At 71.6% G+C, this 54,997-nt stretch carries 56 protein-coding genes and 1 pseudogene (1 of these 57 cut by a window edge); 12 read left to right on the forward strand and 45 right to left on the reverse strand.

All coding sequences use genetic code 11. The annotated features are described in order from the left end of the window. Positions 1-78: 78 nt before the first annotated feature. From ACFYUY_RS01135 to ACFYUY_RS01150, 4 genes are all read left to right on the forward strand, one after another. The gene (locus tag ACFYUY_RS01135; protein ID WP_387897491.1) at positions 79-852 is read left to right on the forward strand and encodes an ATP-grasp domain-containing protein; all 774 of its coding nucleotides are present in this window, start codon (positions 79-81) and stop codon (positions 850-852) included. A gap of 127 nt (positions 853-979) precedes the next feature. After that, the gene (locus ACFYUY_RS01140) at positions 980-1,903 is read left to right on the forward strand and encodes an alkaline phosphatase family protein (RefSeq protein ID WP_387896884.1); all 924 of its coding nucleotides are present in this window, start codon (positions 980-982) and stop codon (positions 1,901-1,903) included. 423 nt (positions 1,904-2,326) lie between these two features. Beyond that, entirely contained in the window at positions 2,327-2,809 is a 483-nt protein-coding gene (locus tag ACFYUY_RS01145; RefSeq protein ID WP_360205285.1) for a hypothetical protein, read from the forward strand. Between the two features lie 327 nt (positions 2,810-3,136). Continuing rightward, positions 3,137-4,411, forward strand: a complete 1,275-nt coding sequence (locus tag ACFYUY_RS01150) for a multidrug effflux MFS transporter (protein WP_360205288.1) — start codon at positions 3,137-3,139, stop codon at positions 4,409-4,411. 69 nt (positions 4,412-4,480) lie between these two features. Here ACFYUY_RS01150 and ACFYUY_RS01155 read toward each other — a convergent pair whose 3' ends face one another. From ACFYUY_RS01155 to ACFYUY_RS01200, 10 genes are all read right to left on the reverse strand, one after another. Further along, the gene (locus tag ACFYUY_RS01155; RefSeq protein WP_387896887.1) at positions 4,481-6,535 is read right to left on the reverse strand and encodes a glycosyl hydrolase family 18 protein; all 2,055 of its coding nucleotides are present in this window, start codon (positions 6,533-6,535) and stop codon (positions 4,481-4,483) included. A 743-nt stretch (positions 6,536-7,278) separates the two neighbouring features. Beyond that, positions 7,279-7,881: a hypothetical protein gene (locus ACFYUY_RS01160; RefSeq protein WP_387896889.1), complete on the reverse strand. Its 603-nt coding sequence runs from the start codon at positions 7,879-7,881 to the stop codon at positions 7,279-7,281. Between the two features lie 131 nt (positions 7,882-8,012). Beyond that, a complete protein-coding gene (locus ACFYUY_RS01165) occupies positions 8,013-8,966 on the reverse strand; it encodes an ABC transporter substrate-binding protein (protein ID WP_387896891.1) in 954 nt (317 codons plus the stop codon). A 37-nt stretch (positions 8,967-9,003) separates the two neighbouring features. Further along, on the reverse strand, positions 9,004-9,681 hold the full coding sequence (locus tag ACFYUY_RS01170; protein WP_360205297.1) for an ABC transporter permease: 678 nt from the start codon (positions 9,679-9,681) through the stop codon (positions 9,004-9,006). Next, positions 9,678-10,346, reverse strand: a complete 669-nt coding sequence (locus tag ACFYUY_RS01175; RefSeq protein ID WP_387896893.1) for an ABC transporter permease — start codon at positions 10,344-10,346, stop codon at positions 9,678-9,680. Before ACFYUY_RS01175 ends, ACFYUY_RS01170 begins: the two co-directional genes overlap by 4 nt. Next, positions 10,336-11,616 carry an ATP-binding cassette domain-containing protein gene (locus ACFYUY_RS01180; RefSeq protein WP_387896895.1) on the reverse strand — a complete coding sequence of 427 codons (1,281 nt, stop codon included), beginning with the start codon at positions 11,614-11,616 and terminating at the stop codon, positions 10,336-10,338. The genes ACFYUY_RS01175 and ACFYUY_RS01180 overlap by 11 nt, the downstream gene beginning before the upstream one ends. 303 nt (positions 11,617-11,919) lie before the next feature. Beyond that, the gene (locus ACFYUY_RS01185; RefSeq protein WP_360205304.1) at positions 11,920-12,318 is read right to left on the reverse strand and encodes a rhodanese-like domain-containing protein; all 399 of its coding nucleotides are present in this window, start codon (positions 12,316-12,318) and stop codon (positions 11,920-11,922) included. After that, positions 12,312-12,965 carry a cysteine dioxygenase gene (locus ACFYUY_RS01190; RefSeq protein ID WP_387896897.1) on the reverse strand — a complete coding sequence of 218 codons (654 nt, stop codon included), beginning with the start codon at positions 12,963-12,965 and terminating at the stop codon, positions 12,312-12,314. The genes ACFYUY_RS01185 and ACFYUY_RS01190 overlap by 7 nt, the downstream gene beginning before the upstream one ends. Before the next feature lie 195 nt (positions 12,966-13,160). Next, complete coding sequence (locus tag ACFYUY_RS01195) at positions 13,161-13,238, reverse strand: putative leader peptide (protein WP_107086570.1); 78 nt, start codon at positions 13,236-13,238, stop codon at positions 13,161-13,163. A 146-nt stretch (positions 13,239-13,384) separates the two neighbouring features. Then, positions 13,385-16,738 carry a hypothetical protein gene (locus ACFYUY_RS01200; RefSeq protein WP_387896899.1) on the reverse strand — a complete coding sequence of 1,118 codons (3,354 nt, stop codon included), beginning with the start codon at positions 16,736-16,738 and terminating at the stop codon, positions 13,385-13,387. 485 nt (positions 16,739-17,223) lie between these two features. On the opposite strand from ACFYUY_RS01200, the gene ACFYUY_RS01205 reads away from it, so the two are divergent. From ACFYUY_RS01205 to ACFYUY_RS01225, 5 genes and pseudogenes are all read left to right on the forward strand, one after another. Continuing rightward, on the forward strand, positions 17,224-18,066 hold the full coding sequence (locus tag ACFYUY_RS01205; RefSeq protein WP_360205310.1) for a nitrilase-related carbon-nitrogen hydrolase: 843 nt from the start codon (positions 17,224-17,226) through the stop codon (positions 18,064-18,066). Between the two features lie 11 nt (positions 18,067-18,077). Next, positions 18,078-19,508 carry a dihydropyrimidinase gene (gene hydA / locus ACFYUY_RS01210; protein ID WP_360205313.1) on the forward strand — a complete coding sequence of 477 codons (1,431 nt, stop codon included), beginning with the start codon at positions 18,078-18,080 and terminating at the stop codon, positions 19,506-19,508. 192 nt (positions 19,509-19,700) lie between these two features. Then, the gene (locus ACFYUY_RS01215; RefSeq protein WP_387896902.1) at positions 19,701-20,723 is read left to right on the forward strand and encodes a TIGR03842 family LLM class F420-dependent oxidoreductase; all 1,023 of its coding nucleotides are present in this window, start codon (positions 19,701-19,703) and stop codon (positions 20,721-20,723) included. A gap of 36 nt (positions 20,724-20,759) precedes the next feature. Next, positions 20,760-21,059, forward strand: a pseudogene (locus tag ACFYUY_RS01220) (cytosine permease); the annotation flags it as partial. A gap of 593 nt (positions 21,060-21,652) precedes the next feature. Beyond that, positions 21,653-21,889, forward strand: coding sequence for a helix-turn-helix transcriptional regulator (locus ACFYUY_RS01225; protein WP_387896904.1), 237 nt, complete (start codon positions 21,653-21,655; stop codon positions 21,887-21,889). Positions 21,890-21,905: 16 nt separating this feature from the next. Here ACFYUY_RS01225 and ACFYUY_RS01230 read toward each other — a convergent pair whose 3' ends face one another. Continuing rightward, positions 21,906-22,583 (reverse strand): hypothetical protein, encoded by a 678-nt coding sequence (locus tag ACFYUY_RS01230; RefSeq protein WP_387896905.1) that lies wholly within the window; start codon positions 22,581-22,583, stop codon positions 21,906-21,908. A gap of 145 nt (positions 22,584-22,728) precedes the next feature. Between ACFYUY_RS01230 and ACFYUY_RS01235 the strand changes: the two genes are divergently transcribed. The 3 genes from ACFYUY_RS01235 to ACFYUY_RS01245 all read left to right on the forward strand — a co-directional run bounded on the left by ACFYUY_RS01235 (position 22,729) and on the right by ACFYUY_RS01245 (position 24,556). Continuing rightward, the gene (locus ACFYUY_RS01235) at positions 22,729-23,460 is read left to right on the forward strand and encodes an XRE family transcriptional regulator (RefSeq protein WP_387896906.1); all 732 of its coding nucleotides are present in this window, start codon (positions 22,729-22,731) and stop codon (positions 23,458-23,460) included. Next, positions 23,447-23,914 carry an NUDIX hydrolase gene (locus ACFYUY_RS01240; RefSeq protein WP_387896907.1) on the forward strand — a complete coding sequence of 156 codons (468 nt, stop codon included), beginning with the start codon at positions 23,447-23,449 and terminating at the stop codon, positions 23,912-23,914. Before ACFYUY_RS01235 ends, ACFYUY_RS01240 begins: the two co-directional genes overlap by 14 nt. A gap of 108 nt (positions 23,915-24,022) precedes the next feature. Next, positions 24,023-24,556, forward strand: a complete 534-nt coding sequence (locus ACFYUY_RS01245; RefSeq protein ID WP_387896909.1) for a hypothetical protein — start codon at positions 24,023-24,025, stop codon at positions 24,554-24,556. Between the two features lie 104 nt (positions 24,557-24,660). Here ACFYUY_RS01245 and ACFYUY_RS01250 read toward each other — a convergent pair whose 3' ends face one another. The 34 genes from ACFYUY_RS01250 to ACFYUY_RS01415 all read right to left on the reverse strand — a co-directional run. Continuing rightward, positions 24,661-25,026: a hypothetical protein gene (locus ACFYUY_RS01250; protein WP_387896911.1), complete on the reverse strand. Its 366-nt coding sequence runs from the start codon at positions 25,024-25,026 to the stop codon at positions 24,661-24,663. After that, positions 25,023-25,442, reverse strand: coding sequence for a hypothetical protein (locus ACFYUY_RS01255; RefSeq protein WP_387896913.1), 420 nt, complete (start codon positions 25,440-25,442; stop codon positions 25,023-25,025). The genes ACFYUY_RS01250 and ACFYUY_RS01255 overlap by 4 nt, the downstream gene beginning before the upstream one ends. Then, positions 25,439-25,816: a hypothetical protein gene (locus ACFYUY_RS01260; protein ID WP_387896915.1), complete on the reverse strand. Its 378-nt coding sequence runs from the start codon at positions 25,814-25,816 to the stop codon at positions 25,439-25,441. The genes ACFYUY_RS01255 and ACFYUY_RS01260 overlap by 4 nt, the downstream gene beginning before the upstream one ends. A 2-nt stretch (positions 25,817-25,818) precedes the next feature. Next, on the reverse strand, positions 25,819-27,249 hold the full coding sequence (locus ACFYUY_RS01265) for a GH25 family lysozyme (RefSeq protein WP_387896916.1): 1,431 nt from the start codon (positions 27,247-27,249) through the stop codon (positions 25,819-25,821). An 11-nt stretch (positions 27,250-27,260) separates the two neighbouring features. Further along, positions 27,261-27,917 (reverse strand): hypothetical protein, encoded by a 657-nt coding sequence (locus ACFYUY_RS01270; RefSeq protein WP_387896918.1) that lies wholly within the window; start codon positions 27,915-27,917, stop codon positions 27,261-27,263. A 499-nt stretch (positions 27,918-28,416) separates the two neighbouring features. Further along, positions 28,417-28,950, reverse strand: coding sequence for a hypothetical protein (locus ACFYUY_RS01275; protein ID WP_387896920.1), 534 nt, complete (start codon positions 28,948-28,950; stop codon positions 28,417-28,419). 12 nt (positions 28,951-28,962) lie between these two features. Then, a complete protein-coding gene (locus tag ACFYUY_RS01280; RefSeq protein WP_387896922.1) occupies positions 28,963-31,830 on the reverse strand; it encodes a hypothetical protein in 2,868 nt (955 codons plus the stop codon). Positions 31,831-31,854: 24 nt separating this feature from the next. Next, positions 31,855-34,650: a phage tail tape measure protein gene (locus ACFYUY_RS01285; protein ID WP_387896924.1), complete on the reverse strand. Its 2,796-nt coding sequence runs from the start codon at positions 34,648-34,650 to the stop codon at positions 31,855-31,857. Between the two features lie 39 nt (positions 34,651-34,689). Next, positions 34,690-35,145, reverse strand: a complete 456-nt coding sequence (locus ACFYUY_RS01290; protein WP_387896925.1) for a hypothetical protein — start codon at positions 35,143-35,145, stop codon at positions 34,690-34,692. A 4-nt stretch (positions 35,146-35,149) separates the two neighbouring features. Next, positions 35,150-35,371, reverse strand: coding sequence for a hypothetical protein (locus ACFYUY_RS01295; protein WP_387896927.1), 222 nt, complete (start codon positions 35,369-35,371; stop codon positions 35,150-35,152). Between the two features lie 38 nt (positions 35,372-35,409). After that, complete coding sequence (locus ACFYUY_RS01300) at positions 35,410-35,817, reverse strand: hypothetical protein (RefSeq protein ID WP_387896929.1); 408 nt, start codon at positions 35,815-35,817, stop codon at positions 35,410-35,412. Between the two features lie 40 nt (positions 35,818-35,857). After that, entirely contained in the window at positions 35,858-37,027 is a 1,170-nt protein-coding gene (locus ACFYUY_RS01305) for a phage tail tube protein (RefSeq protein WP_387896930.1), read from the reverse strand. Further along, positions 37,024-37,224, reverse strand: coding sequence for a hypothetical protein (locus ACFYUY_RS01310; protein ID WP_387896932.1), 201 nt, complete (start codon positions 37,222-37,224; stop codon positions 37,024-37,026). The genes ACFYUY_RS01305 and ACFYUY_RS01310 overlap by 4 nt, the downstream gene beginning before the upstream one ends. A gap of 19 nt (positions 37,225-37,243) precedes the next feature. Next, positions 37,244-37,729, reverse strand: coding sequence for a hypothetical protein (locus ACFYUY_RS01315; RefSeq protein ID WP_387896934.1), 486 nt, complete (start codon positions 37,727-37,729; stop codon positions 37,244-37,246). Positions 37,730-37,735: 6 nt separating this feature from the next. Continuing rightward, on the reverse strand, positions 37,736-38,320 hold the full coding sequence (locus ACFYUY_RS01320) for an NUMOD3 domain-containing DNA-binding protein (protein WP_387896936.1): 585 nt from the start codon (positions 38,318-38,320) through the stop codon (positions 37,736-37,738). 3 nt (positions 38,321-38,323) lie between these two features. Beyond that, positions 38,324-38,986, reverse strand: a complete 663-nt coding sequence (locus tag ACFYUY_RS01325) for a hypothetical protein (RefSeq protein WP_387896938.1) — start codon at positions 38,984-38,986, stop codon at positions 38,324-38,326. A 38-nt stretch (positions 38,987-39,024) separates the two neighbouring features. Next, the gene (locus tag ACFYUY_RS01330; protein ID WP_387896940.1) at positions 39,025-39,339 is read right to left on the reverse strand and encodes a hypothetical protein; all 315 of its coding nucleotides are present in this window, start codon (positions 39,337-39,339) and stop codon (positions 39,025-39,027) included. Between the two features lie 70 nt (positions 39,340-39,409). Continuing rightward, positions 39,410-40,771, reverse strand: a complete 1,362-nt coding sequence (locus ACFYUY_RS01335; protein WP_387896942.1) for a hypothetical protein — start codon at positions 40,769-40,771, stop codon at positions 39,410-39,412. A gap of 83 nt (positions 40,772-40,854) precedes the next feature. Beyond that, positions 40,855-42,453 (reverse strand): hypothetical protein, encoded by a 1,599-nt coding sequence (locus ACFYUY_RS01340; RefSeq protein ID WP_387896943.1) that lies wholly within the window; start codon positions 42,451-42,453, stop codon positions 40,855-40,857. A gap of 202 nt (positions 42,454-42,655) precedes the next feature. Beyond that, entirely contained in the window at positions 42,656-43,117 is a 462-nt protein-coding gene (locus ACFYUY_RS01345; RefSeq protein ID WP_387896945.1) for a hypothetical protein, read from the reverse strand. Between the two features lie 9 nt (positions 43,118-43,126). Continuing rightward, entirely contained in the window at positions 43,127-43,861 is a 735-nt protein-coding gene (locus tag ACFYUY_RS01350) for a hypothetical protein (protein ID WP_387896947.1), read from the reverse strand. Between the two features lie 88 nt (positions 43,862-43,949). Beyond that, positions 43,950-44,177 (reverse strand): hypothetical protein, encoded by a 228-nt coding sequence (locus tag ACFYUY_RS01355; protein ID WP_387896948.1) that lies wholly within the window; start codon positions 44,175-44,177, stop codon positions 43,950-43,952. Positions 44,178-44,214: 37 nt separating this feature from the next. Then, entirely contained in the window at positions 44,215-46,137 is a 1,923-nt protein-coding gene (locus ACFYUY_RS01360; RefSeq protein WP_387896950.1) for a phage portal protein, read from the reverse strand. Continuing rightward, on the reverse strand, positions 46,125-47,624 hold the full coding sequence (locus tag ACFYUY_RS01365; RefSeq protein WP_387896952.1) for a hypothetical protein: 1,500 nt from the start codon (positions 47,622-47,624) through the stop codon (positions 46,125-46,127). The genes ACFYUY_RS01360 and ACFYUY_RS01365 overlap by 13 nt, the downstream gene beginning before the upstream one ends. A gap of 8 nt (positions 47,625-47,632) precedes the next feature. Next, positions 47,633-48,205, reverse strand: a complete 573-nt coding sequence (locus ACFYUY_RS01370; protein ID WP_387896954.1) for a hypothetical protein — start codon at positions 48,203-48,205, stop codon at positions 47,633-47,635. A gap of 2 nt (positions 48,206-48,207) precedes the next feature. Then, positions 48,208-48,735 (reverse strand): hypothetical protein, encoded by a 528-nt coding sequence (locus ACFYUY_RS01375; protein ID WP_387896955.1) that lies wholly within the window; start codon positions 48,733-48,735, stop codon positions 48,208-48,210. A gap of 219 nt (positions 48,736-48,954) precedes the next feature. Further along, a complete protein-coding gene (locus ACFYUY_RS01380) occupies positions 48,955-49,137 on the reverse strand; it encodes a hypothetical protein (protein ID WP_387896957.1) in 183 nt (60 codons plus the stop codon). 448 nt (positions 49,138-49,585) lie between these two features. Next, entirely contained in the window at positions 49,586-50,281 is a 696-nt protein-coding gene (locus ACFYUY_RS01385; RefSeq protein ID WP_387896959.1) for a hypothetical protein, read from the reverse strand. A 74-nt stretch (positions 50,282-50,355) separates the two neighbouring features. Beyond that, positions 50,356-50,487, reverse strand: a complete 132-nt coding sequence (locus ACFYUY_RS01390; protein ID WP_387896960.1) for a hypothetical protein — start codon at positions 50,485-50,487, stop codon at positions 50,356-50,358. A 132-nt stretch (positions 50,488-50,619) separates the two neighbouring features. Then, positions 50,620-50,886: a hypothetical protein gene (locus ACFYUY_RS01395; RefSeq protein ID WP_387896962.1), complete on the reverse strand. Its 267-nt coding sequence runs from the start codon at positions 50,884-50,886 to the stop codon at positions 50,620-50,622. Next, on the reverse strand, positions 50,883-51,155 hold the full coding sequence (locus tag ACFYUY_RS01400) for a hypothetical protein (RefSeq protein WP_387896964.1): 273 nt from the start codon (positions 51,153-51,155) through the stop codon (positions 50,883-50,885). The genes ACFYUY_RS01395 and ACFYUY_RS01400 overlap by 4 nt, the downstream gene beginning before the upstream one ends. Positions 51,156-51,255: 100 nt before the next feature. After that, positions 51,256-53,208: an FtsK/SpoIIIE domain-containing protein gene (locus tag ACFYUY_RS01405; protein ID WP_387896965.1), complete on the reverse strand. Its 1,953-nt coding sequence runs from the start codon at positions 53,206-53,208 to the stop codon at positions 51,256-51,258. Positions 53,209-53,298: 90 nt separating this feature from the next. Then, entirely contained in the window at positions 53,299-54,732 is a 1,434-nt protein-coding gene (locus tag ACFYUY_RS01410) for a DUF2637 domain-containing protein (RefSeq protein ID WP_387896967.1), read from the reverse strand. 19 nt (positions 54,733-54,751) lie between these two features. Further along, positions 54,752-54,997, reverse strand: the 3' portion of a protein-coding gene (locus ACFYUY_RS01415) for a hypothetical protein (protein ID WP_387896968.1). It continues 90 nt past the right edge of the window; 246 of the gene's 336 nt are visible here — the last part of the coding sequence; its start codon lies beyond the right edge, outside the window — the gene reads right to left on this strand; its stop codon occupies positions 54,752-54,754.

Consider the following 54,997-nt stretch of genomic DNA (forward strand, 5'->3'; position numbering starts at 1 on the left):
CGGGCGGTGACGGGCCAAACGGCGGAGGGCCGGGCGGTGACGGGCCGGGCTACGGCGGGCCAGGCCGGGCCCGGCCGCGTGCTGCTCACCTCCGCCCAGCGGACCAGCACCACCGCCCTGCTCGTCGAGGCCGCCGCCGGGCGGGGTCTGGCCACCGCCGTCCTCGACGGCCCCGCGACCGTCGAGCGCCTCGCCGGGCGACCCCTCCACTGGTACGGCGGCCCGTTCGCGGCCGCCCGGGTAGCCGGCCCGCTCGGCCTCGCCCTGCTCGAACCCGAGGACGACTGGCTCACCCGCCTGCCCGCGGAGTACACCCGCCGCCGGATCGAACTGACCACCCTCGCCGAGGCGTGGGCGCTGCGCCGTCCGGCGTTCGTCAAGCCACCTGCCGACAAGTCGATCCCGCCCGCCGTCTACCCGGACGGCACCCGGCTGCCGCGCACCGGTGACCGGATCGGCCCCGACACGCCCGTCCTGGTCAGCGAGCCGGTGACCTTCGCCGCCGAGTACCGGCTGTTCGTCCGCGACGGCGAGGTGCTCACCGGCAGCCGCTACGCCCGCTTCGGACGGCTCGACCCGGCACCGCTGGACGCCGGGGCGACCGCCTTCGCCCGGCGCCTGCTCGCCGACGTCGGCGAGACCCTGCCGAGCGGGGTCGTCCTGGACGTCGGCCCGATCGCCGACCCCTACGACCCGGCCGTGCACTGGGCCGTCGTCGAGGCGAACATGCCGTGGTTCGCGCACTGCTACGCCGCCGACCCGGACCGCGTCCTGGACGTGGTGCTGCGCGCGGCCGGACCGGCCGCGGAACTCGCCGCGGCCGACCGCCGGTTCGTCCGTACCGCCGCCTGACACCTGGCGGACACCCGGCGTTCGGCGGGCGGACGCCGGGCGGTACGGCGGGAGGTGAAACATGGCGCGGTCGGCGGCGCCCTCGGCGGGCGCGGCCGGGTGTGCACGACCGAAAGGAAGCCCTGCCATGTCCGCTGCCCAGTGGCCCCGCCCCCGCGTGCTCGTCGTCGGGATCGACGGTGTCCGCCACGACTACCTGGAGCACGTGCCGATGCCCCGGCTGCAGGAGGTCGCCGAGGCCGGTTTCCTGGTGCCGGTCACCGTCGCGGACACCACGCCCACCATGTCCGGGCCGTGCTGGGCCACCATCGTCACCGGGGTCGAGCCCGCCAAGCACGGCGTCTGGGGCAACCACCTCGCGGGCAACCGGCTCGACGTCTTCCCCGACTTCGCGACCCGGCTCGCCCGCGGTGACCGCCGCCGCACCTTCGTCGCGGCCGGCTGGGACCCTCTGGTGATCAACCAGTCCGGCGGCCCGCTGTTCCGCGCCCCCGGCCGGCTCTCCTACGTCTCCCCGGCGGAGGACACCCCCGAGGCATGGGAGACCGTCGACGAGGAGGTCACCCGGGAGGCCGTCCACGTCCTGTCCACCGCCGACCCGGAGGCGTCCTTCGTCTACCTCGGCGCCGTCGACGAGACCGCCCACTTCCTCGGCTGCGGCGAGGAGTACCGCGCGGCCATGCGCGCCGCGGACGAGCGCCTCGGCCGGCTGCTCGACGCCGTCCGCGGCCGGGCGACCCACGCCGACGAGCAGTGGACCGTCATCGTCGTCACCGACCACGGGCACGTCGACGCAGGCGGGCACGGCGGCCGCACCCCCGAGGAGCGCACCGCCTGGGTCGCCTGCGCCGGGCACGACGTCCCGGCCGGTCCGCCCACCGGGGAGATCCGCCACCCGGACGTCGCCGCCCAGGTGTACGCCTCCCTGCTGCGCCCCATCGACCCGCACTGGACCCTCGACGGTCGGCCCTTCCCGCTCGCCCGACCGGTGTCCGCGGCCCCCGCGGCCCCCGCGGAGCCCGTGACGCCCGCGGAGCCCGTGACGGTCTGAGCGGGGCGGCACCCCGCCCCACCCCTCCGTCCGCCCCGGAGGGAGCCTCAGATCGGCCCGCCGGAACGACCCGGACGCCACCTCAGAAACCCGGCGCCGCCCCCCGGGTGCAGCACACCGGGCTGCGCCGGAGCCGCACCTGAGTGACGCTCGATCGGGGCCCCGGCAAGGCCCGACCGCCGCAGGACACCGCCGCGAGGGCGGCCTACCCCTGAGACCCGGCCGCCGGACATACCTCTGAAGGTGGAGACCGTACCCCGTGGGATGGAGGCGAGATCTCGACCTGGTGGTGACGCTCCGGCCGGGCGGCGCACGCCACGATGGATACACCCGGGCGGCGGACGTCGCGGACCGGGCCGGGGGCGGTCACCGACACGGCGACCGGCCTCGCAAAGGCAACGGACACGGAGAGGGCAGACGGGCATGAAGGGCATCGTGAGCAAGGTCGCGCTGGGAGTCGCGGGCACCGGCATGGCCGTCGCCGTGGCAGCCGTGGCAGTCGGCCCGCGGGTGTCCGAGTGGTACGACGGGCGCCACCAGGAGCACGCCTCCTTCGCGAGCGGGAGCCAGGCCAAGGCCGAGCGCCGCTCGATGCCCACCTGGCTGCCCGACAACGCCTCCGCGGTGCAGTACCTGATGTCGACGACCGGTGACGACCGCCTGCTGCGCGCCACCCTCCCGGACGGCCGGCTGCCCGTCGGCTGCACCACGGGCATGCCCGGCAGGTCCGCACACTCGGTGCCCGTGACGCTCAAGGCCGGCTGGTTCCCCGAGGGCGTCGCGGCCAAGGCCAGCGCGACCTGCGGGCACTACAACGTCACCCTCACCGGCAACCAGCTCTATGCGTGGCAGGACGGCGCGGCGGTCCAGGCGGCGCTGCGCGCCGAGCGGCCGACCAAGCACTGACCCGCCGGACTCCTCGGTTCCACGGCCCCTCGGCTCCACGGCCCCACCGGGACTCGGTCGTCCCTCGACCGGCCCACCGTCCTTCCCCGACCGGCCCGTCCCGCACCCCCGTGCGAGGCGGGCCGTCGTCGTGTGCAGACCGTCCGCAGGTCCCCCGCAGGCCGTACGGCGGCGGCGCGGGCGCCGCTCGGGGGCCTTGAGCACGGCCGACGCTGAACCACCTGGTGGACCCCCGCTGTCGGAGGCGCCCCGGGCTGCGATAGGACGGAGCTGGACGAACGCGTCCCGCCCCCTGTCCCGCCCCGCCCCCGTTCCGTGAGGAGCCCCATGCCCGGCCCGACCGTCGGCCCCGCCGGTGACACGTCGACCACCACCTCCGCCACGACCGCCACCGACCGGGGCGGGACCGGCCGGGCCACCGTCGCCGTCCTCGGCGGTCTCGTCGCGCTCGGCCCGCTCACCACGGACCTCTACCTGCCCGGGCTCCCCGACATCGCGCAGGAGCTGGCCGCCGACCCGGCCGCCGTCCAGCTCACCCTCACCTTCTCGATGTTCGGCGTGGCGTCCGGGCAGCTGCTCTTCGGACCCCTCAGCGACCGCTTCGGCCGCCGCCCGCCGCTGCTCGCCGGACTCGCCCTCTTCACCCTGGCCAGCGTGGTGTGCGCGATCGCGCCGAGCCTGACGGTGCTGATCGTCGCCCGCTTCGTCCAGGGCGCGGCCGGATCCGCCGGACTGGTGATCGGCCGGGCCGTCGCCCGGGACCGCTTCCAGGGCGTCGCCATGCTGCGCTTCCTGGCCTCGATCGCCCTGATATCCGGGCTGGCACCGATCCTCGCCCCGATCGTGGGCGCGCAGCTGATGCGGTTCACGTCCTGGCGCGGCACCTTCGGCGCGCTCACCGCGCTCGGACTGCTGCTCACCCTGGTCGCGTTCGGCGCGCTGCGCGAGACGCTGCCGCCGCACGCCCGCAACGGGGGCGGCGTCGGCGCGGCGCTGCGCACGATGGGCGGGCTGCTGCGCGACCTGCCGTTCCTCGGGGTGGCGCTGACCAGCGCCTTCGCGTACGGCGCGCTGTTCGGCTACATCAGCGGGTCGTCGACGGTGTTGCAGCACGTGTACCGGGTCTCGCCCCAGACCTACAGCCTGCTGTTCGGGGCGAACTCACTGGCCATCGTCGTCATGACCCAGCTGAACGGGCGGGTGCTGGCGAAGCGCTTCACGGCGCGGGCGCTGATGCTGGCCGGGCTCGGGACGGCGGTGGCCGCGGGGGCCGTGCTGGTGCTGACGACGACGGTCTGGGACTTCGGTCTGCTCGGGTTCTGCCCGCCGCTGTTCGTGATGATGGGCAGCATGGGCGTGCTCCTGCCGAACACGGCGGCGCAGGCGCTGAGCCTGGTGGAGCCGCCGGCGGCGGGGACGGCCTCGGCGCTGCTCGGCACCGGGAACTTCCTGTCCGGGGCGGTGGTCGCGCCGCTGAGCAGCCTCGGCGGGAAGCCGTCGGCCGTGCTGCTGGCCGTGGTCGTCCTGGCCTGCGGGGTGCTGGCCACGGTGACCTATCTGACGCTGTGCCGGGCGTCGAAGGCGCAAACAGATGACAGCTGACAGATGATGAAATCTGTCAGCTGTCATCTGAAATCTGTTACTCGTTATCCGTCACCCGCGAGCTGATCGTCAGGCGATCGCGAAGTCGTCCCCGTAGACGTTCCCCTGGCCGTACCAGCCGTGCAGGTACACGGTGACGGTGCCGGAGGCGCCGGTGGTGAAGGGGACGGTCAGCTTCGTCCAGCCGGTGGCGTTCGCCCAGGTGCTGCCGGTGGCCCCGCCGCTGACGCCGAGGTAGGCGTAGTTGCCCTGGACCCAGCCGCTCAGCGTGTAGCTGGTGTTGGGCTTCAGGGTGACGGTCTGCGAGCACTCGCCGGTCTGGCCGCCGGTGGCCGCCGCCTGCAGCGCGTAGGACCCGGAGTGGGCCGGGGTGGAGACCACGGCGCCGCCGCTCTGGCAGGTCCACGGGGCGAGGCTGCCGCTCTCCAGGCCGCCGTTGACCAGACCGGTCGGCGGGGTCGTTCCGGTGACGGTCAGCGTGTAGGCGGCGGTGTGGCTGCCGGACGGCCCGCTGGCGGTCACCGTGAGCGGGTAGGTGCCCGCGGCGGCCGCCGCGGTGGTGGCGATGTTGAGGGTGGCGCCGGTGCCGGCGGTGACGCTGCCGGGGGTCACGGTGGCGGTGACGCCGGTCGGGGCGCCGCTGACCGAGAGGGTGAGGCTCTGGGCCGAACCCGCCGTCACCGCGGTGGCGACGGCCGCCGAGGCGGACGAACCGGCCGCGACGGTACCGGAGTTCGGGTTCACCACGACGGAGAAGTCGTTGCCCGGCTGGGTGCCGGTGACGTTCAGGGTGAACACGCTGCTGTGGCTGCCGGAGGCGGCGCTGCCGGTGACGGTCAGCGGATAGGCGCCGGGCGCCACGGCCGCGGTGGTGGTGACGTTGAGGGTGGCGCCGGTGCCGGCGGTGACGCTGCCGGGGGTGACGGTGGCGGTGACGCCGGTCGGGGCGCCGCTGACCGAGAGGGTGAGGCTCTGGGCCGAACCCGCCGTCACCGCGGTGGCGATGGCCGCAGAGGTCGACGAACCGGCGCTGACCGTGGCCGAGTTGGGGTTGACGGCGACGGAGAAGTCGTTGTTCACCGTCGAGCCGCTGGTGAACGGCGCGAAGATGTGGGTGAAGTCCCAGGTGTTCTGGTTGATCCCGGAGCAGGAGTCGTCGCCGGACTTGCCCGGGCAGCCTCCGTTGTCGCGCTGGAGCGCCCAGAAGGACAGCGTGTTGATGCCCTTCGACACCGCCCAGTTGTAGACGGTGGTGGCGTTGGCGACGGTGAAGGTCTCGGCTGCGCCGAAGTCGTCGATGCCGACCATCTCGGTGATCCCGATCGAACCCCACAGCTGCGCGGGGGTCTTGGACGGGTAGAGCTTGGCGAGCTGGTTGTAGAGGCCCTGCGCCGAGGTCTGGGTGTCGGCCGCCATGTCGTGGGCGGCGTTGTCGTAGTAGTCGAAGGTCATCATGTTGACGACGTCGATCCGGGCGTTGTTGGTGACCGCGTTCTTCAGTACGGCGAGGCCGCTGGAGGCCAGCCCGCTGGTGGTGGTCGGCAGCGTGTACGAGAACTGGACGTTGCGCCCGTTGGCCGCGGCCCAGTCCTGCACGACCTTGATCGCCTTGTTGCGGCGGTCGATCCCGGCCGTGTTGGTCAGCGAGTTGTCCTCGATGTCGAGGTCGATCCGGCTGATGTCGTAGGTGGTGATCAGGTTCTCGTAGGCGGCCGCGATCTGGTTGACGTCGGTGCAGCTGTCGGCCAGTTCGGTGCCGGTGTTGTCGGCGGTGTAGCCGCCGAAGGAGGGGATCACGTCCCCGCCGTTGGCGCGGATGGTGGCGATGTCGGCGCCGAAGGTCGAGCTGGAGACGGGCTTGGAGGTGTCGCCGTTCCAGTACGGGGTGCAGGAGCCCTTGGTGGCGGCCTGGAGGAAGGCCATCGTCAGGTACTTGGCGCCGGACTGGGCGGCCAGGGTGGCGGGGCTCTGCCCGGTCCAGGACTCGAAGTAGGGGGCGAAGACCCGGCTGGGGAGCGGGGTCGCGGCCTGGGCGGTGCCCGTTCCGGCGGCGACCAGGCCGGCCGAGGCGGCCAGGGTGGCGCAGGCGGTCAGGGCTGCCTGGATCGTTCTGCGTAGACGCATGGGTTCTCCAACATTCGTGGTGGGGCGGGACGTTGGCGATTCGGACTGGTGCGGGCCCAGGACCTGCGGGGGCGGTCCGGCCGGATCGCGGCGGCCGTGTGGGGTCGGCCGGGCGGCTCCGGGCGTGCCGGTCCGGGCGGGAAGGCGCAAGGGCGTACGGACGTGCGGGTGCGTGGACGTGCAGGTGCGTGGACACGGATACACGGATACACGGATACACGGGGGCAAGGGGACATGTCGGCGCGCGGAGGCCCACCGGCCCGCGCGGGGGCGGGTGGCGGTTCGCGGGCGTGCGCGCCGGACGGTGCGGGGGTGGAGCGGAGCAGGGCAGGGCAGTGCCTCAGCCGCCGGTGGTCACACCCCCACAGTGCATCCCGGTCGGATCGACATGCTTATGGTTGGACTAGACCACTTGTCTGTCAAGAGCCCTAACAGTTCGTCAGCACACGGCCGTGGCGGCCCAAGGGGACGTCCCGGCACCTCGGGTGGCGCGGCGGGGAGCCGGGAGCGCGGGCAGGCAGGCCTGCGCTGCGCCGCAGGCGGGCGCGCGGGGTGGGGCCGTGGCCGCGCACCCGTCGCAGGGGCGCGGCCACGGCGGCCCGGCGCTCAGGACGCCGGGCGGTCGGGGCGTGTCGTCGCCGGGGCGGTCCCGCCGGTTCCGGTGGTCCTCACGGTCCGGCGGGTCGGGCGGCGGGTCGCGAGACGGGTCGCGCGGCGGGCTCCGCGGCAGGCTCCGCGGCGGGTCACGCCGGCGGGCAGAGGGTGGCCCGCAGCGCGTCGTTGATCTTCGCGGCGGTGTCCGGCCCGAAGCCCTGCGGGTGGTCGGGCGAGGTGAAGCGCTGGTTGGCCAGCTCGACCAGCTTCGCCTTGTCCTTGGGGAACTGGTACATGGCCTGGCACTGGTTGCGGGCCCGGTCCACGGCCTGGTCGGGCTTGTCGCCGACGATGGCCGGGTCGATCGCCTTCAGTGCCGCCACCAGCTTGTCGGTCAGGCCGCCGTCCGGCTTGGCGGGCAGGCCGGCGTCGGCGGGCGGTGCGGGCTTGGCCGGGGCCGCGGTGGAGCCGCCGTCCGTGGCGGGCGCCGAGGGGGTGGCGGGCGCGGGAGCCCCGGTGGCGCCGGCCGAGGGGGCGGCCGGGTCGGTGGCGCCGGCCGAGGGCGCCGTGGTGGTCGCGGGGGCCGTGGTGGCGCCGGGCGAGGCGGCGTCGGGCGCGGTGGTGGTGGCGGCGGTGGAGGGGGAGCCGGCCGCGGCGGTGGACGTGCCGGAGCCCGTTCCGGAACTGGAGCAGGCAGCGAGGCTCACCGCGGCGAATGCCGTGAGGGTGGCGGCGAGGAGACGAGTGCGCATGGCGTCACACTGTCATGTTCGCGGCGTCGAAGGGAAGATCCCCGTGCGGCGGCCGACGGCCCGGGAGGCGGGCCCGGGGATCGCCCCGGGCCCGCCGCCGGGCCGCCGTCCCGTCGCTCCGGACTCCTGGCTCAGCCGAGTCCGTTGGCCTTCAGCCAGTCCTTGGCCACCGCCGACGGGTCCTCCTTGTCGATGGCGACGCGCTTCATCAACGAGGTCAGACCCGCGGTGTCCAGCTTGGCCGACACCGCGTTGAGCGCCGCCGTCGCCGTGGCGTCCACGCCCGCCTTGTTGACCAGCGGGGTGACGTTCTGCGCACCGAAGGCGTTCTTCGGGTCGGCCAGCGGGACGAGCTTCAGCTGGACGATCTTGGGGTCCGTGGTGAAGACGTTGCCGACCTGGACGTTGTCGTCCTTGAGCGCGTTCGCGGTGGTGTCACCGGTGGGCTTCCACTCCTTGAACGTCAGGCCGTAGACGTCCTTGAACTGCTGTTCGCGGCGGGTCTTGAACTCCGGCGGGCCGCCGATGGTGAACTCGCCCGCCTTGGCGGCCAGGTCGGCGATGCTCTTGAGGTTGTACTTGTCGGCGGTCGCCTGGGTGACGCTGAGCGAGTCCTTGTCCTCGGCCGGGGAGGAGTCGAGTATCGCCAGCGCCCCGGGCAGCGCCTTGGTCAGCGCCGCGTTCACGTCCTCCTTGGTGACGGCGGTGGCCTTGGCGTCCAGGTAGGACAGCAGTGCACCGTTGTACTCGGGCAGGACGGTCAGGTTGCCGCTCTGCAGCTGCCCGTAGAGCACCTCGCGGCTGCCGATGTTGAACTTCTCCTCGACCTTCACGCCCTTGGCCTTGAGCGCCTGCGAGTAGATGGAGCCGAGCAGGACGTTCTCCGGGAAGTTCGCCGAACCGACGACCACCGTCGACCCGGAGCCGCTCCCGGACCCGCCGGTGGAACCGCTCCCGGAGGCGGTCGCGCCGGAACCGCCGCCGAGCGGGTCGCCGCCGGAGGAGCCGCAGGCGGTGGCGCCGAGGGCGAGCGCGGCGAGCGTGCCGAGGACGACGGCGCGTCGGCCTCTGTGGTGTGTCGACATGGTGACAGGTGTCCTTCCGGAAGGGTGGGAACGGGGTTCAGCGGGCCCGGCGCTGGGCGCGGATCCCGGGCGGGAGCGCGTACCGGGCGAGGAGTGCGAAGAAGGCCTGGGCGCCGACGGCGAGCAGCACCACCAGCAGCGCCCCGCCGACGGTGACGGCGTACCTGCGGGTGGCCAGCCCGTCCATCACGTAGCGGCCGAGGCCGCCCAGTCCGACGTAGGCGGCCACCGTGGCGGTGGCGATCACCTGGACGGTCGCGGTGCGCAGTCCGGCGAGCAGGGTCGGCGCCGCCGAAGGCAGGCAGACCTGCCACAGCACCTGGCGGTGGGTCAGTCCGATGCCCCGTGCGGCGTCCCGGACGTCCGGGTCGGTGCCGCGGACCCCCTCGACGGCGGCGACCAGCAGTGGCGGCGCGGCCAGCGCGACCAGCGGGACCAGGACGGCCGTGTCGCCGACCCCGGCCAGCAGGACGGCCAGCGTCACCAGTCCGAGCGTCGGCAGGGCGCGCGCGGCACCCGCGAAGGCGGTGACGACGGTGACGCCGCGCCCGGTGTAACCGATCAGCAGTCCGAGCGGGACGGCGAGCAGCGCCGCCCACAGCAGGGCCTCGCCGGAGAGCAGCAGGTGTTCGGTGACCCGGTGCGCGATCGAGTCCGGACCACTGCGGTGGTCGGGGGCGGAGAAGAAGTCGCCCAGCCAGCTCAGCCAGTTCACGAGCCCGCCCCCTTCTCCCGGACGGCCCACGGCGCGAGCAGCCGCCGGGCGCCCACCAGCAGCAGGTCGACGGCCAGGGCGAGGACGGCGATCAGCGCGATGCCGGCCACGATCGGGGTCGGGAAGGTGCGCTGGAAGCCGTCGATGAACAGGTAGCCGAGCCCGCCGCGCCCGACCAGGGCGCCCACGCTGGCCAGCGAGATGCTGGACACCGCCGCGACCCGCAGCCCGGCGATCAGGTACGGCACGGCGGCGGGCAGCTCGACGGCGGTCAGCCGGTGCCACGGCCCGTACCCCATCGCGGTCGCGGCCTGCCGGACGGGGTCCGGGACGGCGCGCAGCCCGTCCACGGTGGTCGGCAGCAGCACGGCGACGGCGTAGAAGGTGAGCGGGATCATCACGGTCGCCTGGGTGGCGAGACCGGTGTAGGGGATGAGCACCACGAACACCGCCAGCGAGGGCAGCGCGTAGACGACGTTGAAGACGGCGGCCAGCGGCTGGTACAGCCGCGGGAAGCGGGTGCACGCCAGTCCGAGCGGGACGGCCAGCAGCAGGCCGATGAGCACCGGGAGGAGCGCGATCACCGCGTGGTCGGCGAGCAGGTCGCCGAGGTAGCCGAGGTGGTCGCCGATCCAGTACCAGCGGACGATCGGTTCACCGTCCACCGTCGGCTCCGTCCGCGGCGCGGGCCGGCTCGGCGCCTTCGGCCGGTTCCGCGGTGCCCGTCGGCTCCGCAGCTCCGGCGGCCTTCGCCGCCCCGGCGGCCGCCGTGCTGCCGGGCCCTGGTGTGCCGGGGGCACCGGAAGCGCTGGGAGCGCCGAGGCCACCGGGACCGGGAGCGCTGGGGGTGCCGAGGCCACCGGGACCGGGAGCGCTGGGGGTGCCGAGGCCACCGGGAGCGCCGGGGGCCGACAGGGCGGCGAGGACGGCGTCGCGCGTCGCGGTGCCGGTGGCCCGGCCGTCCGGGTCCAGGGCGACGGCCACCCCGGCGGGGGAGAGCACGGCCGCGTCCAGGGCGGTCCGCAGGGTGTCGGTGTCCGGGCGGTACCCGGCCGCCGGGTGCAGCTCGGCGGTGACGGCGTCGCGGTCGATCCAGCCGATCGGGCGGCGCTCGTCGTCCAGCGCGAGCTCCCAGCCGCCGTGGTGCAGCCCGTCGCCCACCGGGCGGACGTCGATGGCGCTCGCCGGGCGCAGGCCGAGGCCGCGCAGTCCGCGGTCGCGGCCGAGGAAGCCGGCGACGCCCTCGTCGGCGGGGGCGGTGAGCAGGGTGTGCGGGTCGGCGAGCTGGGCGATCCGGCCCTGCTCGCGCAGGACCACCACCTGGTCGCCGAGCCGGACGGCCTCCTCGATGTCGTGGGTGACGAAGAGCACCGTCTTGTGCAGTTCGGACTGCAGGCGCAGCAGTTCCTCCTGGAGCCCGGCGCGCACGACCGGGTCGACGGCGCTGAACGGCTCGTCCATCAGCAGGACCGGCGGGTCGGCGGCCAGGGCGCGGGCGACGCCGACGCGTTGCTGCTGGCCGCCGGACAGCTGGAAGGGGTACCGCTTGCCGGTCTCGGGCGCGAGCCCGACCAGTTCGAGCAGTTCGGCGGCCCGGGCGCGGGCCTTCCTGCGGTCCCAGCCGAGCAGGTAGGGGACGGTGGCGATGTTGTCGATCACCTTGCGGTGCGGGAAGAGGCCGGCCTGCTGGATCACGTACCCGATGCCGCGGCGCAGCCCGGCGGGTTCCAGCTCGGCGACGTCCGTGCCGTCCAGCAGCACCCGGCCCGAGGTCGGTTCGACCATCCGGTTGACCATGCGCAGCAGGGTGGTCTTGCCGCACCCGGATGGTCCGACCAGGACGGTTATCCGGCCGGTCGGGACTTCCAGGTCCAGGCCCTCGACGGCGATGGTGCCGTCGGGGTGGCGCTTGCCGGCGCCCTCGAATCTGATCACGGGGAGGTTTCCTCGTCAGGGCGCCCCGGGGAGGCGGCGCCTGTTCGGTCGTTCGGTCTTTCGGTTGATGACGGTTTGTCGACAATCGGCGGCGATGTCGGTGGAGGCCGTGTCGGCCGCCACCGCGGTGACGCGTCTGTCGGACCGTCCGTGCGGGCGTTCTTCCGCCCGCGTGGCTGCCCAGCTTTGGACCGGCGGAAACTCCGATCAGCCTATGACCTGAGTCATCTCCTGTCTCTCATTTACCACCCGGCCGGCGGCACGGAGCCCGCCCGTCCGACGGGGCGGGCCCAAACCGCCCGACTACCCGGCAGCCCCGCCGCTCGAACGGGTCGGCAGCCCGGCGGCCGCCCAGCCGACGAAGCCGCCGTCCAGGTCGGTCGCCCGGTGCAGCCCCAGCTCCCGCAGCGAGGCCGCGGCCAGGCTGGAGGCGTACCCCTCCGAGCAGACCACGATCACCTCGACGTCGTAGCCCGAGGCCTCGGGGATCCGGTGACTGCCCGTCGGGTCCAGCCGCCACTCCAGGACGTTCCGCTCGATGATCAGCGTGCCGGGGATCTCGCCCTCCGCCGCCCGCTGCGCCGCCGGGCGGATGTCGACCAGCAGTGCGCCCTCCAGCTGCGACTGGTACGCCTCTCGGGCGCGCGGCCGGTGGACTCCCTCACGGGCCCGCTCCACCAGGTCGTCGATCGTGGTCACCATTGCTCCGGTCCTTCCGTCGAGGTGCGGACGAGCCCTCCGGCCCGCAGGTCGTAGTGCGCCATCGTGCCCAGCGGGGGCGAGTAGGCGTGCAGGGTGACGGCCGGGCCCGAGGCGGTGTTGCGCACGTCGTGCACGTACTCCGGACCGAACGCGCGGGCGGTTCCGGCCGGGATCCGGCGGATCAGCAGGCCCTGGTCCGGCCCGCCCAGGGACAGCTCCTCCAACTCTCCGAGGGCGACGGTGAACGCGCCGCGCGAACCGCCGTGGTCGTGGAAGCCGGTGGACTGGCCGGGCAGCCAGCTGATCAGCCACACCTCGTGGTCGTCGTCGGACAACAGGCGCTGGTACCAGCGCTCGTCCGTGGAGAGGCGGACGAGGTGGATCCACTGGTCGGGCTGCTCGGCCAGTTCGCGGACGACGGCCCGTAGCGCGCTCGGGGTGAGCGGCGCGCGGGCCTCCTCGAGGGCGGTGGCCGTGGCGGTCGCCGGGCCGGCGGTGCCGGGGGAGGCCGGGGCCCCCGTGGCGGGGGCGCCCGCGCGGACCGGCACGGTGTCGCTGCCGGTCACGGTGCCGGTCCTGGTGCCGGTGGCCCCGGTGCCGGTGTCGGGGGTGGTCGTCGGGTCGTCGGGTACGAGGTGCAGGCTCATGAGGCGTCCTCGGGTGCGGCGGGAACGTCGGCGGGTGCGCCCTGCTCCGGCGGCGACGAGGCGGGCGCGGGCCGACGGAGCGGCACGGCACGTACGGGTGCGCCGGGCGGGGCGGGGGATCAGAACTTCGGGTGCGGCTGCGCGGCACGGACCCTGGCGGACGTCACAGGGCGGGACCGGCGGTAAGGAGCAAGGTCAACAGGCACAGATGGAACTCGCCTGGCGTCGCAGATCGACGTGCAGGCGGCAAACCAGAGTGGCGCCGGAGTCCATGTGCCGGATCCTTCCCGAGCGAACCGGACGAAGTCAAGCCAGGGCAATCTCCGAGGCGGCCCGGGCAATCCGGGAGGTGGCCAGGGCAATCGTGAAGGCGGAAGGCGTGTCACCCGCCCGCCGGCGCCGTACGGCCGGCGGTCGGGTCACCCGGTGACGGTCGGGCCCCCGGCCGAGGGGCGAGCCGGCGCGGCGGGCACCGGTGGCGCCGGCTGTGCGGGCACCGACCCGGTGGTGGCCGCGCCCCCGGCGTCCGCCTCCGCCGGGGCCCGCTCACCGGCCCCGCCCTCGTGCCCGCCGAAACCCTCACCCCCGTACGCGCTCCCGTGGACGGCCCCGGCTCCGCCCGGGCACGCGGCGCCCCCGCCCCGGGCTCCGCTCCCGTGCGCGGCTGCCGCGTGCCCGGCCAGCGCCGCCTCGATCACCGGCGCGGCCCGGTCCCCGAGGTAGCGCCCCAGCGTCTGGTAGGCGTCGAACTGCCGGTGGTCGAACCACTGGTCGCTGGTGCCGTCGTTGGGGAAGGCCGGGTTGACCGCCGCGTGGGCGTGCAGCTCGTACGGCATGTCGGCGGTGAGGGCGGCGCGCAGCACGATCAGCGTGCCGTGCCGGCCGCCGCCGTCCCGGGTGCCGGCCCGGGCCGCGGTCCGTTCGTCCGCCTCGACCGGTGCTCCGCCCGGGGCCGACCGGTCGTCGAGCGGCTCGGGGTAGAGGATGTCCCCGGTGATCACCGCCCGGGCCGAGTAGCGCGCCGCGAGCGCGCCGGCCGGTGGCGGTGCGCCCGGCCCGCCGTGGCCGTCCCCGGCCTGTTCGGCGGCGCTGCCGGGGGCCAGCAGGTCCGGCCGGTGCAGGGTGATGACGACGCCGAGCTCCTCGCGGGCCAGGGTGATCGCGGCGGCGAGGCTGTCCTCGTGACCGGAGTCCCCGCTGGCGTCGACGCACACCGCCGTCCGCACCCGGTGCCGCAGCAGCTCGACCAGCCCGAGGTTCTCGTAGTGGCCGCCGTCGGTGGTGAGCAGGAAGCGGTCGTCTGCCGGGAACCGGCCGGTCAACTCCCGCAGCTGGTAGGGGAGGCGGCGTACGGCGGGCTGCGCCGGGCGGCGCCAGTCCGGGGGATCGGACCACGCCGGACCGAGCACCGCCGGATTGGGCAGCCAGGTGCCCAGCCGCGCGTTGGTGGCCGCGAAGAGCCCCTGGTAGACGCGGGACTGCCGGCCCATCGCGGAGGAGAAGGCCGCACCGGAGACCGCCATCGCCGACTGCACCGTGAGGTCCCGGGCGATGTGCCGCCGGGTGCGCCGCTCCAGCGCGTCGGTGCGCGCGTACCCGACGTCCGGGCCGCCGACGTAGTCGTGCGAGAGCGAGAAGGACACCGCCCGACGACCGGGCGGAGTGCGGGAGTTGCCGGACAGGTTGGCCGCGGCCGAGAAGATCACCTGGGGGAAGTCGGGGTGCCGGGCGGCGTAGTGGCTGAGCCACGTCTGCTCCCGGAAGAAGTCGTACGGGCGGGCCAGCACCCGGCCGCCCTCCGCCACCCGGCGCACCGCGAACGCCGAGGCGAGCCGCAGCCGGTAGAACGGGTGCAGGCTCGTCCAGGTCTGGTCGAGGTTGAGCCCGACGGCGCCGAGGACCAGCGGCAGCAGCACCTGGACGGACGCCGGCCACGCGTACCCGGTGGCGACGGCCCAGCCCAGGGCGAGCAGGGCGGCCGCGGACAGGGCCGTCAGCGCAGCCCAGACCATGACGTACTGGGGCAGGTTGGCGGTCAGTCCGCCGCCGATCCGCCCGGCGCCGCGCAGCGCCCCGCCGAGCGCGGCCGCGCCCCGGCGGATCGTCCGCCGGTCGCGCCAGAGGATGCCGAGCAGCAGCGCCAGGTAGCTGAGCACGACGGTCAGGCTGAGCCCGGCACCGGTGAGCTGCGGGCCCGCCGCGAGCGCCTGCTGGAGGCTGACCGCGCCCCAGGCCAGCCCGGGCACCGCCAGCACCCCGACGGCCAGGAGGCCGGCCAGGGCCAGCGCGGCGCGGAAGAGCCAGCGCAGTGCGCGCGGCAGCAGCGCGCTCCAGCCCAGCGGCGGGAAGGCGAGCAGCCAGAGCAGCCAGCACCCTGCCGCGGCCGCGAGCAGCCCGGCCACCGCGGCGACGGCCGGGGGCCGGAACTCCAGCGGGCCCGGTACGGCGCCGGCCCTGCGCAGACCGGCCGCCGCCAGGCCGTCCAGGTCGGTGAGCGGCACGAGGTGGTAGAAGCGGCTGAGCCCGAGGCCGACTACCAGCAGGGCGGCGAGCAGCAGGGCGAACGCCGAGATCACCCCGCGCAGCAGCGTGCCGAGCGCGACCAGCCACTCGCCGGCGCCGTCGGCGATGAACCTGCCGTGGCGGCGCAGGTGGTCCTCCTCCGGCGAGCCGGGCTCCAGCACGGTGTCGGCCGTCAGACCCGAGACGGCGTGCACCGGGCAGCCGGGAGCGGAGTCGGTGAGCGCGAGCTGCATCGCGCCGACGGTGTAGCCGCCGCCGGAGACCGAGACCAGGTAGCGGGCCCGTTTGAGCCAGGGCCGCAGCGACTGGAGCGCGCCGAGGGTGACGCAGGCCGAGCGGATCCCGCCGCCCGAGACGCAGAAGCCGAGCGGTGCGGGCTCGCGGCCCGGCGGCACCCGGGAGCCGTCGCGCCAGTGCGTGTGGTGCCCGGTCGCGGCGGGGGAGCCGGACGGCTCGGGGCCCGGAGAGTGCGCCGCGCCGTGCCGGGCGTGCGGCGGGGCGACCGGCCAGGGCGGGATCAGCAGCGGCCGGTCGGTGGCGTCGGCACCGGCGGGCGCGTCCGCGGACGCTTCGGTGGCGTTGGCGGCGTTGGTGGCTTCGGCGGCGCCCGCCTCGGCCGGCGGGCCCCGCCGGGCCCGTCGCCGCCCGATCCCGCGCAGGGCCCGGGCGGCGACCACCACCAGGACGACCGGTGCCGCCACCCCGGCGGGCAGCAGGAGCAGCCACTTGACGGTGGCGAGCGCGGTGGCGGCGGCGAAGGGGGCGTCGGAGCCCGCCCGGCCGCCGTCGAGGCCGAGGGCGAGCAGGACGTCCTCGCCGGCGTCGCAGCAGGCCGCGAGCAGTCCGGCTCCGCCGGCGGCGAGCGCGGTGAGCCGCCAGCGCGGCCGCCCGAACACGTAGCCGCCGAGCAGCGCGACGGCCGTCGAGGTCAGGCCGTACCCGGCGATGAGCCAGGCGTCGACGCGCAGCGCGGCCAGGTACTCCGCCGTCCGGCCGCCGACCACGGACTCGGCCGCCGCCCGGGAGCCGGCCAGTTGGAGGGCGACGTCCCGCACCCGGGGCGCCCGCAGTCGGAACAGCAGGACGCCCAGGGCGAGCGGCAGCAGCGCGCCGGGGGAGAGCAGCAGACCGGCCCAGGCGGGCAGGGCGGGCGGCCGCCCCGCGTGGCCGTCGCGCCGGGCCCACCGGAGCAGCCTGCCGGGGCCGCGCTCCACCGTGGCCGCCACCTTCGCCTCCCCGACTGCGTTCAACTGCCTCTTCCCCGCGCTCGATCCGCCCGGTCGATCCCCTCGCCCCGCCCGGGTGCGGCCGCGATCGGGTGCCGCCCCGCCGTGCTGCCGCTCTGCCGCCCCGCTGTGCTGCCGCCCCTGAGTCGCGCTGCGCGCCCGGAGGATAACGGTGCGCAGCCGCTTCCAGCCGCGTTTTACCCGGCCGTGGCTGATCCCGCACGTGGAGTGCCCGGTTTCGCTCGAATGAGTAAGAAGCCCGCTCCCGGGGTAGATGATCGTTTCATCCCATCCAGGGCCATCCGCGTGTCCGCACAACAGGATCGCCCCAGACGCATTGCCCCCGACGTATTGTCAGGCCACCGAGGCCCGGCCTACGGTCTACAGGTCGCTTTCTACGCACGTAGACCCCTGCGGATCCCCAGGGACCCGCAGACGAGACCCGCCCCGTCAACCCTCAGACCGCAGGCCCGACCCCACGGCCGGGCAGCGGAGTTGCGGAGGTACCCATGTCGCAGATCGTCCGTGCCGCGCTCGTCCAGACCCGCTGGACCGGCGACCAGGAGAGCATGATCGCCCTCCACGAGCGGTACGCCCGCGAGGCCGCCGCCCAGGGCGCGAAGATCATCGGCTTCCAGGAGGTCTTCAACTCCCCGTACTTCTGTCAGGTCCAGGAGCCCGAGCACTACCGCTGGGCCGAAGCCGTCCCGGACGGCCCGACCGTCCGCCGGATGCAGGACCTCGCCCGCGAACTCGGTCTGGTGATCGTCGTCCCGGTCTACGAGGAGGAACAGACCGGCGTCTACTACAACACCGCGGCCGTCATCGACGCCGACGGTAGCTACCTCGGCAAGTACCGCAAGCACCACATCCCCCAGGTCAAGGGCTTCTGGGAGAAGTACTACTTCAAGCCCGGCAACCTCGGCTGGCCCGTGTTCGACACCGCCGTCGGCCGGGTCGGCGTCTACATCTGCTACGACCGCCATTTCCCCGAGGGCTGGCGCGCCCTGGGCCTGGCCGGCGCGCAGATCGTCTACAATCCCTCCGCCACCAGCCGTGGCCTGTCCTCCTACCTCTGGCAGCTGGAGCAGCCCGCCGCCGCCGTCGCCAACGAGTACTTCGTCGCCGCCATCAACCGCGTCGGCACCGAGGAGTACGGCGACAACGACTTCTACGGCACGTCCTACTTCGTCGACCCGCGCGGCCAGTTCGTCGGCGACGTCGCCTCCGACAAGGAGGAGGAGCTCGTGGTCCGCGACCTCGACCTCGGCCTGATCGAACAGGTCCGCCAGCAGTGGCAGTTCTACCGGGACCGCCGGCCCGACGCCTACGGACCGATCTCCGAGGCGTGAGGAGCACCGCGATGACCACCCGCGACCCGCACCAGCGCACCGTCGTCCGCGGCGGCCTCGTCATCACCGCCACCGACGAACTCCACGCCGACGTCCTCGTCGAGGGCGAACGCGTCGTCGCGCTCGCCACCACCGGCAGCACCGCCGCCGGGGCCTGGACCGCCGACACCGTCATCGACGCCACCGGCCACTACGTCATCCCGGGCGGCGTCGACGCCCACACCCACATGGAACTGCCCTTCGGCGGCACCGCGGCCTCCGACACCTTCGAGACCGGCACCCGCGCCGCGGCCTGGGGCGGCACCACCACCATCGTCGACTTCGCCGTCCAGCCCGTCGGTGGCTCGCTGCGCGAGGGCCTCGACACCTGGCACGCCAAGGCCGACGGCAACTGCGCCGTCGACTACGCCTTCCACACCATCGTCTCCGACGTCAACGACGGCGTCCTCAAGGAGATGGACGCCCTCGTCGACTCCGGCGAGTCCACCTCCTTCAAGCTGTTCATGGCCTACCCCGGCGTGTTCTACAGCGACGACGGCCGGATCCTGCGCGCCATGCAGCGCGGGGCCGCCAACGGCGGGCTGATCATGATGCACGCCGAGAACGGCATCGCCATCGACGTGCTGGTCGAGCAGGCCCTCGCCGCCGGGCGCACCGCCCCCCGCTTCCACGGGGAGGTGCGCCGGGAGCTCCTGGAGGCCGAGGCCACCCACCGGGCCATCAAGCTCGCCCAGGTCGCCGGCAGCCCGCTCTACGTCGTCCACGTCTCCGCCGCCTCCGCCCTCGCCGAGCTGGCGCAGGCCCGCGACGCCGGGCTCAACGTCTTCGGCGAGACCTGCCCGCAGTACCTGTTCCTCTCCACCGACAACCTCGCCGAGGCCGGTGCGGACGGCTTCGAGGGCGCCAAGTACGTGTGCAGCACGCCGCTGCGCCCGCGCGAGCACCAGGAGGCGCTCTGGCGCGGGCTTCGCGCCAACGACCTCCAGGTGGTCTCCACCGATCACTGCCCGTTCTGCTTCGTCGGGCAGAAGGAACTCGGCCGCGGCGACTTCTCGAAGATCCCCAACGGCCTTCCCGGGGTGGAGAACCGGATGGACCTGCTCCACCAGGCCGTGGTCGACGGGCACATCACCCGCCGCCGCTGGATCGAGATCGCCTGCACCACCCCGGCCCGGATGTTCGGACTGCACCCGCGCAAGGGCACCATCGCGCCGGGGTCCGACGCCGACCTCGTCGTCTACGACCCCTCCGCCGTGCAGACCGTCTCCGCCGCCACCCACCACATGAACGTGGACTACTCGGCCTACGAGGGGCGCCGGCTCACCGGCCGCGCCCGCACGGTGCTCTCGCGCGGCACCGTGGTGCTCGACGACGGGCAGTGGCTCGGCCGGGCCGGCCACGGCACCTTCCTGCGCCGCGACACCTGCCAGTACCTGACCTGACCTGAGCCGGCCCGGCCCGGCCCGGCCCGGCCCGGCCCGAACCGGCCCGGGCCGCTGTCGGCAGCCCGCCGTCGACGGCCCGCCATCGCCCACCAGACCCCGCCGACCATCCCCCGCCGACCAGATCCCGCCGCCCGCCGGGCCCGCGCCAACGGCCCGGCCGGCGGCACCACCCTCTCCCCGGAGCCACCCATGGACATCGGCCTCGTCCTGCAGACCGACCCGCCCGCCCGCCTGCTCATCGACCGGATGATCCGCGCCGAACGGGCCGGGTTCAGCCACGGCTGGACCTTCGACTCCTGCGTGCTGTGGCAGGAACCCTTCGTCATCTACAGCCGGATCCTCGCGGAGACGGAGCGGCTGACCGTCGGCCCGATGGTCACCAACCCCTCCACCCGCACCTGGGAGGTCACCGCCTCCCTGTTCGCCACGCTCAACGACATGTACGGCAACCGCACCGTCTGCGGCATCGGCCGCGGCGACTCCGCCATGCGCGTCGCCGGGCGCCGGCCCGCCACCCTCGCCCGGCTGTCCGAGGCCATGCACGCCGTCAAGGAGCTCGCCGAGGGGCGCACCGTCGAGGTGGACGGCACCGACATGCACCTCCCCTGGGTGCGGCCCGGCGCCGAGCTCCCGATCTGGATGGGCGCCTACGGGCCGAAGGCACTCGCGCTGACCGGCCGTCAGGCCGACGGCTTCATCCTCCAGTTGGCCGATCCGTACCTCACCCAGTACATGATCAAGGCGGTCCGCTCCGCCGCCGCCGAGGCCGGCCGCGACCCGGACGCGCTCACCATCTGCGTCGCCGCCCCCGCCTACGTGACCGCGGACGACTCCCCGGAGGCCCTCGCCCACGCCCGCGAACAGTGCCGCTGGTTCGGCGGGATGGTCGGCAACCACGTCGCCGACCTGGTCACCCACTACGGCGCCCACTCCGACCTCGTCCCGGACGCCCTCACCGACTACATCAAGGGCCGCCAGGGCTACGACTACAGCCACCACGGCCGGGCCGGGAACCCGGACACCGCCTTCGTCCCGGACGGGATCGTCGACCGCTTCTGCCTCATCGGGCCGCCGCAGGCCCAACTCGCCCGGCTGGAGCAGCTCCGCTCCCTCGGCGTCGACCAGTTCGCCGTCTACGCCATGCACGACGCCGTCGAGGCCACCATCGACGCCTACGGCAGTGACGTGATCCCGCACCTCGCCCGGTCCTGACCGCCGCAACCGCGCTCGCGCAGACGGGAGTCGCCCATGGCCGAGACCGCGTTCGGCGGCGGTGGGCAGCGGCAGCACCCCGACGGCCGGGTCGAACTCGACCCGGCCGCGGGCCGGTTGCCCGCCAACGGCTTCACCAACGACGACCTGCGACCCGTCCCGGTGGAACGGCGCACCTGGACCACCTACAACTTCCTGGCGCTCTGGGTCGGCATGGCCCACAACATCCCCTCCTGGACGCTCGCCTCCGGGCTGGTCGCGCTCGGCATGGACTGGAAACAGGCCGTGCTCACCATCGCGGTCGCCAACCTCGTGGTGCTCGTTCCGATGCTGCTCAACGACAGCGTTTGTAAAGGACAAACACGGCTGGGCTTTGTCGGGACCTAAGCGCCAGGAGAGTCGCCTGCCTCCGCGGGTCGCTCGGCGACCAGCTCGAGGAGCCCGTCGATGGTCGTGGCGAGCCTGTCGATCATGAGCATCATCGAGGCCGGGGTCTCGTCAGCGAGGTCCGTCTTGCGTACTTCCTCGAGCTGCGCCTTCGCGTGGCGGAGCCGCATCTGCGTGGCTGCGGAAGTGTGTCCCGAGTCGGATGGTGGGACTGGCGTGCTCACGGCGCTCCTGCAGGTGTGGGGGGTGCTGAGTGTGTGTGTAGGTGGGGCCGAAGGGTGGGGGTCGACCGTTCGGGTGGCTAAGAGGCGGAGGAGGTCTCTCGGGCTCACGGGATTCCTGTGTCGGGGGTTTGAACGTTCGAATCTTCGGCTGCTGAGAGGGCCTGAGGCGTCTAACTTGACACGCGTACGCACTGGTCAGCTAGGTGTGTTGCCGAGTGGTTATCCAGTGTTCGACTCTCGGCGCCTCTTTGTCCCGCTGAGGGCATTTGTACCAGGTTTGGTACAGACATTTGATCTTGAACGGTGTGCCATGTCAGAGTGCCGACAGAACTGCCCGCCTGGGCTCTCGCCCAGCGCCGCGCCGTCGGCACCCGCGTCCGCGAGTTACGCGTAGTCCGCTCACTCACTCAGGAGGGGCTCGCACACGCGATCGGCGTCGACCGGAAGACCATCAACCGGGTCGAGCAAGCCACCTACGGCAGCAGCATCGACGTGTACGTGCTGATCGCGCGCGAGCTGGACTGCAGCATGGAGGAGCTGTTCCGGGGGCTCTGACGGGCCTGCAGGGCGGTCACCGGGCCACCCCTCCGGGCATCGAGCGGTACCCGGCGAGATAGCCCTGTCGCTGCCGCCACTCGCTGGCGCCCGACTCGGTGGAGAACCGGCGCACCTCGCCGTCGTCATCGCGGACCAGCTCTCCCGTCTGGGTGTCCCGGACCGCCCAGTGGGACACACCCCGGGGGCTGGGCGGGAGCTGCTCGACGGTGTACCGGGCGAGCGTCCGCTGTGCGCGGGTGAGGCCGTCGCCCCGCTGGATCCGGACCGTCGTCGTGCCGGCCGCGCCGAGGTCGAGGGGGAGCTCCACAGCGCCCCGCTCGTCCAGCAGCTGCTCAACCGCCAGCGTGCTGCCGCTCCCCAGCAGGCGGTGCATGTAGCGGCCCTGGTAGTCGACCATCGGCAGGTCACGGACGGCCTGCCAGACCAGGGTGAGGGCGGCCGTGAAGGGCGCCGTTGCCGGCTCCAGGTAGCCGTCCACCGCCACCCTGAGATCGCCGGGGTTGGTCTCCACGTCGTCGTCTCCTCGAAGACAGTCGGGGTGCCCCACGACGGCCCAGCCGTACAGGATGCGGCCAGGGGCGCTGGGTGTGTAGGCGTGACCCGCCGGCGCCAGCTCGCCGTCCTGGCCGCCGCATCGGATGCAAGCGAGGCCGTGCAGCTGGGCGCTGGTCAGCGGTGCCGGGGTCGTCACGCTTAGATGGTCGGCCGAACTGCCGGGACGTCATACCGCGTTTCAGGGACGTTTGGGACGTTTCTGCGGTACACCTTGATTCGTCCCAACCGTGAGAGGCGAGTCCGTGAACAGTCCCCTCCATGCGGCGATGGTCCGTGCCAACATGACCGAGTCCAAGCTCGCCGAGACGTGCGGAGTCGACCCCAAAACGGTCAGTCGGTGGATCGCCAAACCTGAGCGCGAGCCCCATGCCCGGCACCGTGCGGCGGCGAGCCGGGCCCTCGGCGAGGAGGAGACCGTGCTCTGGCCCTCAGTACGGCAACTGGTGAAGAGCGGCCCGGACCGGGAGCTTGTGCAGATGTACCCGTACCGGTCCGCGGCGCCGGCGACGCTGTGGCGGCAGCTGATAAGGGGTGCCACTAGCGAACTGACATTCGCCGGGTACACCAACTACTTCCTGTGGCTGGAGCACGCCCGTTTCGGCGACCTGCTCCGGCAGAAGGCCGCGGCAGGCGTCAGAATCCGGTTCGTCCTCGGCGACCCCGCGAGCCCTGTCACGCGACAGCGGGAGTCCGAGGAAGACGTGCCGCTCACGCTCTCCACCCGGATCGAAGTGACGCTCTCTGAGCTGGCCAAGTTGCGGGACACCAGCATCGAGACGCGCTACGAGACCGGGCACGTGTCGCTCAGCGCCTTCCGCTTCGACGACGACATGATCGTCACCCCGTTGCTGCCCGGTAGGATCGGCCACGACGCCCCGATGATGCACCTCCGCAGGTGCCAGGACGACGGCGTGTTCGATCGGTTCGCCGGCCACATCGAAGACCTGTGGGCCAAGGGGCGCGACGTGTGGACGATCCCGACAGCAGAGGTGGCAGTCGATGCCCAGGCGTGACTACGAGGACGACCCGAACGCCCCCAAGGCAAACTCGCTGGTTCCGGCTGCGAGCGTCGTCGTGGTCGACGACGCTGGGCGCGTCCTCCTACAGCGTCGCACCGACAACGGCATGTGGGCCCTGCCGGGCGGGAAAATGGACCTGGGCGAATCCCTCGCCGGGTGCGGCATTCGCGAGACCCGCGAGGAGACCGGACTCGACATCGAGATCACCGGCATCGTGGGGACCTACACCAATCCGGGCCACGTCTTCGCCTACGACGACGGCGAGGTTCGCCAAGAGTTCAGCATCTGCCTGCTCGGCCGGCCGATCGGCGGAAAGCTCCAGACCTCTGACGAGTCCTTCGAGGTCGCCTGGTTCACCCCCGCCGAGACGGATGAGCTGCCGATGGTGCCGAGCATCCGCAAGCGCCTGGTCGACTGGCGGTCTGGTGCGATCCCGGTGGTGCGCTGACCGGCGGGTAGGTCCCGAGCCGGTCACAGACTCGTCACACCGCCCACACCAGGCCATTCCCGTCGATACGGTCCCCCCACCACCCGCACCACGCCCCCAGGGGGGACCATGCGCCGCACCACTCTCAGCCTCCTCGCCTGCAGCCTCCTCGCCGCGACCGCCGCCTGCTCCAGCAGCACCACGAGCGGCCCGGCCGCAGCCACGACGCCACCCGCTGCAGGCGCAACGGGCGCCCCGGCCGCACCCGCGAGCCCCAAGGCAGCCGCACCGGCTAACGCCCCGGACGCGGCCACCGTCGCTGCCAAGATCAAGAAGGCAATCCCGAGCATCAAGACCACCAAGAACATCACAGCCGACGACGACCCGAACAAGCTGCTCGGCCGGCCGCACCAGTACACGAGCGCAACCGTCCTCGTCGACAGCCGCATCGACAGCAGCACAGGCAGCGTCGACCGCGGCGCCGTCATCGAGGTCTTCGCCACCGCCGACGACGCCAAGGCGCGCTTCGCCTACATTGACGCGATCGGCAAGGCCCAACCGCTCTTCGCCGAACAGGACTTCCTTCACGGAGCTGTGCTCGTGCGCGTCGCCAAGGCGCTCACCCCCGCGCAGGCCGCGGAGTACGACAAGGCTGCTGGCTGAGGGTGCGGCGAACGCCCCGCCCGGGCTCGCGGGCTCGGGTTCTGACTGCGGCCTGACGCGCGAACGACGAAGACGCCCCGCCCTCCCTAAGGAGAGCGGGGCTTCTACACGTCGAGGCCCTGCAGGTACGGGCGAACATCCTCCGGGATGGGCTGCGGGGCAGGTGGCGGTTCGAGACCGCTGGCCCGGATGAAGCCGACCATCGACCGCACCCATCCCGCGAGGTAACGGATGGTGTACTCCTGGCCTGCGAGGCGGGCGCGCTGCTGGACGCTCTCCAGCTCCTGGTCGTCGAGGCGCGCTCCGAGGCGTTCGAGTTCCTTCTCCATGCGGGCGGTGACGACGCGGAAGTCGTCGCGGCGCTCGGCCGCAGCGCTGCGCCGGCCGGCTCGGGCGGTGTAGACCGTGCCGGCGAGGGTTACGGCGCTGACCCCGAGTGCGGAGACGGCGGCCCAGGATTCTGCGCTCATGGGCGCCTCCGGTCGTGCGGGGGCTCGGGCCATTCGGCGGCGATCGCGGCGACGCCGCAGAACGCGCCCCAGACGACCGCGCTGGCCCATCCGCGGGGGTTGTCGTACAGCCACCAGGAAGCCAGGCTCCCTAACGACCATGGGGCGACGACGAGGTAGATGGCGGGGTAGCCGGGCCAGTCTCGGCCTTGGGGCCGCCAGGCGCAGACCATGGCGAGCGCGCCGGCGGCGACCCAGGCCCACGCCCAGGCGTGAAGCGGCATGAGGTCGAGGAGAAGACGGATGCCGCGGGTGTCCTGGGGTGGTTGGACGAGCAGCGAGTAGCCGTAGAGGGAGGCCATGAGACCTTTGAGGGAGAGGACGGCGCCGCGGCGGCCCAGCCGCTGTGCAGCGCGGTGGGCCGCCGCCTTCATCACGGCTCCAGGGTGGGGACGGGGGTCAGGGTGGGGGTGTTCGCCTGGGCGGGGACGGGGGCGGTCACCTGGGTGCGGGTCCACATGGCCACGGCGGCGGCGACGAGGGACATGATGACGGCTTGCTGGTCGGCGCTCCAGTTCAGGCCGTAGCCCACTGCCAGGGCGATGACGGCCTGGACGGCGCCGATGAGGGCTGCGCTGACGCCGTCGTGGGCGGCGATGGCGACGGCGAGGCCGACGAGGGCGGCTGCGGCGGCGTTGATCACTGCCTGTTGGTCGTTGGTGACGTGGAGGCCGAACGCGGCGAGGGTCTTGACGAGGACTGCGATGAAGCCGAGCCAGAGGGCGGGTTCGCGGCCGAACAGCTTGGTCATGGTCAGTTGCCCTTCGGGGTGGTGTTGACGGTGAGGGTGATGCCGCCGGCGAACCGCTGGGCGATCACGTCCGGAGCGGCGTCGACCTTCGCCGGGAGCCCGGTGAGTCCGGTCGTGCCGAGCTTGTAGTCGAGGACCGCGCCCGCGTTCGACTGGCTGCACTGGCGGTACCAGTCGAGCAGCCACTTCAGGTTGTCGTCGGCGCCCGCGGGGGCCTCGCCGGCAAGGCCCTGCGCGAGCAGGTAGACCGTGCGCCTGGCAGATGCCTCGGCGATGCGGTTGATCTCGTCGTCGGTCAGGGCCATGGTGTCCTCCGGTGTTGTTGGTCTGGGCGCGCCAGCCTGGACCCACGCATAGAGGGGGCCGCCGGGGCAGTCAGTGGAGTAGCCGTCCCGGTGCCCGCGGATCTCGGGGCCAGCCGGGCCGTGCTGCTGGCAGTGCTCGATGGCGTCACGCAGGCCCTGCAGCTGCTCGGGCGCCGGAACGGTCGACCCGGACGAGCCGACCAGCCCGCACACCGCGTAGTGGGCCTCGTTCAGCGGCACGTCCCCGTTCGCACTGTTGCGACGGGTCAGACCGCGGCCCTCGAACACGAACCCGTGCTCGCAGACGACGAATGAGTAGCCGATGTCGGACCAGCCGTTGCCGTCCATGTGGGAGGCCTGGAGCTTGCGGACGTACGCGGGGCAGGTGTCGTGGGTGCCGAACGAGTAGGCCTCGCCCAGGTAGTGGACCTTGACCCCTGCGCGTGGTCCGGCGTACGGGATCGAGCCGTTGGGCTCCCGCCACGGTCGGGCGCCCCACTGGTCGCGGGTGACCAGCTGCAGGCCAGGCCACGAGGCCGCCGGCGACGCAACGGGCGCCGGGCTGGGCGCGCCAGCACCGGCCCAGGCCCGCAGGTCGTCGATCGTGCCGTTGTACACGTCGCTGTCGAGCGGGCTGTCGCTGTACTGGTGGAAGCGCCAAGGGGCCTGGATCCGCGGCGAACCCGCGGTGACGTAGTCGGCGATCCACAGGAAGTCGCCGGCGGTGTCGTCCGTACGGCGCCACCAGTCGACGCTCGTATACAGCCCCACCCGGCTGTTCGGATAGCGCTGCTTGACCGCCGACAGCCAGGCGTTCTTCGCCGCCGTGGCCTGGGAATCCGTGACCGGCTGGCCGTACGGCTCGAAGTCCAGCACGAGCAACTCGCCGGCCGGGACATCGCCGACCACCTGGCAGAAGTGGGCAATCTCGCCCTGCACCGGGTTCTCCGCGTGCAGAAAGTGGTAATGGCCGACGACCAAACCGCGGGCCCGGGCGTCGGCCACCTTGGCCGCGTACCCCTTCTGGTTGGTCCGGGCGCCCTCGCTGGCCTTGATGAAGACGAACTCGGCGTCCGCCGGTATCGAGAGCTGGTAGTCGGAGACGTCGTAGCCGCGTGCGAGTGCCATGAGGCCTCCTCTCAGAGGTGTCGGGCGGCGAGCCAGGCCCGGGTGGCCGCGGCGAACACGGCGTCCGGATCAGCGGGCGCCGGGACGGGCGCCGGCTGCGGTGCCGGCGCGGCGGTGAGCACGGGCACCGTGACGTCGCCGGACTGGGACAGCAGGTACTGCAGGTCGGCGGCGGTCAGGTAGCCGCGGCCGCCCACACCCCACCCGGCGCCCCAGGAGTTGGTGAGCCAGAACCGATCCGCGCCGGCATCCCAGCCGGTGAGCTCGATCTCGTGGCCGCCCGCCACCGGGCTGTGCGGGTCGACGGGGATCCGGCCGTCAGCAGCCGGGTTGAACATGCTGTTGAGCCACGGGATTCCGAGGAGGGCGGGCCCGGTCTGCAGCGCGGACCGCACCGCCCCGAGTGTGAAAGCGTGGGTGTACGACGTCGCGAGGCCGAGAGCGGTCAAGGCCTTGGCGACTCCGAGGCCCGAAGAACCGGTGTCGGTGGGCGGATAGTCGCCCGGGATGCCGTCGAGGGCGGTGGCGAGGCTGTACAGACTGACCGCGAAGGCCTCGTCGAGCTGGTGTTCGCCGGCCTGGAACCGGCCGCGCGATGCAGTAGCCCCGCTCGGGCTGATCACCACGGTCGCCGCGGCAGTTCGGCTGGCGGAGTCCGTTCCGAGCACGCCAGTGCCAGCATTGCCGGTACAGGATCCCACGTTGCCCTGATCGAGCACCGGGATCCGACGCGTCCAGGAGGTCGACACCAGCGCAGACCTGGGCATGACGCCGTGGGCGTAGGCGGCGGATCGCGGATCGTGGTCGACATGGCGGCCGAGGACAGGGCGAGCGGGAGGGTTGGGCATGAGGGCTCCAGGGTGCGAAGGCGGGCGCGAGGTGGTTAGGCGACGGGCGTGGCCCAGCCGGGCGGCAAGTCCGGCGGATCGGGGGTAGGCGACGAGGGAGTCAGCGGCTCCGGCGTGCAGTCGCAGGCCGGCAGGGTCGCGGGACTGGGGGCGGTGCACGTGCTCGCGTGGACGAGGGCCGCCGCGTCGAGGCTGATCGCGTGATCGAGGCAGCCGAAGACAGCCTCGGTGTGGTCGGGGGCGGTCCGCCGGCGCCACTGAACGGCGGGCGCCTGCGGGCAGCCAGTGAGGCCGCAGGCGACGGCGGCGGAGGGAGTGGTCATGAGTGCTTCCAGATAGCGGTCATGCCGGTGGCGTTCGGATTGGTGGCCAGTGCGCCACCGGAGGTCTGGTATGCGAAGCCCTCCACGTAGTCGCCGACGGCGAGCTGGACGATGGCGGTGCATTGGAGGGCCGCGGCGATGTCGGTTCGGCTGTCGTCGGTTCCGTCGTACCCGAGCTTGATTACGGTGCCGTTCTTGTGGATCTCCAGAGCGCGGGACCCGGAAGCGTTGGCGACGAAGCCGAGCGAGCAGGTGACCTGGTACCAGCCTGCGGCCCCAGTCTGCACCGTGTAGCGGGAGTTGTTGACGGTGTTGGAGTGTCCGCCGTAGGTGTCGACGATGGTGGTGTCGATCGCGATGGCAGTCACGGAGCCGTTGGCGATGGATTGGGCCGCGGACTGGTAGCCGCTGAAGAGCGGGAGGTTGAGGAGGAAGTAGAGGCCGTTGTAGACGTTGGCGTTCCACAGGGCGGCGGTGATGTAGTTCCCGGGTGCGATGCTTGCCGGCGTCGGTACGGGAAGTCCCGGCATGGCGGCACCCCTTCAGTAGGCGAATGCGGTGGAGTCGAACTTGGCGCTGCCGTCCCAGGTGGTTGCGTCCGTGACGCCGGACGGCAGCGGCTCGCACACCGTCTCCCCCAGCGCATGGGAATTGAGGAGGCTGGCGGTCAGGGTGATGACGACCGTGGACCAGCCAGTGGTGGTCGCGGCGACCGACTGGACGGTGACGGTCTCCTGGCTTCCGGCGCCGAGGCCGAGGATGAGTTGCTGGCCCTGGCCGATCTGTGCAGCGGCCGGGTTGACGGTGTCTGCTCCTGCGTTGATGGTGATGGTCCCTGCGCCAGCGGAGGCTGAGGCGGCGAGCGTCGTGTGGAACGAGGCGAACAGCGCGTAGGGCGTCAGGTCGGCGGGCGAGCACTGAAGGTCGACGACGGCGTCGCCGTCGTCACCGAGCACCCAGTCGATCGCCTCGACGAAGCACTCGACCTGGGAGGCCGGCGCGGGGGAAGGCGGCCTGCGCATGACTCTGATACGGGTACCGAGTTCGAGGCTCAGGCATGTGGCCCACGCCGCGGGGTTGGCACTCGGGTGTAGGCGGAGCCGGGAGATACGCGGCGCTGGTGCCTTGTAGCGGCTTATCAGGTAGTTCGCGGCGTCTTGGCATTCCTGTGCCGAGGATGCGTTGATGGTGCGGGAGAGGGTGCGTGGGAAGTATTTGCTCTGGGATGTGGTGTCGGTGGCGCTGAACTCCTGCCCGGTTGACGTCTGGGTGATCTTGACGATGTTCGCCAGACGGGTCGGGTCGTGCTCTAGCGCACACTCCTCATAGGGGACTTCCCCGAGGTCGGCCCGTTCGCCGAGCACAGCGGCAGGTGTGAGCGCGTTGTAGCGCGCCGAGCGGGCCCTGAACGTCAAGATGCCTGCCCGGTCCACATAGTGGGCGCCGGATTCCGTGTCGACGACAGCCTGCAGAGCGCTGAGTGCATCCTGGCCGCCAACGGCCGCCGGACCCATGGAGGTGGTAAGGCCGGCCTGGATGGAGGTGGTGCCGGTGTAGCCGGCCCAGCCGAGAATTCGGGCGTACCGAGCGTTGCTGGAATCGCCAGAGAAGGAGTTCTTCCAGGCGTTGTAGAGGGCGGTAAGGCTGCTCTGGGAGGCTGGGTCGATGAACCCAGGGAACTCGACTGCGAAGGCGATGTCCCCCTGGTAGTTGAGCCAGGTCGCGTTTCCTGCCGCCCCGTCGACGTAGTTGCCGACGCTGTCATAGACAAGGCCGGTGGGCGTGATGCTGGTGGGCTGGGAGAAGTAGTAGGAGGCGGTGGCGCCGTCCTGACTGGCGAGCGCAGTGTTGGACGCCTGGTCGTATCCGAAGATCAACAGATGCCAGTTTCCATCCACGACGTTTGTCGCGCCGCCGAAGTAGCCGTTGAGGCCCGTTCCACCGGGACCGTTGATGATGAGGCCGGGCAAGCCGGTGGAGCTGACGTGGACGATGATCTGGGACCCGGACGGGCCATTGGTGCGCTGGCTGTCCGCCGAGTGCCAGATCGCTGCAGAGAACCCGGCTGCGGGCATCGGCCCCGTGTACCGGAATGCGATCATGCGTGTCCAAGACAGCGGATTCGCCGGCCCGGCGATTCCTGCGCCGTTCAGGCTGATGAACGTGGCCGGGCTGTAGGCGCCGGTTCCCGGGGTGGAGTTGGCGATGCTCACCACGGTTCCGGTTGACCCGATGTAGGTCCCCCCGGGTGACGTCGAGGTGATCTGGCTGCCTGCGGTCAGCGAACCCGCGCCGAACTTGCTGATGGCGACTGGCGCGGGAGGAAAAGCGCCAACGGAGTCCGTGAAGGACTGCGAGCCCTGAGGATCGGACAGCCTGAAAACGAACCGCGGGCTGCGCTTGAAGATCTCCTCGGTCAGTGGCTCGCGCAGCACTCGCTGCGACAGCAAGCTGAACTGATCCACCGAAGTGGTCTCTACCCGGCCGTAGGTGCCGTTGGCGGTCCAGGTCTGGGGGTATCTCTCGATGAACCCGCCGAAGACCGGATAGACCGTGCCTGGCTGCACCCAGGTCGATGCGCTCGCGGCCTTCTCCAGCTGCCAGCCGTCGACCTGGAGGCTGGCCGACACCGTAAGCGTTGCCTGCAGTTGGACCCCGTAGACCATGCCGTACACACTCGCCGGTGCGGTGGCGGTCACAGTGACACGGGTCCAGGACGCGGTGGGTGAACCGACGAGGGATACGGTGCCACCCGCGGTGTAGGTGACGGTGCCGGCGGAACCGACCCAGCCGATGACGGGACGGACCTGCAGGGTGGTGCTGCCCGAGGTGATGTTGCGGACCTGCATCTGCATCGTGTAGGTCGTGCCGGGTTCGGCTGCGACCTGACTGCTCCAGCAGGGCAGTTGGCCTACCGTGGCGTTGAAGGTCACACCGAACTGCAGAGTTCGAGTCCCCTGCCAGGCGGTGCCGCTGGTGACAATCTGGCCGGTGGTCGGGTCCGTGTCCGTGAACACCGCGATGTCGGATGCGAATGCGGCGTTGGCCTGAAGGAATCCGGTCGGGTATCCGCCGGCGTCACCCCCGGTGGCCTGCACGGGAGTCAGAAGGTTGACGGTCGGTGGCCACTGTGCCCGGATCCGTAGCGGCTGGTAGGGGGTAACGCTGCCGGCCCAAGGGCCGGCAGCGTTGCCCGGGTCGAAGGCTCCGTCCCGGTTGGCCAGGGCGACGGTGGCCTCGCCGGTCCGGATCTGGTCAAGCTCGAACTGTCTGCCTCGACGGATGCCCGCGCGATTGCGCGTGCGCGTGGAGATCTCCACGAACCGGGATTGCGGCACCCCTCCCTTATTGGCCCCCCAGAAGGGCCCCCATGAGTACTCCACCGCTGGCCAGTTCTGGTTGACGGCCATCGGTTGCCCTCCAGGGTCTGCGGCTTAGTGACGGGAGTAGCTCTGCCATGTTTGGGAGTTGCGCATCCCCAGCCGATACATCTGCTGTTCCATGACCTGGCGCAGGTCGTTCTCTGACAGGACGCTGCCCTGCACGGTGACGTTGACGACGACAGTCGTGCCAGGCGTGCTGCGGCCGCCACCGGCTGCGGTGAAGCCGCTTGTGGCGCCGGGGAGATCTGCCGAGCCGGTGAGGTCGCCGGTGAGGTCTTTGACGGCGTCAATGGCTAGTTGGCTGTGAGTGTCGATGCCTGCGGCGATTCCCTCGGGGATGCTCCGCCCGACGTGGTCGGCGAAGACCTTCGAAGGAGAGTTGATGCCGAGAAAGCTCTTCGCGGCCTCCAGCGCATCGTTGGCGAGGTCTTTGAGCTTGTTCTTGAGGAAGTTCCATCCCAGGCTGAGGCCGCGCGCAATGCCGTTGATGATCTCACTGCCGACGTTGACAAATTCTCCGGCTTTCTCCTTTGCGGAGTTCCATGCGTCAGACAGGCCATTCTTGACCGATGTCGCTATTCGGCCGATGAAATTGAAGACGGCACCCGAGGCGTTTTCGACCGGCCCGACGATTGCGTCGCCGATCCAGTTCCAGACGGCGCGGGCGTAATTCATAAGGCTGCCCCATGTGGCCGAGAGCCAGCCCCAGACTGCGGTCCAGACCGTCACCAGGGACTGCCACATGTCGTACATCGGGTTGATGATCGCCCATTTGATCACGTCCCAGGCGAACCTTGCGGCTGGGACGATTACGCTGCTCCACATCCATGAGAGAAAGTCCCAGACCGCATTCCAGGCTGCGGTGGCGGTGCCGATAATCTCCTCGTGGAAATGATTCCAGATCGCAATAATTACAGCCAGGACTGGAAAGAAGATCACAAGCAGCAAGGGCCACCATTTCGCGAAGAAATCGTGGATAGAATCCCAGACCGTCGTCGTCACCGAGGCGACGGCATTCCAGGCGGTCTCGATCGCGTGCCACACCGCAGCTGCGGCATCGGCCAGCGCGTGCCAGGTCGCCTGCATGGCCTGCCACATGGCGAGGCCTGCCTGCTTCACACCGTCGAAGGCCGCCTGGACGATGTTCCGGAACGTCTCCGAGTGCTGGTAGGCGTAGACGAGGCCGATGGCGAGGGCCGCGAGCGCGGTGACGACCCAGACGATCGGACTGGCCTTCATCACCAGGTTCAGGGCGGCCTGAGCCCCGGCCATGATCTTCGAAGCGCCGGCGGCGAGCTTCTGCCCGATCTCGAAGTCACGGACGGCGGTCGTCGCCGCCGACAGGCCCAAACCGATGTCCCGGATTCCCCTGACAGCGCCGACCACCGCTCCGGTGGCGAACGACAGGACAGCGGCGGACAGGACGCCGGCGATGACCGCGGCCAAGGCCTCGACCACAACCTTGTGCTGCATGAAGAAGTTGAGGGAGGAAAGGACGACGGGGATCAGCTTGGTGCCGAGCGTGATCGCGGCCGTTTCCAGGCGCTCCTTCAGCTGGGACATCTGGAAGTTGAAGGTCTGGGTGATCTCTTCCCAGCCGTGGATGTCCTTGCCGGTCTCCTGCCCGGCCTTCCCCACCGTTTTGACGTTCTTCTGGAAATCCGCCATGGACTCGCCGCCGAGCATGAGGGCGGTGTTGAGGCCGACGGCGCCGCCCATCATTTTCTTCATGGAGGCGTTGAAGGTCTCTTCGGCGGGCCCGCCGTTCTTGAGCTGCTGGTTGAAGCCCTGCGACTTGTTGATCAGCGTGGCGAACTGGGCCGCCAGATTCGCCTGATCCGTCGGCAGCCCCTTCAGCTGCTGACGCCAGTCACCCAGGGAGATCTTTCCGGCCTCGAACTGCTGGGCGACGTCCTGCAGCGACTTCGGCATCGCCGCGAGCATCGCGTTCGCGTCGGCGGCGGCCTGCTTGCTGGTGTTGAACGTGTTGAGCAGGACCGTGCCGGACGGCCCCATGTGCTCCAGGATGGTCTTCTGCAGCAGGTCGATGGTGCCGGTGAGGCCGCGATCGCCGAGCTTGGTGGAGATGTCGATCGAGCTCAGGCCGAGGCGCTGCATCTCCTGGACGGCCACGTTGTTGGGGGCCTGCAACGCGCGGATGCTGAAGGCGAGTTCCTGTGTCGCCTCCCGGGCGCTCGTGCCGTGGTTGGTCAGCGTGGCGATCGCGCCGCCGACCTGGTCGAAGCTGACGCCGGCCGCGGATGCGATGGGCAGGACTGTCGACAGGGAGCCGGCGAACTCGCCGAAGGTGGTCTTGCCGGAGCCGACTGCGGCGACCATCTGGTTGGTGATCGTGGTGGCCTGGTCGGCGCCCAGGTGGTACGACTTCAGGGCCGAGGTGACGGCGTTGGAGACCTCGGCGAGTGGCGCCTGTTCGGCGCGGGCGCCCTCCGCGGCGGCCTTGAGGACGGTCAGGCCATCTGCGCCGTGGAAGCCGGCGGACTCCACCAGGTACATGCCGTCGGCGAGTTCTTTGGTGGCCGTTCCGGTGTCGACGGCGAGCTGCTTGACGCCCTCCGAGACCATGTGGAGGTTGGCCTGGGACTCGCCGGCGGTGGTGGTCAGCTTGACCATCGAGGCTTCGAAGTCGCCGGCCATCTTGATGCTGACGCCGGCGACGGCGACGCCGGCCATCGTGGTCGCCGCACCGATCTTCGACATGACGGCGCCGAGCCCGCCCATCCGGGTGACGAAAGACTCGCCTTCCTCGGACGCCGTTCGCAGGCCCGACGTGAACGGGGCAGTCTCCATCCGCAGGATGGAATACAGGTCGGCGACCTCGGCCATGCCCGCCCCCATTCGTGGTCAAGGGGATGGCGGGTCAGGTCAGATGTGCGGCCACGGAGAGCGGAACACGGTCTGGACGACCTGAGGGAGGACCACGGCGCGGACGAAGCGCACCGCGGGGCTGAGGAACGGATAGACCGCGCCGTTGCGGAGCCCGGTCTCCAGGTACAGGCCGTACCTGCTCGACGCGGTTCGGCCGTAGGACGGGACCTGGCCCGGCATGGTGCCGACCTTGAGCTCCCAGCCGGTCGCGACCCGCACTGGAGTGGTGCGGGTGATGGAACGCCGCAGCGTCCCGGAGACGACGGCGGGGCCCGATCCCGGCCGGGCCGGGGTGCGGGTGCCGTGCGCGTGGGACCCGGACGAGGCGTTGATCTTGGCCTGCCGCTCGACCGCGTCGCCGAGCTGCAGCAAGGCCTCGCGGGCCTTCACCTCGGCCGCCGCGCCGATCGCGGTGAACAGCTCCGTGAAGACGCCCGGTCTCAGCTCGGGCATTGCCTCACCCGCCCATCTGCCGTCGCTGCGCCGCCTGCGAGCGCTCCTGATTGGCACGCTCCTGGTCGGCGATCAGGCCGAGGAAGTCGGCGCAGTAGCGGCGCACGTAGGTGGGTGTTGCCTGCAGGTCGTCCCACGACCAGTGCATGCGCCGCATCAGCAGGAAGTCGGCCCACTCCGCCGGGGCGGCCCCTGAGCCCCACGTCTCGTCGAGGATCGACTCCACCGGGAGAAGAACATCCTCGAAGTAGGGGCTGCCGGGGCCTAGCGGGGGTTTGCGGCGTTGCCGATCTCCTCCGCCAGGCGGTTGACCACGGCAATCGGCAGCCGGGCCACCGTCGCCGGGCTCGGGTCGCCGAGCGGCTGCTGGCCGGTCTCCTCCAGACGGGCCAGCAGGTCGCCGAGGTCGCCGCCGTGGACAGCCTCAGCCGGCAGGTCTACCGCGGTGGCGTCGTACATGCCGCGCCAGGCGACGATGAGGCGGGCGAAGACGGCGTACGTCGCCTCGCGGGCCGCGTCCCGGTCGACGGGTTCGCCGTTGGCGTCCGTCTCGATGGGGTCGGGTTCCAGCATGGCCGGCGGGACGAGGCGGGGGTTGCGCAGGAGGATGCTGGCGTCGTCGCCGACCTCGGGGAAGGTGACGAGGATGAAGCGGTCGCGGTAGCCGGACATGAGGGCTCCAGGGGTGAGGGCAGGGCCGAAGGGGTGGGGGCTAGTAGGCGGTGGTCTGCCAGTTCTGCAGGACGGCCTGGACGGCGCCGCCGTCGGTCGTGTTGTAGATCCCGACGATGCTGAACTCGGCCTGCGAGTAGGTCCCGCCCAGGTCGCGCTTGCCCTTCAAGTAGCCGGACTTGGACATGGTGATCGACAGGGACTGCCCGCCCCGGGCGACGGGCTGCTGCAGGGCCGCGGTCGTCGCGGTCTGCGTGTAGTTGAGGTACAGGTTCAGATCGGTCTGGTTCTCGAAGATCGCCTTGTACGAGCCGTCGACTTCGATGGCACCGGCGAAGATCTCCCTCGGCGCCTGCACCCCGTCCGAGCTCTGGATCGCCTCGACTGCCCTTTTGATCGTCGCGTCGAGGGACAGGCCTCGGGTCGACGTCGACCCGGCGTTGGTCATCAGCCAGCTCCAGCCCAGCAGCGGGTCGAACGTCGAGAACGTCGGCGTCGCCGTGCTCTGCGTGGTCGACGGCATCGACATGGCCTTCACCGACACCTGCAGTGCGCCCTTCGGGTCGACTTTGAGCTGCAGGTCGGACCAGCGCACGTAGGTGCAGCTGATGGTCTGGGTGGTGTCGAACAGGGTCAGGGAGTACGTCGGCAGCGCCGAGGTGGACTGCTTGAAGGTGTGCGTCGTCGGAGTGGTCACCGCGGCGCTGGAGGCGTGGGCGATCGACAGGCCGACCCGGTTGGCGCCCGTCTTGCCGAGCACCGTGGTGACGTTGCTGGTGTAGGGCCCGCTGCCGGTCGCGGCGCCGTCCGTCCAGGCGTACTCGGTGTTGGTGGAGGTGTCGATGCGGATGACGGTGCCCGCCGGCAGGGACACGGCGGTCTGGATGCTGGTCGCGCCGATGCTCGTGGACGCCGACAGGGTGGTCGTGGTCGCCGCGGTGACGGTGTCCGGGCCGATGACGCCGGCCAGGAAGTGGCCGATCAGGTCCGGGTAGGCCTCCAGGTCCAGCGACCAGGTGGCGTGCACCGTGCCCTGGTAGACGCCCTGCAGCACGGTGTCGTTGCCGCGGATCGACTCGTCTTTGATCTCCTGGAAGGCGTCCTCGAACTCGCCCTTCAGGAACGGAATGCCGACGGTCGGCGCCACGTACGTGCCGGCGACGGACTCCTTGGCGAGGCCGAGTGTGGCGAGACGGGAGAGCTGGGTCACGGCGCGGTCTCCTCACCGGGCGAGGCCTGCCCGGTGGCGGCCTTCCTGCTGGTCTTCGCCGGCGCGGGTGCCGGCTCGTCGGGTACCGGCTCGAAGCCGGCGATCGGGGTGGGCCAGTCGACGACGGCACCCGGGGCCACGGTGGCGGGGATCGCCGGGACGTCGACCGGGGAGTCGTGGGTGGAGCGCTGCAGCATGAGAGGTGCCCTCCCGGGCCTAGCCGGTGATCTCGATGTCGTCGGCGTGGTAGCTGATCTGGGCATGGAACTCGGCCTCCGACGGCACGGTCGTCGCCGGGTCGTCGAAGCGGACCTCAAGCCAGTGCGGGTTCTCGGCCACCGAACGGAACCGCCCACCATGCGACTTGTCGCCAGGGAAGCCGCCGATGCGGGTCAGGACGTCGTCCACGGCCAGGTCGAAGGCCCGCTGGTCGGCCTCGCTGCTGCCGGTGCCCGACGACAGCGGCCACACCAGCTTCAGCAGGAACTCGTAGCCGGCCATGCGGCGCACGTTCGCGAACCGTTCTTCGCGGATCGAGCGCCGCAGCACGTAGATGTTGGAGCCGCGCCGGCCCGGCGTGCGCGGCATGTAGGCCTGCACGTTCTGCCACCGGCCGCCGTTGACGGTCAGCAACGCCGGCAGACCGTCCCCGAAGCTCTGCAGCCAGGCGGCCTCACGATCTACCGCATCAGAGGTCGACACCGGCCATCACCTGCGCTTTCGGCGTTTCGTGTGCCAGCCGCGTGCACGCCGGCGAACCAGGGTCACCCGCCCGTAGCGGCGGTGCACCGAGCGCGTGTTGCGCCGCCGGTGATAGCGGATCTGCAGCGTCTTGAACGCGGCGCTGCGCCCGGTCGTCCTGGGGCGCTTGGCGCGCGGCCGGTGTGCGGCGGTGCGGCGGGTGCGGGCCGTCTTCGCGTGCTTCTTCGCCGCGGGGCGGGTGGCCCTGCGGGTGGCGGCGGTGAGGTGGTGGCGTGGGTGGGAGACGCGGGGGGCGGTGCGGCGGGTCCAGGCGCGGTGGCGGCCCTTGAGCTTCGCTGAGATCTTCGCTCGGGTGGCTTCCGAGACCCGATGCCCGGGGTGGTGACGGCCTTTGAGCTTCGCTGAGATCTTCGCTCGGGCTGCGGCCGAGAGTTTGTGGCCGCGGGGGTGCCGGCCCTTCAGCTTCGCCGCGATCTTGGCTCTGGCCTGGGCGGACAGCGGATGCCCCTTGTGCGGGTGCGCCTTGCCGCGCATCCGGGCCGACATCTTCGCCCGGGCGCCCGCCGACAGCTGCCGCTTCTTCCCGGCCACGGGTCACCGCCTTGTGTACGGGGTGAGCATCTCCAGCGCGTCGGCCCGCAGGGCGTCCGGGTCGTGCCCGGACCGGCCGTCGACCGGGTCGAGCTGCTTCACGGCCATCGACGCGGCCATGTACTGGCAGGCCTGCACCAGGTCTGCGGGAACCGTCGCGTATCCGCCCGAGTACGTCACCAGGATCGTGGTGCCGGCGGGTACGAACGTGCCCAGCTGGAAGCGCACGTGACCGGTGTCCGGCTCGAACTGGAGGGTGGAGACGTCGACGATCTGCGTGCCCGAGTAGGAGCGGGCCAGGGACACGCCGGTCACCGATCCGGACCACATTTCCGGGTAGCGGGCCGGGAATTCGCGCACCCAGAAGTGTCGGACGAGCAGGCTCGATCCGAGGGACTGGGCGCGGGAGAATCCGAGCTGCGCGGTCGGGTCGAGTGGCACGTAGGCGTCGAGGGCGTCTTCGACGTCCATTGCCTCGGCGCGCTGTGTCTCCATCAGTCCGGTGAACGGGGCCAGGCGCCGGTCGCAGGCGGATTCGCAGGCACGGGTGGCCTGCAGCATCAGGTTGGACTTGGCCTGCGTTGAGTAGCCGGACACCAGGTTGGCGAACGGCCCCTCGGTGAAGTTGGCGACGGAGGCGAGCGGTGTCGGGCTGTCGGTCGGCATGGCTCGGCACCGCCTATCCGCCTGGGGTTGCCGGGGTGTTACTCGGAGACGGCCTGCTGGCCGGTGGCCCTGCGGGTGTACTTGCGCTTCGGCGCCTCGGTGACTTCCTCCGGCTCCTCGACGACCGCCTCAGGGTTGTCGTCGGCGGGCTCCTCGGGAACCTCGGGGTCCGCACCCGGGTCCTCTCCGGTGTCCGCGGTGAGCGGCAGATGCGGCACGTGCTCGAAGCCGGCGTCCCGGATCGCCAGCAGCTCCACCGCCAGGTCGTCGGGGACCTCGACGACGTCGTCCGGTGTCGCCCACGTCAGCCCGCCGGGGGCCGAGCCGGGTGCGCTCTGCTTGCGCAGCTTCATCAGTGCGATCCCTTCCTGGGGTTTGTCCGACGGGGCCCGGCCGCAGCAGCGGGCCGGGCCCTGGGGCGGCCTACAGCGAGGCCGACATCCGGCTGAGACGGCCGACGTACTTCGGGCCGCGGACCGCCAGGGTGGTGTCGGTCACGACCGCGAACGGCAGGGTGTCCGGGGCGCTGACGGTCGGCGCGAGCGGGATCACCTGCATGTCGCGGGTGTAGGGGCGGACGAGGAAGTTCTCGTCGCGCGGGATCAGGTAGATGTCCTCCATCGCCGAGTTGCCGGTGCGAGGCAGGGCGCCGGTGTTGCCGCTGACGTACGCGGCCGGGCCGGTGTTGCCGGAGGAGTTGGTGAGGAGGTTGGTGCCGGTGTCGACGATGCTGGTGACGGCGGCGCCGGTGGTGTCGAACGCGTCGACGACGCCGACCAGGGACTCGGTGCCGGTCGCCGTGGACCGGTACACCTTGTACAGGATCGGGGCTGCGCCGTCGGGCAGGTTCGACGGAGTCGAGAAGCTGAGCGTGACGGTGCTGGTCGAGCCGGTGGTGGTCTGCGACACCTCCGCCGCGGCAAGGGTCTCACCGAAACGCGCGACGACCGCCGAGACCCGGTAGTAGTACGTCGCCGCGGCCAGGGTCCCGCCGCTGGTGGCGGTCGCGGTCGCGACGGTGCTCATCTGCGCGGTGCGGGTGGACAGGAACGACGACTTGACGATCGGGATGTCCCTGTACGTCGGGACGTTGAGGCCGGCCCCGATGACGGTCGTCGGCGCGGCGAAGCGCTGCTGCGGTACGAGGGACTGGCTGACGGCGGACGCCATGCGCGGGGACATGACGAACATCCAGTCGGAGCCGATCGGCATCGCGGCGTTGGTCTCGACGAGGTCGATGAGCTGGTCGAGGTAGTGCAGCGCGAAGGAGTTGTTGATGTCGAGGGCGTTCACGTAGGCGTTGGATCCGCTGCCGGCGGTCCAGTTCGACACGAGGGTGTCCAGGCCGGAGCTGATCGGGTACACGCCGGAGGCGGTCGCGGCGTCGTTGCCCCAGATGAAGGCGTTCTCGACCGTCCACAGCATCGACGACATCGTGCCGTCGAGTTCGAGCTGGCGCAGGTCACCGACCAGGTCCCGGGAGACGGTCTGCGCGTAGCCGGTGACGGAGCCGACGGCCTGGTACAGGCGGATGTTGAAGACCGCCTGCTCGTAGGTGCTGTTGCCGATCGGTCGGGCGCCGCCGTCGATGACGCCGCCGGAGTCCGGCCTGGCGGTGCGGCGGTTGAAGAAGTACTGGGTCGAGCCCCACTGCTTGCTCGGCAGGGCCGCGAGGAGCGGCGCGTACCGGCGCTGGTACTCCAGCAGCAGCGGGCTGATGGCCTTCTGGATGAGCGGGGAGATCGTACCCGCGGTCGTGATGGCTTCCTGCAGCTCGTTCGGCACCGGAAGCTCCTCCTGTCATGCGAAAGCCCCGCCGGTCGAGCCGGGCGGGGCGAGGTCTGTGGGGATTGGTGGGGCTGCCGGTGCTAGGCGGCGGGTGCGGGGGTGACGCCGAACTCTCCGAGCAGGGCGGAGGCGCGACCGGCCCAGAGTTCGTCGCGGGAGTCCTCGCCCTGCTCGGATTCGCCGACGCGGTAGCCGCGGCGCCCGGGGGTGCCGAACTCCTTCAGGAGCTCCTCGCGGAGCTCGTTGCGGATGGCGGCCTTGAGGGCGTCGCGCTCGCTGACGACGTCGGCGGCCGGGGACGGGGTGGCGGCGGTCTCGGCGACCGCGCCGGCGGCCGGCTTGGTCTCCTTCGCCGCCTTGGCCTTGTCCCTCTTGCGGGACTCCTTGAGCGCCGTGGTGACGGGCTCCAGGTGTTCCTTCAGGGCGGCGCCGAACAGGGCGCCGAGCGCGGTGATGTCGTCGTCGGTCAGGGACCGGGCCGGGGCCGCGGTCTCCTGGGTGATGGGCTCGCTCACGGCGGGCTCCTCCTCAGGTGTGATGGGTGCGGCCTCGCCCGGGTCGGGCAAGGTGGTTTCGGAGAGGGCGGGTTCGGCCGGTGCGGCCTCGGCGACGGGGGCCGGCGTGGCGGGCGCGGTCTCCGCCTGATCGCTGTCACTGTCGGCCTTCGGGGCTCCGTCGACGTCGATGTCGGCGTCCATGTCCGGGTCCATCGCGGCCAGGGCGTCACAGGCCGCCTTCATGGCGGCGGCGGTGATGACCCGCAGCTCGGCGGGGTCGATGCCGCAGGCCCGCAGGGTGAGCGACACGGGCCCGTTGTAGGCGTCGACGCAGAACCCGGCAGAACCGGCGGGCCCGTCGGGGTAGTACTCGCGGACGTCCGAGTAGCGGGTGGCGGCCTCGGTCATGGCACCGTCGTCCTTCCAGGTGGTCGGGATGAGGGCGGCGAGGCCGAGGGCCGTGGCCCGCTTGAGGATGTGCCGCCGGATCGCGTCGCGGTCGGCGCCGCCGCGGCCGACGGCGCGAATCGCCTTGCGCAGGTCGGCCTTGTTGCGGATCGGATAGGAGCCGTCCGGCATCGCCTTGCCTTGGGCGGCGAGCTGGCGGCGCCGGCGAGTGCCCGGTGTGGCGGCTTCGGTGACCGCCTCGACGGTGACCTCGGCGGACTCGCTGATCGCGGTACGGTCCGCCGACTCCGAGGTGCCCTGCGCCGCGTACGTCGCGGAGGCGATCCGGGCCCCGAGGACACCGGGCGTCGCCGTGAAGTCGACGGAGTCGATGTCCAGGTCGTCGCCGGTGGTGACCTGCCGCCCCTCGTAGGCGGTCCGCTTCACGGGCCCGACCCAGTAGCCGTGAATGCTGACCGAACGCAGTGCCGGCCGCTTGCCGGTGACCAGCGCGGCGATGTCCCGTCCGTGCGCGGTGTCGTACAGGTCGCCGGTGTAGGTGGCGGACCCGTCCTCCTCCACGGTCACGGCGGTGACCCGGCCGACGATCCGCGCGGAGTCGTCGCCGGCGTCGTGGTGGGTGCGCATGGTGATCGGCAGGGCGTCGGTGTCGGCGAGCCGTTCCTGCATGCGCTTCGCGGCAGCGGCGATCAGCTGCGGGGTGTAGAGGCGGCCGTTGCGGGAGACACCGGGGGTGAGCATCGTGCCGGAGATGGTGGCGATCGTGCCGGGCATCAGCGGCCCCTCCCTGTCTGCCGTAGCGGCGGGGTGACGGTCGGGCGGGCCCGTCGGGTACGGGCGGATCCGAGCAATCGCAGGATCGCGGCGCGCACGTCCGGGTCGTGGTCGATCGCCTCAGCGAGGGCGGCCCGGAACGCGACCTGTTCGACGTCGCCGGCAGTAACAGCCCGGGGCCGTTTGGGGCGCTCGTACACGGCTACCTGCCTACGACCGAGCCGGAGAACGTCACCGCGGTGGGCGAGCCGGTGGTGGACCAGCCGAACCGCGCGGTGCCGGTGAGGACGGCGGTGGCGATGCCGGTGCCGGCCGGGAAAGGGCCGACCTGCACGCTGGTCGCACCGGCCGAGTTCAGGGCCGACGACGTCCACACCCGGTACCAGGTGCCGTCGGCGCCGAAACGGTCGAGGAAGAACGTGATCGTCGGAGTCGTCCCGCCGGTGAACGAGCTCAGGGTGATGTCGATGGCCAGGCACGACACCGACGCGGTCGAGAACGAGTTACCGACGACGTTGGCGGCGGCCTGCGGCACCAGGACATAGGTCAGGAACGACGTCACCGACGAACTCGCCGAGGCGTCGACCTTCATCGCGCCGGCGGAGGTGAGGGCCAGGGCGGTGCCGGAGCCGTCGGCAATGCTGACCGTGGGGAACGTGGGCACCGGTCCTCCTTAGGCGGGTGCGAGACAGCAGCGGCAGTTCGGGTGCTGCGGCAGCATGGGTGTCGCCAGCAGCGGATAGGGACTGCCGGCCTCGGCATCGGAGCAGGCAGTGCACACGCGCCCGTCCCCGGCGCTCAGCCACAGCACGGACTGGCGGCCGGCGGCGTGGTAGGCCGACAGCTGGCCGAGGCCGTAGGCGGCGGACACGGCGACGTCGGCGGCGACCGCCATGCTGCGCCCGGATCTGGCGGCGGCGGTGGCGGCATCGGGGCTGTCGGTGTCGGCGAGGATGCGGCCGGCGTGGCGGGCGGTGGCGGTAAGGGCCGTGGTGAGGGTGGCGGCGGCGGTGAGGTCGGCCTGGGTGTCGGTCAGGTCGGCGCCGGAGACGGCGTCCTCGTCGTAGTCGCTGTCGTCGCCCGGGTCGGCGTCGGTGAGGTGGCGGCCGGCGGCGTAGCCGGCTCGGTGGGCGCGGATCGCGGCGGTGCGGATCACGGTCCGGGTCCGGGTGAAGTCGGTGGCGGCGAGGACGGCGAGGACGGCGGCCGCGGCGGCCTCGCGGTCGTCGGGGCTGGCGCTCTCGGCCGCCCACCAGTGTGCGGGCCGGGCGAGAATGAGGTCGGCGGTGTCGGCGGCCCACGCGGCGGCTATGACGTCGTCGGCGGTGCGGTGCAGGGCGAGGCGGCGGGCGTAGACGGGCCGCCACGCCCCGTGGGGGGAGGCCAGCTGAATCGTGGCGTCGGGCACCGCGACCCCCTCAGCCGATCTGCTTGGCGATGAGCGGGGCGATGTCCTGCGCCCGGGTGGGGTGTCCACCTCCCACGGTCCTCACCTCCTAGGCGGGGAGCGGGGCCAGGAACTCGTCCGGGCGGGGCAGGCCGAGGCGGGCCATGTAGATCTCGACTTCGCCCGTGGTGGCGAAGTGGACGGGCCGGCCGTCGCGGTGGGTGTACCAGCGGCATTCGAAGCCGCCGAGGTCGTCGGGGTCGGTGATCTCGTCGAGGCCGCGGCTGGGTGGCGGTGGGTAGTGGCTGCGTTCGCAGTCCCGGGCCAGGGACGGCACGGGCTTGGCGGTGCCGCGACTGCGGCACCGCCACCGGTCAGCCTCTGATGCCGGCGAGGGCCTCGGTGAGGTGCTGCCGGTAGAGGTCATCCCACGCCTCCTGCTCCGCCTTGTCGGGGTCCTGGGAGGAGTGGAGCTCGTTCCACGGGCCGCGGTCCTTGCCGACGGTGCCGACCCAGGCGCGGATCGGTTGGCCGGCCTTGCGGTAGGCGAGGGCCCGGTGATGACCGTCGACGATGATCATCTTGGGGTTGCCGGGCGTCTTGACGAGCACGATCGGCTTCGTCCGGCCGCGCTTCTTGATCTGCTTGACGAAGTGCCGCACCCGCTTGGGCTCCTGGGACGCAGCCCAGTCCGCCTCGTCCTCGAAGTCGACGTCGTCCACGTCAACCGCCTTGGGCCCGGACCAGGGTACGCCCTGCACCCAGTCCAGCGAACGGGCCGGGTAGTTCTGCAGTAGCTGGTCCCGGACCTGTTCGGCGGCTGGGCGGCCGGCCTTCTCGGTGAGGGACTCGTGCGGGGCGGCGCCCTGTGCGGCGTCCTTGTCGAGGCCGGGCCCGTCCTCGGGGTCGCGGTCGGCGTCCGCCGGGGCCGGCGGCGACTGGTCGGCCGGATCCTCGGCCCCGGCGCCCAGATTCCTGGTGATGAAGGAGCGGGCGAGCTCGGCCATGTCGGCCCACGCCGCGATGAACGTCTTCTCCATGAAGATCGCGTCGTCGCCGCCCTCGACAGGAGGCTCGCCGATCTCGTCCCGGTACCGGTTGAGGGTGTACGCGCCGTTGCGCAACCGCATCTCGCGGATCTCCTCGACCGTCTTGGAGTCGCGGTAGTCGATCTCGGCGAACTCCAGGTGCCAGTCGACGATCCCGAAGCCCTCCTGGAGGAGGTGGTAGTTCAACTTCTCCAGGATCAGGTTCGCCACCGGGATCACGGTGTTGACCCGGAAAGTCTTGTCCTGAGACTCCCCGGACCCCGATCCGAGGTTGCCGGTCTCGATGATCCCCAGCTTCGCCGGCGGCGTACCGAAACACGCGATGATCTCGTCCCGCAGCTGCCTGGTCGCATCCAGGTAGTCCGTCACCTTGCGCGGATCCAGCACGTTCACGCCGCCGCCGGCCGTGGTGATGACCGGCGCCCCGACGGCCTTCGGGCCCAGGTTGTGGACGGTGTACTGCTCGCGCCACCGCTGGACGTCGGTGTCCTGGTAGTGCGCGAGGTCGACGTGCAGCCGCGGCGGGTCGCCCCGGCGCCCGCACTCCTTCAGGGTGGCTTCCCAGAACAGCCACGCGGTGACCGGCAGCAACGCCTTCGCCGCAGGGGAGACCCCGTACAGGCCACCGCGCGGAGAGTCCAGGCTGATGTGGATGACGTCCCGCGGCTCGAACGTCGCGGACCTCACCCCGTCCACGTCCTGCCGGTACCCGGTCACCTCGCCGTGCTGATCCGACAGGACCGTCATCGTCGTGGCATCCAGGGTGTAGATCGCCACCGGCTCACCCAGCAGCCGCACGATCTCCAGATACGCGTCGCCGAACAGCTCCAAGTCGGTCACCGCGTTCCGCAGCAACTGGACCATGTCCTCGTGCGGGTTCGTGAACCGCAGCAGGCGGCGAAGCCTCCCCACCTCCGGCGGATCCGCCGGAATCTCACCCTCGGGGATGTCCTCGTTGGAGACGATCTGCAGCCCACCGGCCGTGACCGTGCGGGCGATCAGGTCGATCGGGCTGCTCACCCAGATGCACGTCAGGTAGGCCTGATGGAGCTGGGTGAGGATCTGCTGGCGCTCCGACGTCGCGGCGACCTGCGCCGAACTCGACAGGTTGCTCAGCGGGATGCCGTACTCGTAGCCGGTGCGGCGAACCTGGGCGGCGGTCGGCGCGTCCCGCGACTCGACGACGACCCCGGTAGCCGGAGCCGGGCTGCGCCGGAAGACGTCTGCGATGCGGCTCAGAACGCCCACGGGTCACCCCCAGCCGCTATCGGGAACCCGCCGATCGTCGGCACCTGGGTGCGCTCGTCGTCGTGGTGGCCGGCCGCACTGGGCGCGAGCGCCGCATTGTCGACCGGGTCGGCGGGGAAGTGGAACCTGGGCAGCGCGCCCAGGTTGGTCAGCAGGTAGCGAAGGGCGTCCGCGGCGTGGTCGTCCGCGGTGGTGTCCGCGTCCTCCGGGTCGCCCTTCGTGGCGTGGGGAAGATCGGTGAGCTCACGGATCAGGTCCGGGCAGGTCGAGAACACGTGCAGCCGCGGACAGACGTCCCAGCCCAACTCCCGGTGATACAGGCACGCCGGCCCGTCCTTGAGGAACGATCGCACCCGCTGCCAGCCGATCACCCGAGACCCGGCCCCCTTGCCGGCCTGGGTCAGGTGCACGCCCTCCTCGGCGTAGATGTGTGCGATCGGCTTCGCAGCACCGCGCGTCGCCCACATCGCGTCGTCCGCGTACCGGGCGGTGACGCTTTCACCGGCGGTCTCCGCGGCGAGAATCTGCTGGGCCTGCTCGGCCTCGCCGACCTGGCGCCGGTAGATCTCCCGGTACACCCAGACCCGCCCGTCCTCGTCCTCGGCGGCCCACAGCACCGCCCAGGGCTTGGCGAACCCCCAGTCGACGCCGTTGTAGCGCCGCCACGACGCCGGCAGCTGAACCGGCGCGAGGACGTGCCGGTCACGCTTGAACTCGGTGAACATCTGGCCGGCGAACACGTCCCAGTCACCGTCCAGAAACGCGGAACGCAGCTTGCCGTCGAGGGCCTGCAGGTCGCTCTCGTACTCGGGGTTGACGTGCGGGTTGTCGGACAGCTTCGAGGGGATGAAGCGGACGGTGCGGCCGCGTACGTCGGTGATGACCCGGGCGCCGTAGTCGGTGGGCTTGATGTAGCGGGTCTTCACCGCGCCGTGCCCGGGTCCGCCCGGGTTGGTGCCGGAGCGGATCCCGACGACGGGAAGGTCGCGGCGTCCGGAGCGCAGTCGGGACTCCAGGAACGAGCAGACGTCCGGCGGGGTCAGGGCCCGCTCATCAAACGTCAACTTCTGGTACTGGCCGCCCTGACGGCGAGTGGCGTCCTGGATGGACTCCGCATACCGGTACATGATCAGCGACCCGTTGGCGAACCGCAGCTCGTACTCGGTGCCGTTCCACCGTGCCCCCAACGCGCGCGCGAACTCGGCCTGCGCCAGCTCCGCGAGCAGCGACTCCTTCAGCTCGCCGAAGGTCCGCCGGAACGCGCCGATGCGGATCCCCGGGAACCGGACACAGTCCCGGAGATCATCCATCAGCAGCGCCCTGGTCTTGCCCCCACCCGCGGCGCCGCCGTACAAGACGTCGAACTCGGCGGCGTCATGGAACAGGCGCTGCTTGGGCGTCGGCACGTAGCCCAGATCGGCGAACACGTCAGGCTCGGGCGCCTCCAGGGTGTCGGCGAGCAGATCGAAGGCATCCCGCCGCACCACCCACCGCCCTACTTCACCGCGCGCAGCTTCCGGGCCATGACCTGCTTGACCGTCGCCGCCTGCTCCCCGACCACGCCGATCGCAGCCAGCCCGGCCTGAACGGCCTCCATCAGCAGCTGCGCCTTGGCCTCCTCGATGCGCACGAGCCGGCCGTCGATGTCCAGGCGGGCGATCGTCGCCAGCACGGTGTTGGTGCGGTCCATGGCCCGCTCGTACAGGCCGACCTCGGCTCGCAGCTGCTCGACGCCGGAGCGGCCCTCGTAGCGGACCTCGTCGCCGAGCCGGTTGACGATGACGGCGATGCTCTCCTGCCAGGCGACGACCTGCCCGGCCAGCTGCGCCAGCGCGGTGAGCGGGTCGTCGACCGGTACGACGTCGAGTTCGGCGAGCACTTCGCGCACCTCCCTCTCGGCCTGCAGGTGCGCCGCCTTCACACGCTGGCCGCCGGTCTTGCCGCCGTGCAGCTTGCATCGGCCGACACCAGCGTGATCGGTCCCCCAGCCCGCGGGCAGGCCGCACGACTCGGCGGAGGTCTCCTGGCGGGTCTTGGCACCGCAGACCGGCTTGTTGCCGCGGGCCACGGTCAGCCCTTCACGGCCGGCTCGGCGACGGGGATCACGGTACCGTCGGCACGCCTCCACGTGATCGAGTCGAGCTGCGGCACGTACACGTCGCCGTCGTGGACGGACCGGAAGACCGGCAGGGCGGACACCGCGTCGACGGGCGCCCCGGGGATGTGGACATCGAGGTCGACGGCGAAGTCGTACAGGTGCGGGTGGCGGCCGCGCAGCTGCGCCTTCGGGTGGAGCAGGTGCAGGCTGCGACGGAAGTACGGCTCGATCTCGGCGGACACCTCGATGCGGACCGTGTGCCAGAAGTCGGCGCGGGCCTGCCGCTTGGCGTCGACGCGGCGCTGGCCGCCCGTCCCGGGGGTGGTGGCGTGCAGCCACGTCCGGCTGTGCGGGCCGTGGACGAGGGCGGAGACGTCGCCGCGCCAGCCGTGGCGGCGGCGCTCGGCCCGGCTGGGGCCGGTGCCGGGGTTGGGGGAGGCGTAGTGCCGGGCGGCGTCACGGGAGAAGGCGCGGCGTTCGGCGCGAAGGCGAAGAGGCATGAGGGCGCTCCGAGGACGAGGGCTAGCGAGGGACGAACCGTGCGGGGACCGGCACGGTGGGGCGGCTGCTTCGGGTGGCGGTGCAGGTGGCTCCGTCGTGCCACCAACGGGTTTCGCCGAGCCAGGCGGGGCGGCCGCAGCGGGAGCACGTTCCGGGGGCCGGCTCCCACGTATCGGGGTGTGTGAAGGGGGCGTCCAGGGCTTGCTGCCGGCAGGCGGTCACGAGCCGGCTTCGGTGATGGTGCGGGCGAGCGCGATCCACGAGTCCGCGAGCCGCTCCAGGCGCTCCATGACCGGCAGGTTGGTCTCCAGCTCGGCGTTGCGCAGAATGCGGGCGGCGTTGTCGAGTGCCATCTCGAACGTGACGGGAACGATCGGCGCGGGGACTTCGCTCGCGGCCATGGTCACCTCCTGCAGTGGATGGGGCCCGCGGTCTGGCAGGACGGGGTGATGCCAGGCCGCGGGCCGGGCCCGCCGCCCTCAGGGCGGGCCGCCCCGCCGGCCAGCGACCACCAGGGTCCGGCACACGGCGGGGAGAAGGGGGTCAGGCCGCGTGGCGGCCTTCCGGGAGGGCGGGTGCGGCACCGGGGCCGTCTTCGGTGGCTGGCGGAAGCTCGCGCAGGTCGTATCGGGTGCCGCGCGGCGTCTCGTGCCGGGTGATGCGGCCCTCGGAGCTCCACCGCCAGATCGTTCCGATGGGCCGGCCGGTCCACAGGGCCGCTTCGCGGCCGGTGACGAGTATGGGATCCACCGGAGTCACCGCCTCGCACATGCGAAAGGGCCGCCCGGGGGGCGGCCCTTTCGACAAGAGTTCCAGTTGATCAGATAGTCGCTTCGGTCCGACGGGTTGTCAAGCCGCCACGGCCGTGCCTGCCACGTCGAGACCGCGCAGCGTCGCTCCGAGCCCCAGCCAGGCCGTCCGCGGCCACGCGGTGCCGCAGCCGCGGCACTTGATCTCCAGTGCCCACGGCGACACCTTCAACCGCTCCCCGCACACCGGGCCGCCGTCCTCGCCGGTGACCGGGCAGCAGCCGACCGGCACCTTCACCTCCCACTGGCCTGTGACCGTCGAATCGGCCCGCGCGTGGAGCACACCGAGGAGCTGCAGGTCGGCGCCGATGTCGACGTAGTTCTCGCACGCCCACGGCAGGTTGTTGACCAGCATGGTGACGCAGCCGGCGAGGCTGGCCTCGTAGCCGCCGCGGGCCGGTAGCTGCTCCCAGTCGAGGTGGATCCGCCAGCGCTGCTCGATGCCGAGGAGGAGGGAGACGATGCCGCCTGGGCCGCGGAGGTCGAGCGGGGTGAGGGCGGCTCCGAGCGGTGCGCTTCCGGAGGATCCGGTCACGGGGCCGGCGTCGCTGATGCGGGCTTCGGGGATGAGCTTGTCGCCGAGCCGCCGGTAGAGGCTGGGCATGGCCCGGAGTTGGCCGGTGGCGCGGTCTTCGCAGACGTAGCAGGCGTGGCGGTGGAGCTCGTCGCTGCGCAGGAGGCGCGGGCAGTGCGCGCACCGGGTGGGGTCGAGTTCGGTCCGTTCGGGTGCGGGCATGCTGGTCCTCCCGGGGGGCGGGGTGATCAGCCCAGTGTCGCACCGATCCGGAATTAGCCGCCTCGATTCAGTGGCTATCGGGGCCATCGCTGGGCGAAGATCAGAGCGAAGAGCGCGCCGTAAAGAAGCCCTGTCGCGAGGAGGGTCTTCGCCACGACTTCGACGAAGCCGGGCGCCTTGATCCAACGACGGATGATGCGAATCATGTCTTCGTCCTTCCACCGAGACGGCCTCCCTGGAACGACCAGGGTCGGGCTCATCTACCGGGCGCCCACTCGGGCCGGCAACCGGGATGAGTGGCATACGGCAACGCGACGAGGCGGGCGGCAGTTCGCCGGTCAGCGAGCGGCCTCGCCCAGGAGGCGCGTAGCTTCAGCGAGGTCTTCGATGGTGGACGTGCTGCCTGCGCGCAGGCCTTGGGCTGCACGAAGGATCTCGTGTGCTCGTCCACGCGAAACCCCGACGGCCTCGGCACAGTGGTGGTATCGCGTCAGAGCGAGCGCTCCGGAAACAGCCTGAGCCATGCCGGGCATGGCACTGAGGGCAGCGTCGATGCGCAGGCTCAGGCTGGCGGCGCGCAGTTCATCGTTGCTGGGGAACGTCATGCGACTCTCCATTCGCCGTCGGTCTCGATCATGTTGGTGCCGCATCCGGTGCAAATCCCGGCTGGTCGTGGGTCACCGAGGTGGGTGGTTTCAACGGCCTGATGGTTGATGCATGTACCGGTCACGCGCAAGGCGATGGCGAGCGCGGCTAGCGAGCCTTTCTCTGGCTGGATGCCGAAGAGGTCGTGCTCCAGGACAGCGATGCCTGTCGGGTTGGGCTGGTCGCCTGGGGTGGTGCGGGGCGGCGGCGTCGGAACCACATGGTTCATCCTCTCGCAGATCCGCCCGCCCCGGGGGATCCCGGGGCGGGCGACGGGGCTACTTCTCGGCTTGTCACCCCCATCTGGGAGCGGCGACTCGGATGAGTCGTCAGTCCCGCGGCTCGGAGGGCAGGTAGAACTGCTCGACCTTCCCGACCTTCTCCGTCAGCACGCCGTGCCGCATCCACACATCCAGGGCTCGGCGCGGAGTGTCCCGGCTGCTGAACGGGCCGTGCTCGACGAGATCGTCCTTGGTTGCGTAGCCCTGGTCCTCGCACAGCTGCCGGAAGACCTTGTACAGGCCCGGCCATTCGTCCGAACCCACCGGCTGGCCGTCCGGGTAGACGAAGGCCGGCTGCTCGACCCGGGCCACCGACGCGCCCCGCAGGGCGAACCGGGTCGGCGGCTCCCACGCCGGGGCGTTGGCGTGCAGGTGGGCCACATCCGCGGCGATGTCGAGATCGGACACGTACTCGGCGCGACACCTCGGCGGATTCGTGAGCGGCCTCTCCGGGCAGCCCAGGTAGAACTCGCCAGGGCGAGTCAGCTCCTCCGGGGTGAAGCCCTTGCTCTTGCTGCCCCGGCCGAAGATGAAGTCGGCGTGCCCGGCCTCGCCGACGCGGGTGCTGAGCCGGTTGCCGTAGTTCCCGCGGGCGTCCGTGTTGCCGCCGAACACCTTCGCCGACGGCTGCTGCGTCGCCGACACGAAGTGGATGGCGTTGCTTCGGGCGATCGCCAGCAGCGACTCATAGGCCGTGGCGACCTCCTGCTCGGGCGGACCCATCTCCGGGTCCAGCTTGCGCAGTTCGGCTTCTTGCCGGCGGAGCACCTCGTCGAGGCGTACCAGTTCGGCAAGCTCGTCGGTGACGATGAACCAGGCCGGCCCGTGCACGCCGGGGATCCACTTGCGGACCGGCTTGCGGCCGGCGGCCATCTCCTCCTTCGACAGCTGCTCCAGGTAGGCGCCGCGGCGGTCACACTCGGCGCGGATGAACTGGAGGAGCTCGCGGGCCTCTTCGGGGCCGCGTGCGAGGCGGCGCATCTTCGGCTCCCACGGTCCGAGTTCGACGGCCCCGGGCTTCATGTCGATGCCGAACAGCTCGGCGTGGTTCTTCTTCAGGAGCTTCTTGATGATCAGGTTGATGATGCCGGACTTGCCCCAGTCCGAGGCGCCGGCGACCAGCGTGTGCCGGTACATCACGGTCAGGTAGACGGGCTGCCCGTACTCGTCCCAGCCGATGCGGATCGGGTCGGCGAGGTCGGTGGAGTCGTCGTCGGCGTAGGGGATCACGCTGTCGTAGAACGGGCCGCCCTGGAGTTGCAGTGCGGGCTGCTCGTCCGTGCTGCTGGAAGCGGCGGCCTTCAGCTCGGCCTGGCCCTTGCCCATCTGCAGCTGCACGTCGACGGAGGCGTTGGCGTTCGCCGTGGCGGACGCCTTGCCGGGCAGCTCCTTGTGGTCCTTGCGGTACTGGACGAGCCACGGCACGTACACCGCGTACGCCGCGCCGGTGGTGACGGCCGCCGCAGTCAGGGAAGCGCCGCCGGGGCCCGCCCCGACCGCGGCCGCGACGTCGGCGAACACCAAGGTCATGCCGGTGCCGCCGCGGATCAGCATCTCGTTCTTCTCCCGCACGCCGTAGCCGGCGACCGCGGCCGCAAGGGCGGCCAGGCCCGCATAGGCAGCGGTGCCCAGGCCGCCGACACCGGCCAGGTGCTGCCACCAGCCGAGGGCGGTGACGCCGCCGACGGACAGGGCGGGTGCCAGCTCGATCCGGTAACGGACGACGAGGGCGCCGGCCCGGTTGGCGACGGCGACGCAGGCGGAGAAGAAGCGGCGGGCGATGGCCGGCGTGGTCGGTACGGGCAGGGTCTTGGGCGTCGAAACGGCCGGTGACGACGGGGCCGCGGTGTCCTCGATGTTTCCTGTTTCCGCAGGTCGCGGCTCCAGAACGGTCGTCGTCATCGGCATCGTCGTCGCCGTCGTCGCATGCTGGGGGTGCTGGGGCCGGGGCAGGAAGGGGAGCACGTTGTCGGCCCCGGCGGGCGTGTATTGCTGGGCCACGGGGGCCTCCTCTGGGGGGTTCGGCGGGGAGGGAGCGGGGTTTGGGGCTGAGGGCAGAGGGCGTGCGCCCAGTCGTGCTGGGCGCCGCCATCAGACCGTCAGGTCAGTGCTCTCCGTCAGGCCCGTGCTCGTCTGCAGCCACTTCTCCTGGGCTTTCAGGAGTCGGTCGTAGGCCGTGGTCTGCTTCAGATTCAGCTCGGCCATCGCCCGTTTCAGGTCGACGGCGTCGTAGCCTTCGGAGGTCATCAGGCCTAGGAGTGTTTCGACTTCGGCGTCAATCCGAAGCCGTCGGCTGGGGCGCTCCCCCGACTGCTTCGACTTCGGGTTCGGGTCGTCGTCCGTGCCAGACTGCTTCGACTTCGGGGCGTAGGTGCGATCCCGAAGCGTTTCGGTTTCACCCGCGAGCCTCAGTCGCTCGCGTGCCGCACGGGTCGCTTCGGTTTCGGCTTCCGCGGTCCGGCGGGCGGCTTCCTCGGCGAGTGCCAGCTGCTTCAGCTTCGCTTCGGCCTCCGCGTCCCGCTGCTCCGCGAGCAGGCGCATGCGTCGCACTTCAGCTTCGGTTTCGGCGTTGAGGCGCTGCTGCTCCTGGGCGGACAGGGCCGCTTCGGTTTCGGCTTCGGCAAGGCGCCGGGCGTTCGCGATCTCGGCGAGCTTCGCTTCGGTTTCTGCTTCGGAGACGCGCCGCGCTTCGGCTTCGGCGAGGCGCTTCGACTCCTCTGCCCGAAGTGCTTCGGCTTCAGCTTCGGCGTTTCGCCTGGCTTCAGCTTCGCGGGCTACTTCGGCTTGGCGCTGCGCTTCAGCTTCGGTTTCCGGCATGGCCAGTGCGTCGAGAACCGAAATCCCGAAGCGAGCCATCGCGAACGGAAGCAGCTCGTCGGCGTTCGCCTTCCAGCGCCACCGCCAGCCGTGCTGCCTCCGGAGCTTCGCCCGGTACACCCGAAGCTCTCGCCGCAGCTCGATCACCCGGAGGTAGGAGGGAATCTGCCAGACCCGCTGCAGCCTCCAGATGAAGAACGTGTCGAAGGGCGAGAGGAGCCAGCGCTGCCAGGGCGGCGACTCGATGTGTCGCTCGGCGACGATGTCGGCGAGCCGGCCGACGGCGTGGCGCGCGGCCTCCACAATGATCACGAACAGGGCGGGGATGGCGGCGTGCATGCCCACGGCGAGGTCGTCACCCCAGGCCGCTGCGGCATTGAATGCGATGGTGGCGGCAGTCAGGCCCCACGCGCCTTGGCGGAGCATCGGGAACGGGATCCGTAGCCACGTGAGGACGAGGTCGAGGGCGAGGAGAACGCCGATGCCAGCGTCGATACCGATGGGGAAGAACGCGGCGAAGTCGCCGAAGTGCTTCTCCTCGGCGAGCTTGACGACGGCTCGGTAGGAGCCGGCGAAGCCGATACCTGCGATGACGACGCCGCCGGCGGCGACGCTGCCGAGGATGCCCTTCTGGGTGCGGTTGAGGGTGATGCTGGTGGGCTGCGGTGCCTTGGCCGGGGCTGCCGGCTGGTCGGGGGTGGCGGTCACGGCGGGCTCCTTCGCTGGGTTAGGTGGTGCTGGTCCGGTGGCTGGGGGCGATGGCGTGGGCGCTGGCGGTGAGCGCCCACAGGACGGCGGTGGTGGCGGCGCGCAAGGCGTGCGCGGCGGCGAGGAGCATGGCGGCCGCGGTGGCGCGCAGTTGCCGGTGATGGCCGGCGAGGAGCTGGGGGAGGTCGAGGCGAAGGAGGAGCGCGGCGGCCGCGAGAACCCCGTAGTGGGCCAAGACGGCGAGGGGGAGGGTGACGACCGCCGC

This window comes from Kitasatospora sp. NPDC004745 (genome assembly GCF_042873275.1).
Lineage (GTDB): Bacteria > Actinomycetota > Actinomycetes > Streptomycetales > Streptomycetaceae > Kitasatospora.

What these genes read in the sequence shown, in the direction of transcription:
- ACFYUY_RS01140 (WP_387896884.1), top strand. Translation starts at nt 980, where the DNA reads ATGTCCGCTGCCCAGTGGCCCCGCCCCCGCGTGCTCGTCGTCGGGATC.
- ACFYUY_RS01145 (WP_360205285.1), top strand. Translation starts at nt 2,327, where the DNA reads ATGAAGGGCATCGTGAGCAAGGTCGCGCTGGGAGTCGCGGGCACCGGC.
- ACFYUY_RS01150 (WP_360205288.1), top strand. Translation starts at nt 3,137, where the DNA reads ATGCCCGGCCCGACCGTCGGCCCCGCCGGTGACACGTCGACCACCACC.
- ACFYUY_RS01155 (WP_387896887.1), bottom strand. Translation starts at nt 6,535, where the DNA reads ATGCGTCTACGCAGAACGATCCAGGCAGCCCTGACCGCCTGCGCCACC.
- ACFYUY_RS01160 (WP_387896889.1), bottom strand. Translation starts at nt 7,881, where the DNA reads ATGCGCACTCGTCTCCTCGCCGCCACCCTCACGGCATTCGCCGCGGTG.
- ACFYUY_RS01165 (WP_387896891.1), bottom strand. Translation starts at nt 8,966, where the DNA reads ATGTCGACACACCACAGAGGCCGACGCGCCGTCGTCCTCGGCACGCTC.
- ACFYUY_RS01185 (WP_360205304.1), bottom strand. Translation starts at nt 12,318, where the DNA reads ATGGTGACCACGATCGACGACCTGGTGGAGCGGGCCCGTGAGGGAGTC.
- ACFYUY_RS01190 (WP_387896897.1), bottom strand. Translation starts at nt 12,965, where the DNA reads ATGAGCCTGCACCTCGTACCCGACGACCCGACGACCACCCCCGACACC.
- ACFYUY_RS01195 (WP_107086570.1), bottom strand. Translation starts at nt 13,238, where the DNA reads ATGGACTCCGGCGCCACTCTGGTTTGCCGCCTGCACGTCGATCTGCGA.
- ACFYUY_RS01205 (WP_360205310.1), top strand. Translation starts at nt 17,224, where the DNA reads ATGTCGCAGATCGTCCGTGCCGCGCTCGTCCAGACCCGCTGGACCGGC.
- hydA (WP_360205313.1), top strand. Translation starts at nt 18,078, where the DNA reads ATGACCACCCGCGACCCGCACCAGCGCACCGTCGTCCGCGGCGGCCTC.
- ACFYUY_RS01215 (WP_387896902.1), top strand. Translation starts at nt 19,701, where the DNA reads ATGGACATCGGCCTCGTCCTGCAGACCGACCCGCCCGCCCGCCTGCTC.
- ACFYUY_RS01235 (WP_387896906.1), top strand. Translation starts at nt 22,729, where the DNA reads ATGACCGAGTCCAAGCTCGCCGAGACGTGCGGAGTCGACCCCAAAACG.
- ACFYUY_RS01240 (WP_387896907.1), top strand. Translation starts at nt 23,447, where the DNA reads ATGCCCAGGCGTGACTACGAGGACGACCCGAACGCCCCCAAGGCAAAC.
- ACFYUY_RS01245 (WP_387896909.1), top strand. Translation starts at nt 24,023, where the DNA reads ATGCGCCGCACCACTCTCAGCCTCCTCGCCTGCAGCCTCCTCGCCGCG.
- ACFYUY_RS01250 (WP_387896911.1), bottom strand. Translation starts at nt 25,026, where the DNA reads ATGAGCGCAGAATCCTGGGCCGCCGTCTCCGCACTCGGGGTCAGCGCC.
- ACFYUY_RS01260 (WP_387896915.1), bottom strand. Translation starts at nt 25,816, where the DNA reads ATGACCAAGCTGTTCGGCCGCGAACCCGCCCTCTGGCTCGGCTTCATC.
- ACFYUY_RS01265 (WP_387896916.1), bottom strand. Translation starts at nt 27,249, where the DNA reads ATGGCACTCGCACGCGGCTACGACGTCTCCGACTACCAGCTCTCGATA.
- ACFYUY_RS01275 (WP_387896920.1), bottom strand. Translation starts at nt 28,950, where the DNA reads ATGCCGGGACTTCCCGTACCGACGCCGGCAAGCATCGCACCCGGGAAC.
- ACFYUY_RS01280 (WP_387896922.1), bottom strand. Translation starts at nt 31,830, where the DNA reads ATGGCCGTCAACCAGAACTGGCCAGCGGTGGAGTACTCATGGGGGCCC.
- ACFYUY_RS01285 (WP_387896924.1), bottom strand. Translation starts at nt 34,650, where the DNA reads ATGGCCGAGGTCGCCGACCTGTATTCCATCCTGCGGATGGAGACTGCC.
- ACFYUY_RS01290 (WP_387896925.1), bottom strand. Translation starts at nt 35,145, where the DNA reads ATGCCCGAGCTGAGACCGGGCGTCTTCACGGAGCTGTTCACCGCGATC.
- ACFYUY_RS01300 (WP_387896929.1), bottom strand. Translation starts at nt 35,817, where the DNA reads ATGTCCGGCTACCGCGACCGCTTCATCCTCGTCACCTTCCCCGAGGTC.
- ACFYUY_RS01310 (WP_387896932.1), bottom strand. Translation starts at nt 37,224, where the DNA reads ATGCTGCAGCGCTCCACCCACGACTCCCCGGTCGACGTCCCGGCGATC.
- ACFYUY_RS01325 (WP_387896938.1), bottom strand. Translation starts at nt 38,986, where the DNA reads ATGCCGACCGACAGCCCGACACCGCTCGCCTCCGTCGCCAACTTCACC.
- ACFYUY_RS01330 (WP_387896940.1), bottom strand. Translation starts at nt 39,339, where the DNA reads ATGAAGCTGCGCAAGCAGAGCGCACCCGGCTCGGCCCCCGGCGGGCTG.
- ACFYUY_RS01340 (WP_387896943.1), bottom strand. Translation starts at nt 42,453, where the DNA reads ATGCCCGGCACGATCGCCACCATCTCCGGCACGATGCTCACCCCCGGT.
- ACFYUY_RS01375 (WP_387896955.1), bottom strand. Translation starts at nt 48,735, where the DNA reads ATGCCTCTTCGCCTTCGCGCCGAACGCCGCGCCTTCTCCCGTGACGCC.
- ACFYUY_RS01380 (WP_387896957.1), bottom strand. Translation starts at nt 49,137, where the DNA reads ATGGCCGCGAGCGAAGTCCCCGCGCCGATCGTTCCCGTCACGTTCGAG.
- ACFYUY_RS01385 (WP_387896959.1), bottom strand. Translation starts at nt 50,281, where the DNA reads ATGCCCGCACCCGAACGGACCGAACTCGACCCCACCCGGTGCGCGCAC.
- ACFYUY_RS01390 (WP_387896960.1), bottom strand. Translation starts at nt 50,487, where the DNA reads ATGATTCGCATCATCCGTCGTTGGATCAAGGCGCCCGGCTTCGTCGAA.
- ACFYUY_RS01395 (WP_387896962.1), bottom strand. Translation starts at nt 50,886, where the DNA reads ATGACGTTCCCCAGCAACGATGAACTGCGCGCCGCCAGCCTGAGCCTG.
- ACFYUY_RS01400 (WP_387896964.1), bottom strand. Translation starts at nt 51,155, where the DNA reads ATGAACCATGTGGTTCCGACGCCGCCGCCCCGCACCACCCCAGGCGAC.